Origin of the sequence: Bacillus sp. AFS023182 (assembly GCF_002560575.1) — a bacterium.
GTDB lineage: Bacteria > Bacillota > Bacilli > Bacillales > Bacillaceae_G > Bacillus_A > Bacillus_A arachidis.
Genome location: NZ_NTRO01000024.1, coordinates 1 through 47,582, shown reverse-complemented (window position 1 = coordinate 47,582; position 47,582 = coordinate 1). Strand labels below are relative to the sequence as shown.

Here is a 47,582-nt window from a genome sequence, read left to right as displayed (position 1 = left end):
TTAAAAAAATTGTCTAGTTTCGTGTTGACATACCATGTATTGTGGAGAGATAAAGTGGTAACAGAGGGAAAAGATATAGAAGCGTAAAAGAAAACCTATTATTTCGTATTTTAAAGTCGTTTTCCCTAGGGAAAACAACTTTAAAACGTAAGATAATGGGAGGTATGTGAAATAATAGATAAAGCCGACTTCATGTAGAAGTCAGCCACTTAAATTATTACAATTCTTTATTTTTCCCTTTTTTATATTCTTTTTGTTTATCTAGCCAAATATGAATTAAGTCTACTAATTCAATCGTTTCTATCTCACAAAACTCTCCCTTACCATCTTCAGCCAAATTGTCTAGGACAGTAGTTGTATCTTTTCGAATTTCTATACCGCAAATGTTGCCATTTACTACTATGCAATCTTTTTCTCCGTTTAAAACACTATGTATTTCCTCTAAAATCCAATCTCCAAACGCAGAAACTTCAACGCCTAAAAAAGTTTCAACAAGTTTAATTTCTTGAGGAAGTCTCATAACTAATTTTCTATTTTTAAGTACTTCAAAACTATATGGATATTTCATTACTATTGTACTCCTTTATACTAAAAATAAAATTTTCTCCAGATATCTCTAGTAGTAGGATTTATGTATCTGATGACAAAAAGAAGGAGCTTTCTACAAGTATAGATTACAGTAATGATTATACAGTTGATCATATAAGTTATTAATATTGCAAATTGACTTTTTTCTCTAATAACATTTTCACCCTCTATAATATCAAATACATAGACAAAACCCAGATAAAGAATATAGATAAACTTCGTCTGGGCCTTACATTCTATAATCTCCTGTTCTTTCAATTGCTTTACAATCAAAATAAACAATTATACCCTCTATCCCATATCAATTCACATGAACCTTTTCACCAGTTTTATCATTTTCAAATTCCTCATTTAATATAGTTATTACATTTTCATTACTCATTCTCTCACTATCCTTATCTCTTTTAAATCATAGTAACAATAGATTATTATTAAACTCATCTATCCAGTATTTCTCTAATTTAGGTATTAACTCAGTAAAATCTTCATATTTACCATTCCAATCTTTTGGTACATATTCTTCATATGATGCTGGCTCTGGAAACATTGAATATAGTTTTTTATCATCAAAGTTAATTAATAATACCGGACTAAAATCTAATAAATCTTCTCCTTCAATTTTATTTTTAATATTTTCAAGTAATAAATAATTTAATTCCTCTGGATTTGAGTCAATATTTTGGACACAAAAAAGTTAAATCTAAGCTACTTTTTTAGCTAGATCTTCTATTGCTTGAGGAGTTTTATAACCAATGCTACTATGAATCCTCTTGCGGTTATACCATCCCTCGATGTATTGAAATAATGCTAAGCTTGCTTGTTTAAATGTGACATATTTTGTACGATATACTTCTTCTTTCTTTAAAGTGGCATGAAACGATTCTATGCAAGCATTATCATATGGACACCCTTTTTTGCTAAAAGAGGGGGTGATTTTATAGTTCGCGAGTATCGTTTGGAATTCTTGACTTGTATATTGTGTTCCTAAGTCAGTATGTAGAATGAGACCTTCTGGTGGTTTCTGTGCATAGTAAGCGTTTTCTAACGCTTTTACCACAAGATTCGTTGTCATATTTCGTGAAAATGAATATCCAACAATTTTTTTAGAATACAAATCCATGACAGATGCAAGGTAACACCAACCATCTTTTTGCGTGTGAATATAGGTAATATCCGTTACCCATTTTTCATTGATTGTCGTTGTAGAGAAGTCTTGTTCTAATAGATTTATCCGTTCCTCTACGATTGAGTTTGATGAATGTGGTTTATATTTCTTTAAGATAACGGAACGAATATTTTCTTTTTTCATGAGCCGTTGTACACGCTTTATGCTTACTTGTAATCCTTGTTCCAATAGTATTTGATGAATCTTGGGCGCACCGTAACGCTCTCCACTGTCTTGATGAATTTGTATAATTTTTTGGGTTAATTCTTCATTTTCACGACGACGCTTTGACTCTGTTTTGTGCTGAGATTGGTAGTAAGAACTTCTCGCTATCCCAAGAGTTTGGCACATCATATGAACAGGGTGTGTTTCTTTTTGACAATCGATAAATTGGTGTAATTCTGCATCTTTTATTTTCTCGCGAATATGGCCATAGCCTTTTTTAAAATTTCATTCTCTTCTTTTAGACGAACCATTTCTTTTTTCATTCGTTTTAGATCTTCGAGCGTCATTTCATCCTCATCAACTGATGTGATAGGAGAATATATTTTAATCCATTTATAAACGGTTACTTCTGATACGCCATACTCGCTACTTAACTGTTTGACAGGTTGTCCCGAATGATATAATTCAACAACCATTTTTTTAAACTCTTCATTAAATTTCTTGTTTGTCATACGGACACTTCCTCCTTGAAATCCATTGTAAGGACTTAACTAAGTTGTGTCCATATGACTATACTAACTCCACTCTTTAGTTGTTATATATTTATTAATCCTTGGTAAAAACACTTCTACATTTTCATTATCTAATACTTTCATTCCATTTCTTTCTTCAGCTTCGTCATTATCTTCAATGCTTACGCCTAAATTTTTATATGCATTGTTTAGCTTATTATAATCTAAAAACCATAATTCTTTATCTGTTACATACCATTTAAATTCATTATTATAGATGACTGCCACTACAATATTTTCTGCATAAAGTGGTTCTAATATCATAATATCCTCCTTTTATTATTACTTTGTAATCCTACCATTTTGGGCGTATTATTCTATTCATTCAATCCGAGGTACTGGCAATTCATAAGAATTTTCTGGCATTGTTGCGTCAACTATTTTCGGTGCAGTACCTCCTTGATCTAGTGAATTTGATTTATATCCTTTTTGAGGTATTGCATATTCATTTATAAAATCATCTAACCATTTAGGTATATCAAACTCAACTATCTCTGCATTACTTCCTCTGTTATTTAAGAAATATTTTGCCTGCTCATCATTACCTCTTTAGCCCCCTTTTTTGCTAAATCATTATCTCTATAAAACGTAACTAGTAGTTCCATTTGTATATTTTTGTATTTTCATATTTACTACCCCTTCCCTTTCCTACATAATTTTAGAACAGGAATATTTTGAATCTCGATTTGAAGGGATTTTTAAAACAGATTATAAAACAGCACACGATGCAACTTTAAGATCAGATCACCCTTGGAAAGTACTCAATATAGATGAGGAATTGAAATGGAGGAGATAAACTATGGCAATCCATATAACAATGAATAAAGAATTTGAAGATGAAGAAATAGTTGGGAAAATGTATTTTCATAAAAAAGAGGAAATGTTTTATGATTTAGAACCTGTTCCAGAAGAATCCATCGGAACAAGAAAGCATTATTTTAATTGTGCAATTTCTAGGATAGTAATATGTCTTAGAAATGGTGGGGAATTTTTGGATGAAATGACATACGGAGTATAGCAAAACCAACAAGTATATAAACAAAGCCGACTCAAATAACGAGCTGGTTTCTTTTTCATTATGCTATTGAGTTAACATCACTTACCATACATATTTCCTTTCGAAATTACAGTAACAGATTTTCAATTTGCTCCTTCAGACTTTGGAGTAGTTTTTGTATATGGGTATGTTACTCATAATACAACACGTAGAGTATCTGCAGATATAAACTATAGAGATACTTATAAAGTAGAAAGTATAGGTTACGATACGGATTAAGAAAAAAATAAATAAGTATGAAGGACTTTACTTGAATAGAAAATCGATAGTAATTATCCTTATTATTTCAGTCATACTATTAGGATGCTATAAATATATGGATTACAAAGATAATCAAGAAAAAGAACAAATAGCGTCTAAAGCTAAAAAAATAGCTATCCAATATTTTAAAGAACAAGAAAATATCGATATCACAGTAACAGATTTCGCGATACGGGAAAGCCCATACAGAACTTTAGTCCGCCTTTAAATATGGGATAAAAATATCCTAAAACAATTAAAATACTTATCTCGATCCTTTTTAAATTTATGAGTTATAGATTCCAATAAGTTTGTTGTACGAAAAGATAAAACAGTCAGTATAAGTACAAAAGCAATAAGTGCCAATTTTTTTCCCCATCCATAAGGAGCAAACAAACTAAATATAAGTAAGGCTGAAAAACCCAAAAATTTTATAACTCCCACTTGTTTAAACACAACTATTCTTCTCCTTGCTTAACAAATTTAGCAAAAAACCTCTTCCATGAGTATCACCAAAATACCACTCATCTCTTATTCTCGCTCCGCCTGTACCAAGTCCATACTCTAGGTAAACGGTTAAGTCATGATCTTCAAAAAGTCGGATACTATTTGGAACATCAATTTTTTTAAGCAAAACTTCATATAATCATAATAATTTGTTCTACCTCTGCTAGTTTAACTACTGTTCCAATTAGTAAAATCTCCATGATCATTCTCGTTTCTTATGTTTAGATCTTATTTGTTTTTAAGTTTGCTAAACTTCCATTCATAAAATTTATTAGTACCAAGTGCACATGCTCCTAAAATAAGAACACCTATAATAAAGCCAATCTTTTTAGGTAATTCATAAGGAGATATAAAAGCAACTACAAGTAATATAGCTATTGCAATATATGTAATAATCTTTCCTGCTTTAAATGGTTGCATATTATTATTCCCTCTTTTAATCCTCTAATTTAATGGGGCCACTTTTACAACTGTTCCAATTAGGAAAAGTTTCATTATTATTTACTCTTATTTATTTTTAACTTTTTCCCGATAAAGTCCATTAAATATGTAAATCCAATTGCTAATCCACCAAAGACAAGTATATATAAGAAAGTAAGAATACAATCTCCTAATGACTGTGGAAAAAGCAATGAAAGTAACGCAATAATAGGTAATGTTATTAAATATATAGTTCTCATATGTTTGAAAGGACGCGTTTATTTATTCCTTCTTTCATTGAATTTTTCCATAAGGTTTATAACAAACGAGTTCCATAATAAAGAAAGTGCGAGTACACACCCCAAAGAGGAAATTATAGGTATCTCTTTATTTACATTTCTACTAACTTCTCATGTAGAACTAATTCACTCTTAGCCATATACCCTCTATGCATTCCTTCTACAATCTTATCATGATTAAAATTTTCATCACCTAGATAGCCCACTTGTAAGGAACTACTACATAATCAAAATCACGTTTACCAGCTGACACAACCACTCTTCCAATAATCATAGCAAATTGTTCTATATCTTCTAGTTTAGCTACTGTTCCAATCGGTAAAAGCTTCATTTATTCTCCTTTATTTGTGATTTTTTTAGATAAACGGTCAAATAATACTGAACTTCCATATGCCAAAATTCCAATGCTAATCATAGCAATACTGAAGAATAACTTCTGCCATAAATTAAAAGGGAAAAACCACCCTGCAATAACAAGTACCATGGTTCCAATAATAATCATAAATCTACCTTGTTTGAACATATATTTACTCCTTTTTCCTTATCAAGTTAAAAAAAGAAGCCTCCCCCATGACCATTAGGTGCTGTCACATATGCCCCCATCTCTTGCCCGAAATGGAATTTATAACCGTACTCAAACCCATATTCACCTTTTAGTGTAATATCATAGCCACCTAAAAAAGGAATAAAATCCGGAATCTCAATTTTAGTAAGAGCTACTTCATACTTATGGGCTGTTAAGTATGTATAAAAAACTCCCAGCTATACACTAGGAGTTTCCCTCTCAAAGGAACTATTATAAACATAGCTTTATTTATATTTCCGATAGCTTCTCATACAAGCTTCATGTGCAGAAGATCCATATTTATTTTGCCCTCTTCTTTTTACGGTTTCTAAATATAATCTCTAACGCCACTACTGAGATGAATCCTACAGATAGCTGTAAACCTGTAAAAATAAGTTTATCATTTAGAGGAATATCAGGTACACTCCACAGTAGTACAGGAGGAACAAGTATGCCGATGATTACAAGGATTCTCATTATCTTTCCCATTTAGTTCCCCCTATCACATTTTTCAAATCTACATTTCATTTTCAGCTGATTTACAATTCTACTAACTTCTCACGTAGAACTAATTCACTCTCAGTCATATATCCTCTATGCATTTCCTCGACAATCTTATCGTGATTAAAGCATAATACTTTTTCATCACCTAAATAACCTACTGGATAAGGAACACCTACATAATCAAAATCTCGTTTATCTGCTGATACAACCATTCTTCCAATAATCATAATGATCGGCTCTACCTCTTCTAGTTTAACTACTGTTCCAATTGGTACAAGTTTCATTTATTTATTCCCCTTTTTATGTATTTTTTTGTAAGCACGTTCAAAAAACAATGAAGATCCCATAGCTATTACGCCAAAGAAAAGTACTACAAGTACATTTATAATTTTTGTTTTAATGTCTGCAGGTACCATAAAACTGGCAATGATTGTTACTATTGTACCAATAATAATAATTCTTCCTTGCTTAAACAAACTACTTATCCCTATTCTTTTTGAATTTATTAGTTATGTATTCTAATAAGTTTGTTGTACCAAAAGATAAAAAGGCTAGTATAAGTACAAAAGCAATAAGTGCCAATTTTTTTCCCCACCCATAAGGAGCAAACAAACTAAATATAAGTAAGGCTGAAAAACCAAAAATTTTTATAATTCTTGCTTGTTTAAACACAACTATTCTTCTCCTTGCTTAACAAATTTAGCAAATAAACCACCACCGACTTTTCCACCACCAACATATCCACCAGTTTCTTGACCTACATGAAACCTATAACCAAATGTTCCTAATCCTAATTCGCCACGCACTTCAAGATCATATTCCCCTATTATAGGAATAAAATCGGGGATATCAATTTTTGTTGATAGTTCATATTTTTGGACTGTTAACTCCGCATCATCTTTAAATGTGTAATCCTCAATTCCATAGGCTAGAGAACCATCTAAGAATTTTTGTGTTACCTTCATCTCGCGATCAAATATAGCGCTAGTTGTGATGGTATTTTCTAGACCTGTAACTCCTACTTTACCTCCGATAATGTTGCCTGTAAACAAGTCTTCTTTTATAGCATCAAAGGTATAAGGGGCATTTATATCAATCTCTCCATGTCCTGCCTTAAATGAAAAATTAGTATTTTCTGAAATAGCGAACTTCCCTGTTACTAAATCCCCCTCTCCTTTACCACCAAGGCGGCCATCTTCTTTCCATTCAGCTGAACCTGTAAGAATCTCAGTTTGACCATTTACAGGTTCTTGTAGATACACTGAACCTACAAAACTAGCAATCTCCATATTATCAGTTTCTTCGAATTTTTGTGCAGTTGCAAGAAGAAACTTCTCAAGCGGTTCTAATATGATTGTAAATCGAGCCATTCTTAAAGAGTAATCTCGAAAATCTGTATTAAATTTCATATAGGTTGCACCCATCCAAGCATTACAAAGCATATCAATATCTTTCTTTAGCTGCTCTTGTGTTGTCTTTGCATTGGTGATTGTTGATCGAATAGACCATGCAACCTTGCGCAACTCTTCAGGAGTAACTTTAATATTCCCCATAACCATTCCCCTTTTTAATATTCATATAGAATATTTTACCACAAGGAAGTAATTACACAGAAGAATTTTTCCATACTTATAAAAATTTTACAAAAAAAGAGTTCGCAGTTAGCAGACTGCTTCGCTACAGGCGTTTTTTGTTTGTCTTCAAATCGTTTAAAAGGAACAAGTCTGAAACAAACGCGTATTACTCACTGTACTTTGAATGATTTATACGTCTATTTATAATGCTCACTCATAGATAGGGGATACATAATTCATTTTTACTAGACTAACATTCAATCATTTTTAACTTGATCGCATACAATGATAAGAATAATAAATAAGGAGATGCATAATAATGTCGAAACCAGCTTATGGTTACGTTACACTTGTAGGTAACAATCCTATAGAAATTAAACCAGGTGCAAACATAGAATTTAATAGAAATGGTCCATTAAATCGTATAGAGTTTACCCCACCTAGTGACACCCTAATAATACCTAAATCAGGCGACTATAAAGTCGAATATCTATTATTAATTGATGGTCCTGCTTCTACTTCAATATATGGTTTAATTTTAAATGATTCTTTAGTAAGTGGGCGACTTACTAATTATGGTATACAAAGACAAGTGACTGGAGCGAGTCTGATGCTTTCTGGACAGGCTATTATCCATATTCCCAAATGCTCAACACTACAACTTCGAAATATAGGATCAACTACAGATGTGTTACTCCCCATTCTAAACGGGCACAAAATTAATGCTGCATCATTAACTATCGAGAAGCTTAACTTGTAAAAATGCATTTGTGCAGCAGAACAAACTGGTTCAAATAATAATCAGTGGGGGGATAAAACCCTCCACTGATTAAAGTTTCACTTTATCTAATCCATTTCACATAAGATTCATCAAAATACATCCATCCTTCAATGCCATCTTTGTATACATAAATCCAATCTTCGTATCTAAAATGAACGTCCCATGCTCCACTATGCGCTTTTCCTACAACTTGGTCATTTTTGGACGCTCCTTTACGAAGATTGATGTTCGTTCCTGAAATCCAAACGACACCTTTTGTTTTGCCATCTTTATTGATTTTACATACGTCATCGCGCATCCAGTTTTTTTCAGCTACTTTATACCAAAAATGAGAACCATCATAAAACCAATCTAGGTATACATGTCCAGAATCTTTTGTCGCTTGACGTACAACTTTTGCTTGTAAGGATGGCGCCTCACGAATGTTTGCTATAGCTACTGTTACAGTGATAGAACCTAAATTATTCGTTTTCCAATCAGGGGGAAGAAACCCTGGTGCAGGCTCATTATCTCCGAAAAACCATGATAAAGGCTTATCTCCAATTAAACGATTTAAATCACATTTGCCAATACCAGATATATTCCCTGCGTCAGTATATTGCCACATATCACATGGATACGCTGGTTTGATATCCCCATAACGCGGGATCCATACGAAATCAACATTTACTTTTTCCATACCAAATGGGCTGTACACATGATGTCCCGCATATAACCCTACTTTTTGAGCACCGAGTATGCGTAACTCATCAATGAAAGCTTGTGTTCCTGCACTCATATCTTCCATTGTTTTCACTTCAACATCAGCTACCCAAAACAATGCATTTTTGTCACCACGATTCCAAAAATCTCTTGCTTCTACTCTTGCATCATTTTCGGAAACAAATCTACAAAAAGCGTAGTTTCCGAACGGAACATTGTAAGCTTTCATTGAAGACACATATGATTGATACATTGGGTCTATATAGTTTGATCCATCTTGTACTCTAGCAATCACTAAGTCAAGCTGCGGGGCTGCTACTCCCCAATTAATATCACCATTCCATTTCGAAATATCGACGATATACCCCATTATTCAACATCTCCTTTATTATTATCATATTCAGAGCTTGTCTCATGGTCAGACCAAATGCCTATTGCAGTACCAACAAATAATATATAAAGTGCAAATTGATCTAATGGGCTTTCCTTTTCTATTAATCTACTTTTCCAACTAAAAATCATAGTAATAAAAAAACGCAACCTATATTTTTCGGTTGCGAACTCATACAAACTTTATCAAATCAAACTCCTTTTTCTCTTTGTCCAAGCATACTTTTATCTATCGCATAGACTAATAAGGAAGAAAAGAGTTTAGTACCACCTTCAAACATCTTCATTTATTAATATTCTACTTAATAATTCTGTCCATAAAAATAAAACAAGGATTCTTCCTTGTTCCCATTTGTTTTTCCATTCAAGAGATCAACCACCAGTATCTCCGTCTGCCATCTCGTTCACTATGGTAGTAGTTTGTTTCTTATCTACCAAAGTATGTACTCCCCATGTTAAAGAAAAATAAAAACCCTACTTTTGACACTTAAACAAAAACAGGGCTTTATTCTATACTTTTTTATAATTGTTTACTCACCAAGACAATCATTACGACAATTGCTATAAGCATGACTACTAAACACCCCATCAACTTATAGAAACCTCTCTTGGTCAATGTATTCCCTTGTATATCCTTACGAATAAATAAGTACACTGCTAAAAATAAAAGCAGCCCGATCCCAAAAGCAAATATACTTTGCATCTATCTCATTCACCTTTCTCATTTCAGCTTTAATATTTTTTAGACAAAATAACGAATGAAATAAAGACCGTACAAATTGTTAATGCTGCTAAAATGTTAAGCAGTTCTGCAGCAGACAATGTAATGATCTTTAAATTTAATCCGATTGAAAATAGAATATAATACGCTAACAACGCAAAATAAGAATAGAACATTCCTTTTTGCCGAATTAACTTCATCCTTTCATCTTTCTCCTTAAATTGTGGATGGAGATAACTTAAGCAAAAGCACATGACTGTCATCGCTAGTAATGTGTACGTTTGTGACGGTGGTGAAGAATGCGCCATTATACCTATAAATAGCATAAATCCACTCATAACAGAAAAGATAATCCCCATAATCAAAAAATATTTTTGTGAGTAGTTCATCTTTCTTTCCCCCCTATGTAGATTTAGTTCTCTTTCCCTTCATAAATAAATACATTTTCTATCGTTGTCTGAAATGTGTTCGCAATTTCAAATGCTAAAGGAAGTGATGGATCATATTTTCCTTTTTCAATTGAAATAATAGTTTGTCTAGAAACGCCAAGTTTTTCAGCTAACTTCTCTTGTGACAGGCCAAACTTTTTTCTGTATTCTACCATTTTGTTTTCCAAGGAAATATTCCCCTCCTCCTTACACAGAGTATAAATGTAAAGCAACCTTTACGTCAAGTTTACTTTACATAAACTCCTCAAAGCTCCCTACTCCCATCTTTTATTTCTAATCAAGATGATTTTTATAACGAATGCATAGAACTAAACCAACTATCGATAGAACCATTGAAAATACTATCAGCCGAATGACATGAACACCAAAATTCCCATTATCTGTTTCCCTTTTCATTTCACAGCTCCTATGTATCTCTACGCAAAAGGAACACAGCATTCATACTTTCGTAAATCCCCTTCATCTAGTTCTCATATTGATCCCTTATTTCTTTCCTGCCCATTTTTATCCACTTTTCATTTTAAACAATTGTTGAATAGTATAAAAATGGAGAGTCATAACAAATAAGAACACTCTAAACGATTCTGTTATAATATCTCACTTCCTCATTACCTAATCTACATAAAGAAATTTGCTATATCAATCGGCTATCATTAGGAAAAATTAATATCGTTATAAGCACTTTATCTTTTTAAAATATTACACTTCTTCTCCTATAGAAATGAAGCCTGCTATCATTTTCGAGCAATTTTCAGTTATATTTGCAAAAACTAACGATTTATGAACCATTTTCAAATGACAATCACCAATTATAAGCAAATACTTCTTTTTTCCTTTCAATATTTAACACTATCGAAACAAAGTTTACGATAAATTCATAATTTTTTATTTTTTATACTATATTCCATTATATTGTTGTATAATATTCTTGAAAGCGCTTATTATTTTAATATACATAAATCAAATCATCTTTGTCGAAACATTCTTTCAATTTATCCTATACTTTCATCTGGAAGATTTTGTTTTAAATACTGATGTACCAGATGAAATCACCTATTTTTTCCTTAAAATTAATTTATAACATGAAAGATTAACTTGGGTGATAAGTAATTGTGAATGTTTTTTTACAAAACGGATAAGTAATAATGTTTGGTATTATGTAAATTATTGTAATAACATAAGAGTAAAGATAACATTTACATTCATTACTGGTTCATCAATTATGAAAAGAGCAAAATGCATTCTTTCACATTATGAAAAAAGGATTACATGCATTGGGAGGTTTAAACAAATGACGAGGAAGAATACATTGACAAACCCTTGGGCCAAATTCCATGGTCCGAACCTTGGCTATGTTATTGAACAGTATGATCGTTACGTGACTAATGAAGGTTCAGTTGATCCGGAATTACAAGAGCTTTTTGAAACTTTTGGGGCTCCTACATTCCAAGCAGATGTCGTAACAGGGGACAACACAGAAATAAATTTTTCTCCTCAAAACACAGGAAACATTGAAAAGATTCTTAAAGTCGTTCAACTTGTTGAGAATATCCGTTCATTCGGTCATACATTGGCTCATATTAATCCAATGGAAGAGCTAACAAATGGACAATGTCTCATCGAGAAAGTAATGAGCGAATTAAGCGATGCAGATTTGAAAGCGATTCCAGCAAAAACAGTATGGCCAGATGCACCAATTGGTATTCACACAGCTCTTGATGTAATTAATAGATTAAAAGATGTTTATACAAAATCTTTAGCCTATGAATTTTCTCATATACAAGATAGTGAAGAACGTGCGTGGTTGCATCAAATGGTGGAATCAAATTCCTTGCGTCAACCACTACCAAATAAAAAACGAACTGCTCTTTTAAAACGTTTAACAGCTGTTGAAGGTTTTGAGCAATTCTTGCATAAAACATTTGTAGGTCAAAAACGCTTCTCTATTGAAGGCGTTGATATGCTTGTACCTGTACTAGATGAAATTATTTCTGAAGGTGCTAAGGGCGGCGTAAGTGACGTTATGATTGGTATGGCTCACCGCGGGCGCCTTAGCGTACTCGCTCACGTACTAGAAAAACCATATAGTCACATGTTTGCAGAATTCAAACATGCAACTATAGAAGGTGTAAATAGTAATGCTGGCTGGACTGGCGACGTGAAATACCATTTAGGTAGAGAGCAAGTTGTTGGGGCTGAAGATGCTCAAACACGTGTAACGTTAGCGAACAACCCAAGCCATCTTGAATTTGTTAACCCTGTTGTGGAAGGTTATGCACGTGCAGCTCAAGAAAATCGTAAAAAAGCTGGTCATCCTGAACAAGATACTTCGAAATCATTCGTAATTTTAGTTCATGGTGACGCTGCATTCCCTGGTCAAGGTATCGTGTCTGAAACATTAAACTTAAGCAGACTAAACGCATACCAAACTGGTGGAACAATTCATATTATTGCAAATAACTCAGTTGGCTTTACAACAGATAGCTATGATTCTCGTTCTACAAAATATTCAAGCGACCTTGCAAAAGGTTTCGATATTCCAATCGTCCATGTAAATGCTGACGATCCAGAAGCTTGTCTTGCAGCTGCTGACCTTGCAATCCAATATCGTATGCTGTTCAAAAAAGACTTCTTAATCGATTTAATCGGTTACCGTCGTTACGGTCATAACGAAATGGATGACCCAGCAGTTACACAACCACAAGTTTATAAAAAAATTAAAAACCATCCGACAGTTAGAGCAATCTATGCAGAGCAACTGCAAACTGATGGTGTTTTAAATGCTGATGAAGTTGAAACAATTACACAGTTTGTGCAAGAACAATTGAAAGCTGAGTATGCGGAAGTACCACCTGCTGATACTAGTGATGCAGCAATACACGTTAAAGTTCCAGACGTAGTTGCAAGAGGTATTCAACCAATTGATACAGGTCTTCCAATTGAAACTTTACGTGCATTAAACGAAGGACTATTACAATGGCCAGAAGGCTTTAATGTATATCCTAAAGTAAAGAAAATTCTTGAACGTCGTAAAGATGCTCTTGAAGATGGCGGTAAAGTGGAATGGGCTCTTGCTGAATCGTTAGCATTCGCTACCATTTTACAAGAAGGTACGCCAATTCGTTTAACTGGTCAAGATTCACAACGTGGTACGTTCGCACACCGTCATATCGTATTACATGATACAGAAACAAACGAAACATATTCACCACTTCATCGTTTACCGAATATTAATGCATCATTCTCTGTTCATAACAGTCCGTTATCTGAGGCTGCTGTTGTCGGTTATGAATACGGTTATAATGTGTTCGCTCCAGAAACTTTAGTTATGTGGGAAGCACAATATGGTGATTTCTCAAATACTGCGCAAGCATTATTTGATCAATATGTTTCAGCAGGAAGAGCGAAATGGGGACAAAAATCGGGTCTAATTCTTCTTCTGCCTCATGGTTATGAAGGTCAAGGACCAGAGCACTCTAGTGCACGTCCAGAACGTTTCTTGCAACTAGCTGCTGAAAACAACTGGACTGTTGCAAACTTAACAAGTGCGGCACAATACTTCCATATTTTACGCCGTCAAGCATCAATCCTTGGTACAGAAGCTGTTCGACCATTAGTCATTATGACGCCAAAGAGCTTATTACGTCATCCGCTTACTACTTCATCTGGAAAAGAATTAAGCGAAGGTCGTTTCCAAATGGCTCTAGAGCAAGAAAACCTTGGTACAAAACCAAATAAAGTAAAGCGTCTTGTTTTAACAACTGGTAAGATGGCAATTGATATAGCAGCAGAGGTTGAATCAGGTAAACATGAGTACAATTTAGATGAAGTTCATATTGTTCGCATTGAGCAATTGTACCCATTCCCTGCTGAAAAAGTTCAATCTATCATGAAACGCTTTAAAAACTTAGAAGAAATTATTTGGGTACAAGAAGAACCACGAAACATGGGTGCATGGCATTACATGGCTCCAATTCTGTTTGAACTTGCTGGCGATAAAGTAAAAACAGGCTACATTGGACGTCCAGATCGCTCAAGTCCATCAGGCGGCGATCCACATGCACACAAAGCGGAACAAGAACTTATCGTTGCACATGCATTAGACACAAAGTACAACTTCCGTCAAGACAAACAAGAAATAGAAGTTTATAGCAACTAAAAACGAAAGTGATTTACTCAAGCTCATTTGGGCAGAGTTCCTTACCTACTAAGTTGTAAAGAATTTCTGCCCAATCAGGCTTGAAGCATTGAGATTACCGAAGAGAAAAGAAGACAAAACACACCGTTAGGCAAATAAGGGGAGGACATTTAAAATGATCGAAATTAAAGTACCTGAGCTTGCAGAATCTATTTCAGAAGGAACTATCTCACAATGGCTTATCAATGTAGGCGACAAAGTTGAGAAAGGTGGCAGCGTTGTTGAGCTTGAGACAGATAAAGTCAATGTAGAAATCATTGCAGAAGATTCAGGTATTGTATCACAACTACTAGGAGAGCCTGGAGATACAGTTGAAGTTGGTGACGTAATTGCAATTTTAGATGCAAACGGCGTTGCAGTAAGTACATCAGCACCTGCTCCAGCAGCAGAACAACCAAAACAAGAAGTTACTGAAGCACCTAAAGCTGAGGCTCCAAGTGCTGCACCAACTAAAACAGCTTTACAAGGTCTTCCAAATACAGATCGTCCTATCGCATCACCTGCTGCTAGAAAAATGGCGCGTGAATTAGGAATCGACTTAAATGAAGTACGCAGCACTGATCCACTTGGCCGCGTGAGACCACATGATGTACAAGCACATGCTGCTGCACCAAAAGCAGAGCCAAAACAAGAAAAAACAAGTCCAAAACCAGCAGTAACTACTGAATTTGAAAAGCCAGTTGAGCGCGTAAAAATGTCCCGCCGCCGTCAAACAATTGCAAAACGTCTTGTAGAAGTTCAACAAACATCTGCAATGTTAACAACATTTAACGAAGTTGATATGACTGCAGTTATGGAATTACGTAAAGAACGTAAAGACGCGTTCGAGAAAAAACATGATGTTCGTCTTGGCTTTATGTCATTCTTCACAAAAGCTGTTGTGGCAGCATTAAAACAATTCCCATTGTTAAATGCTGAAATTCAAGGTGACGAGCTTATCATTAAAAAATTCTATGACATCGGAATCGCTGTAGCAGCTCCAGATGGATTAGTTGTTCCAGTTGTACGTGATGCAAACCAATTAAACTTCGCTGAAATTGAAAGCGAAATTCGTGAACTAGGTAAAAAAGCACGCGACAACAAACTTACATTAAAAGAACTACAAGGTGGTACATTTACAATTACAAACGGTGGTGTGTTCGGCTCCCTTATGTCAACACCAATCCTAAACAGCCCACAAGTAGGTATTCTTGGAATGCATAAAATTCAAGTAAGACCAGTTGCAATCGATGCAGAACGCATGGAAAACCGTCCGATGATGTACATTGCACTATCTTACGACCACCGTATCGTCGATGGTAAAGAAGCAGTTAGCTTCCTAGTTGCTGTTAAAGAAATGCTTGAAGATCCAAAATCATTATTATTAGAAGGTTGATAGACTTTCTAAATCATATTGGCTACACGAAAGAATCAATGTATTCTTTCGTGTAGCCTTTTTTATTAATCAAAATAACTCATAAGGGACAAATCACGGTACATACACTGATAATGTGTGTTTAGAATTTACTGATAAGGAGGAATAGAATGAGTACGCTGCAAGCTTCCACAAAGCTAAAAATGAACAAGGATACCTTTTTTCTCCCCGATTCCAACGGGGGTGTTTATTTTCGAAATAACTCCAGTTCGTTCCGGATACAAGGTAATGGAATCTATGAATGGATTGAAAAATTAATGCCTATGTTTAATGGAGAACACACTTTAGAAGAGCTAACAAATGGGCTTCCCCTCCCTTATCAAAATAGAGTGTTTGAAATTGGAGAACTTTTGCACAAAAATGGTTTTGTTCGAGATCTGAATCAAGACGCCCCTCACCAATTAGAAGATGCATTACTTGAGAGATACGAACCGCAAATTGAATTTTTAGAGGCTTACTCTCACTCAGGTCCTCTAAAGTTTCAAATGTATCGCCAATCTAAAGTGTTAGCGATTGGCTCTGGACCTATTTTCACTTCATTAATTTCTTCTTTACTTGAATCTGGTCTACCTGAATTTCATTACCTAATTACCGATCCTGATGCAACAAATCTCTCGCGGCTAAATGAACTTGTACAACAAGCACATGCTACTGATGCAGATGTACTTGTTCAAGAAATAGATACAACGAGAAATTGTTCTTTACAGGAAGTTTTTCATCCATTTGATTGGATTCTATATGTATCTCAAAATGGCAATATCGAAAAACTTAGGGCCATACATGCAATTTGTAGAGAAGAGAAGAAAAACTTTCTTCCTGCTTTATGTTTACAGCATGTAGGCTTAGCTGGTCCTGTCATTACTTCTGACTCTGAAGAATGCTGGGAATCCGCATGGCACCGTATACATGAAACTGCTATTCAAAAAGATCAAACACCAGATCCCGTCTCTCCAATTGCTTGTGCTATGTTAGCCAATACAATTGTTTTTGAGTTATTCAAACATGTTACAGATTCCTCAAATAGGAAGACAAAGAAGCACTTCTTTCTATTAGATTTTGAAACGCTCGAAGGAAATTGGCATCCATTTATGAAGCACCCGCTTATAGCCCCTGAAAATTTTACGATAGAATTAATACAAGACCTTGATGACACTTTAAAACGACATGCAGATCAAAAACATTCAAATGAGCTTTTTCGTTTTTTTGACCAGTTAACCTCAAATAAAGCTGGAATTTTTCACATATGGGATGAACAAGATCTCAAGCAATTACCGTTGTCCCAGTGCTATGTTCAAGTTGCCAATCCCTTATCAGAAGGACCTACTTCCCTCCTCCCTACTATTATTTGTGGCGGATTAACTCATGATGAAGCACGCCGCGTGGCAGGTCTAACTGGAATTGAAACATATGTAACTCAAATGGTTAATTTCCTTATTCCTGATCAAGATGAATTCATTGGAATCGGAGCTGGGGAAACGATGTTAGAAGGTGTGTATCGTGCGCTACAAAACCATTTAACCCACACATTACAAGCGAGGAAGTTAAGTCAAACAGAAGAAATTGTGCCACTACAAGTAACAGAAATTCATGACAACCACTGCCAATTTTATTTACGTGCACTCTCCGTGATACACGGGGAACCAAAGATAGGGATTGGTGAAAATGTACTAGGTTTTCCGGTTGTTTGGGCCCGTATACACAATCAGTGGTATGGTAGCGCAAACCTAAATATAACACTAGCTCTAAGAGACGCATTACAACAAGCACTTCTTCATACACAAAACTACGAAATCCCCTATAACTCTAATATATTATCGGAATCATCTATTCTTTTACACGATGCTGAGTCGTTTAGAATTGAAGTACAAAAAGAAGAACAAATTCCACCATTAGAATCCTTACAACTCGCTTTACAGAATTTAAAGGAACATAATCTTTATCCCTACGTCCTCGACCTAGCAATTGAACCATTTTTAAAAGAAGGATTAGGTGGTGTAGTTGGTGTGGTAATAAAAGAGGAGGTGGACTGATGGAGCGTCAAATACTAATTGTAGGAGATGGCCTACTTGCAAGCTATGTAAATCAGCAATTATCTGGTCACTACTCTATCATTCATCAAAACACACTTGAAGAACCCCTCCCTGAAAACATTAAACTTGCTCTCGTACTACATGATGGTTCTCCTTCCTCTATCCATCATAAAGCTGAAGAAATGTTTCGATCCGCTAACATTCCTTGGCTAAGAGGTTTTACTTCATTTGGCGAAGGGATCATTGGCCCTTATGTTCAGCCACATGCAGCAGGATGTTCTCATTGTGCTGATGCAAGACGGTTTATAGCTGGTTTTGATCAAAAAGAAATGTGGGAGTTACAGCGGCAATACTCCTTAAAAAAGGATGCTGCCGTGCAACGAGATATATGCGCAACGCAAAGTGCATTACTACAAATGTGTCACCTTATTCATGCTGAAACAGAAAAGATAGTAACAAAAGGGGGTACTTCTTTAGCTGAAGAAGTGATTTTACTTAACATGCAAACTCTTCAATGTTCACGTCATTCGTTTCTTCCTGATCCTGTATGTCCGGTGTGTAGCACAATACCTGATGACACTGAAGCTTCTGCTTATCTATCTCTGCAACCGAGCTTTAAAACGAGTACTGAAAGCTACCGATGTCGTTCTATTGAAGATTTAAATACGTTTTTAACGAAAGATTATTTAGATTATCGAACAGGACTTTTGAATGGAAAGATGCAGCATTCCTTATTACCATTCGCTGATGTTATTGTAAATATGCCATTACTTTTTGGTAACGAAGGAGTTGCAGGTCGAACACATTCATTCAGGATAAGCGAGGCAACTGCGATTTTAGAAGGACTAGAGAGATACTGCGGAATGGCCCCTCGCGGGAAGCGGACAAATGTTCATGGCAGCTATCGAGAATTAGAAGATAAAGCCATCAATCCTCTTACAATTGGTGTACATACAGATGAACACTATGAAAAAGAGAATTTTCCATTCAGACCATTTGATCCCGATTATTCTCAAGATTGGGTATGGGGTTATTCTTTATCACAAAACCGACCCATCTTAGTTCCGGAATCAATTGCATATTATAGCCTAGGGCACAGGGACGCTTTTGTTTATGAAACTTCAAACGGCTGTGCAATTGGAGGTAGTTTAGAAGAAGCGATTTTCCATGGCATTTTAGAAATAGTCGAACGCGACGCTTTCTTGCTAACGTGGTATGCACAATTGCCACTCCCCCGCCTTGATCTAGCTTCCGCAGGCGATGTGGAATTACAATTGATGATTGAACGAATGCGGACCATTACAGGTTATGATTTACATGTTTTTGATGCAACGATGGAGCATGGTATTCCAAGTATATGGGCAATTGCAAAAAATACAAAAAAGGGTGGAATGAACCTCGTCTGTGCAGGTGGTGCTCATATAGAACCGCTGCGAGCTGTTAAAAGTGCTATTCATGAATTAGCAGGTATGTTGCTTATACTGGATGAGAAACTTGAAGCAAACAAACAAAAATATGAACAATGTTTACGCGATCCCTATCTCGTTACCCAAATGGAAGATCATAGTATGGTATATGGCTTACCAGAAGCTGAAGAACGCCTTCAATTTTTACTAAATGACAATCGAGCTGTGCGAACATTTAAAGAAATGGATCAGCTAAAAGCGATTGATCGGGATATAACTTCAGACCTTCGCCATCTTCTAGATCTACTACATCACTCAGGGCTTGAGGTAATTGTCATTGACCAAACTGTTCCTCTCATACAGAAAAACGGATTATCTTGTGTGAAAGTATTAATTCCTGGTATGTTGCCAATGACATTTGGTCATCAACTTACTCGTACAACAGGACTCCAAAGAGCACTTACCGTACCAATGCAACTTGGATATACAAGTGAACCACTTACATTAGAACAACTAAATCCACATCCGCATCCATTTCCATAAAGAAACAGTAAAGTAGCGCTTGAATCAGTAGTTTTTCTTCCTCCCCCACCTCTCTTCTTTGCTTTTGCTGATTTTTAATGTGGGGGATTATTGCTTGATAAGGAGGCTTGTTGATGCAACTAGAAACATTTCTACACCATTTACATTTTTCAATTGATGAAGTCATGCCCGAGGACAAGGACATCAACTGGGCTGATGCCCCCCTTCCCTATAAGCTATACCGTAATCTACCTGTCATTCCTCTTTCTCTAGAGGTACCTCTAACATTACGAGATCAAAAGCTATCTAATGAACCTACCATAGAACAAATTGGGCATTGCCTTTGGTATACATTTGGCCTAACTCAATTTTGCCAGCCTTCCCTCGGCTTAGAAGAACAATCAACAACAAATATATACCGAAGATTTATTCCTTCTGGAGGAGCTTTATATCCAAATGAATTATATTTGTATTTAAAAACAATTCATTATCCGCATGGAATTTACCATTATGACGTAGCGCATCATCGTCTCGTATTACTACGTGAAGGGAATTTTGACTCTTATCTCACAGAAGCACTTGGAAATCGCTGCAACCTCTCTTCTTGTTTCGGCACCGCTTTCGTATCAACAATGTTTTGGAAAAACTTCTTTAAATATAATAATTTTTCGTATCGCCTCCAAGGTCTCGATACTGGTGTCCTCGTCGGTCAATTACTAGAAGTCTCTAAGCAATTTGGCTATACATCGGGTGTATATTTTCAATTTCTAGATCGGGCTATCAATCATTTACTTGGACTATGTGAACAAGAAGAAAGTGTGTATGCAGTTATTCCGTTATCTACCCAGCCTACAGAAGAATGGTTTTATCAAAGTAATACAAGTACAAATTTCACTTCTGATGAACTCTTACAACAGCTTCCCGTTTTAGAGCATGAACACTTTGTTCGATCAAAGAACTTTACTGATTACTCTCTCATAACAAGAATGAATGCAGCATCTATGTTAGATTCAACAGACCTATTTCGAACTATAACTGAAGAGACAATCGTTCCACATTACACACAAACTTTGAAACTCCCCATGGTAGAGCCATTATCATATGATTTCGCAACTGTTTGTCAAAAACGTTATTCACCTGATATCGATTTTGTCTTAAGGAAAATAAGCGCTACACAACTAGCTACTTTGCTTCATGAAGCAACCCTTTCCTTTCCTTATCAAAATGATTTAGATGGAGAACATATAAAAACAAAATCGCGATTATCACTGTACGGATGCTTTTATAACGTAGAAGGTGTGCCAAATGGTGCCTATTCCTATGACAGTAATGCTCATGCATTAGAACAAATTCAAGCTGGAGATCTACGTCACCCTTTACAATCCGGTATGACAATGGACAATGTAAATCTCTTTCAAGTACCACTCTGTTTACATGTAATAGGAACTAAAGATTATTTAAAAAACGATTTAGGTTACAGAGGATATCGAATTCAACAAATGGAAGCTGGAATGCTCGTTCAAAAGCTCGTCTTAGCAGCCTCAGCTATGGATATGGGAGGACATCCGCTCTTAGGATTTGATGCAAACTTATGTGACAAACTGTATGAATTTGATACAAAAAGAGAAACGACCCTTATTCAAATTCCAGTTGGTCCTTATCGCCATCGCACTTGGTTAAAAGGATATTTGCATAGCTAAAAACACGCCCTTCGCTCAGTACAATGTGCTAGCAAAGGGCGTGTTTTTTAAAGGGATTAGAATTGCTCAAAGCGAATATACAAATTTAGGTAATTTATATAAAAGGAGAGGTCAGGTTGAGTGTATTACAAAAGTTAATTGAACAAGCTAAAAACCCTAGAGGTTCTATCGGTTCTTCCATGCTTTGTATTATGAATACAGCGCACGTTAGATTAACAAATTGGGCATTACAGAAAATAAATATCCCCAAAGATTCAATCATACTCGATATTGGTTGCGGAGGCGGCCGAACCATACATACACTGTCTAAAATAAATACCTCAGGAAAAATATACGGCATTGATTATTCAGAAAAAGCAGTAGAAAATTCAATAAAATCCAATATAAAAGATGTGAAAAATGAAAAGGTCATTATTCGTAAAGCAAGCGTATCTTCTATTCCTTATCATAATGAGTTTTTCAATCTCATCACGGCCTTTCAAACACATTATTTTTGGCCTGATTTAGAGAATGATATAAAAGAAGTATTTCGAGTTTTAAAACCGAATGGTTCCTTTATGATTGTCGCTGAAACCTTCAAAATCAATTATCATATGCAAAAATTTAAGACAACAGAAGAATTAGTAGACCTTTTCAGTAAAACTGGTTTTCAACATGTGAAATGTTACGAAGAAAAAGGATGCCTTTGTATAGTGGGGAGCAAATCATAGAAAAAGCAGACCTTCTAAGGTCTGATTTTTCTATTAAATTACTTTAAAAATACTTTTAATCTGTCTTGCAAACAACCAATTTTTCGCTCCACAGTTATCATTTAAACTATCCAGCATGATAGAATTCCCATTTGAGAATCTCAACTGTAACGTTGTATTTTTATCATTTGTTTTTAGACTTATATCTGTAATGTCTTCATATTTTAATTTTTCAACTTCAATGTACTCTTCTTTCGTTTGACCAACGACAACATGATCTTGGAAAAAGAAGAAGACTTCCGCTTTTTTCCCAAAACAAAATACATGTTTCGGGTAAATTAATGTAGCGTTATCAACCGCAACACATAATTCCTTTATTTCTTGGACAATTTCTCCAAAGTCCTCCTCATGTCTTGCATTTGATTCCGCAATCCACTCTTCTACTGTTCTCATATTGATCGACATTTCTTATCCTCCTGCATCATTCAGTGCTAACTTGTTTCTATCATATTTTTATGTATGTAAAAAATAAATACTATATGAAAATATAATAGATAAGTACTACATTTTTCAAGGAAAAATATGCTTTCGTGTCTCTTTTGTATAATTGGCTGTTTTCAAAAAAAAATAGCACTTCTATAAGAAGTACTATTCCGCTCGCCGTGCTGCTTGTTGAATCGGATCCCAAACACTGTTATATGGCGGTGCATAACTTAAATCAACATCTTCTAAATCATGAATGCTCATTTTATGAAAGAGTGCCATCGCAATGACATCAATTCGTTTATCGACACCCTCTTCTCCAATTACTTGTCCACCTAATAGTTGCTTTGTATCAGAGCGATATACTAATTTCACATAAAGCGGCGTTGCATTTGGATAATAGCCAGCCATACTTGTTGCCTCTATCTTCACCGTGTTATATGGTATTTTCAACCCACTTGCTTCTTTTTCATTTAAACCTGTTCTTGCTAATGTGAGTCCCATAAATTTAATAATGCCCGTACCAAGCGTTCCTTTAAACGCTCTTCGTGTATCAATCATATTTAGTCCAGCAAGGCGCCCTTGTTTATTCGCAGTAGTACCGAGTGGAATATGATCATGCGTTTCTTTTATGATGTGATAATGCGTTGCACAATCTCCTGCTGCATAGATGTCTTCCACATTCGTTTGCATATATGCATTTACTTCTATCGCCCCTTTTTTGTTCTTGCGAATTTCTGTTCCTGTAAGAAACTCCGTGTTTGGCTGCACACCAACTGATACTAGAACGAGATCCGTCTTATACATTCCTTTATCTGTTTCGACAAATTCAACTTTCTCATTTCCCTTAAATACCTTTACATTTTCATTTGTTACAATTTCAATATTATGCTTTGCTGCTTCTTCATGTATATACGTTGCCATGTCAGCATCATAAATCGTACCGATATGATCATTTCTTTCAATCATTCGCACATTCTTTCCAAGTTCCACAAATGTTTCAGCCATTTCAAGACCAATTGCCCCGCCCCCGATAATTGTTACGTCCTCAACATTCTGTTCCTGTAACGTCTCCAATATTTTATGGGCATCCGGAATTGTTTTTAAAAGATGAATACCTTGCAGATTTTTTCCTTCCCAATCTGGCATAACAGGTCTAACTCCTGTTGCAATCAATAATCGATCATATTTATATTGAAATTTCACTTTTTCCTTTGTATGTATACCATGTACAATTTTGTTTTCAGTATCAATTTTCGTTACTTCATGATGTGTTTTAGCATCAATTCCATACTTATCACGAAATGTCTTAATATCCCGTGCAATTAATTTTTCAGTGGAAGCAATTGCACCACTAATCACGTATGGAAGTCCACACTGCGCATAGGAGTATATTTCACCTTTTTCTAACGTTACGACTTTTGCATCTTTATCATTTCTAACAATTTGCATGGCCGCACTCATGCCAGCAGCGTCTCCACCAATGATTACATAATTCACCAAATCACTCCTTCTTACAGTCTCTATTATTTACATTTTCCAAATTGATCATAAATAAATCCTTTTTCTCTATACGTATCTTATACAAAGTATAATACTTTCTTCCTTTTGTTTACAAATAAACCCCTTTCCTCCAAACATAACAACGTACATCTTTGTATATAGATCCATTTGACTTATACTTTGAAAACAATAGGGCTCTTACCACGTCTACACACAGGTGGACGCTGCTCTCCCCAAAAAAGAGTGGTTTTTTATTATTTTTCCTCTCCTTTGAACGGCTATAGGTAAAATGTCGTGTCTCACAAACTCGATTATTAATATGCTATAACAATCGTAATGGAAAGTAGGTGAAAAAAACGGTGTGTAGTAATTTTCTTATCTCTACTCCTGTTGAACCAAAAGTTGCTCAATCACTTGAACAGGAATTCAGCATTAGCGCAACACTCTACGGTGCACAAGCTTGGTCAGCTGATAGCAGTACCTTTTTTCAAGAAATTTGGAAATCTACCCTATTTGCATCCACATCACAGCCTGACGAGGCTGTCTATCCACTTGGTATCCTTAAAATTATCAACCTCTCTTACGACACAATAACAGTTGTCACATCAGAAGGATTAAGCAGTAAACTCGAGATTACTGTTCCACCGAACTCTGAAGCCATGCTTTCTTCCAGTTCTTTAGCCAATGTCCAAGCTAGCACAACTGGCAGAGCAAGTAGAATCAATTTTCTCTTTCATATCTTTTTTTCTCGCGAACCAGCTAGAGCTCCCCTCATACCATTACAGAAATCATAAAAAGAGAATTTCACCTTTAAATTCTTCTATATTTTTCAACCGGAATCATGTCATCGTTACCATGAAACATAAAAGGATTTGTTACATGAAATGCAACCATATAAATAATAAAGGTACATCACCATGATCCTTGATGTACCTTTCATTTCTATAACAAGGAAATGAATTTCATTTGTCTACTCCTTTGACTTTATAAGTTCAACATTATACGTCTCGATATCATTCAGCCCTCCTGAATAATATGGATTTTCTCGATACCATGACTGTTTTAAAAAGTAGTCCTGCATATCTTTCGTTTGAAAAATATGGCCATGCCGAGCGTATATTTCATTTCTCGCAATCCGCAATTGATCTTTTGTTAAAGCGTTTAGCTCTGCACTTGTTAACTTACGAATATGACTATCAGGAAAGAAAAATCCGTTATATACATACTTTGTTGTTGCTGGTGGCGAAGAGGAAGGTGACTGTTGTTCTTCAGATTTTTTTTGAAACGATAATGTATAGTATTGGTTTGTTGATATATGTTCCACCTTTGTTCGTTCTTTTCCGCTTGCGCCCTCTTTTTCTAAATAAATAGAAACGCTCCCATCAGTAGCTACCGGTCCCCATTTAAATTCTTCCCCTGTGAGAGTCGTAATCGGTTTCTGGTTTACATATAATGTTGCTCCTGTTACATTTGTTTGAATGGTAATGTAGTGCCCTTGTAACGATAGATCAACCGTTACATTATTTTGATTTTGTTTCATAAGCAAAACTTTTTCTTCACGCGCTAGCTTCACATAATCATTTTTAAACTCTGATTGGAACGTTTGAATCCCAGGAAAAAATGGTCCATATTGCTTTTCAAACATTTTATCAGTTGTCTTATCTAACTCTTTCCCATTTACCTTTAACAATGCATCCTTTTCATTCGTAAGGAGCGTTGCATAATACGTTTTTGCTTTCAATTTATATCGATCAAATAGAAAGAGGTATTTTCCATCCTTCGTTAATACAAAATCTACTTTTTCTACATTATTTTCCTTCTTCTTTTGCTGTTGTATAGAAGCTTTTAAATCATGAACATAGGAAGGATATTCTTTTATATACGAAAACAACGGAGCTACACTCTCTTTATCTACTACAAATTGCGGGTCATCTGTTGTAACCATATCAATTAGTTTTTCCGCATCCCTTTCTTGTAACATCGTAATCATTCTATCGATTTGTGCTTCTGCAGAATAATACTTTGCTCCATACATATATGCTCCGCCAAAACTAACAACAAAAAGAATCATAATCCCAATCCATATTATCTTTCCTCGGCTCATTTTCTTTCGTATCTGTGGTTCCTTCTCACTTCCTCTCCGCTCGTGCTCAACTATTCTCGTTCCACAACTTTGACAAAATTGCACGCCATCCATTAATTGTGAACCACATTTTGCACAAACCTTCATCCATTCAGCCACCTTTTCGTTAGAAGTTCGTTATCCCTCTATTTAAGGTATCGACTATTGTTTTGATATAAGACCAATCAATATATATGCGATGATCCATGTACACACAGGATCCATTCCGCTACGATCTAACTTTAATATATGTACGAGGAGACAAAACATGACTACAAGAACCCCATGCTTCTGTCTAGCAACATTTTGACAAAACCCTTTCTATCTATATACAATATGTAAAAGTTTATACACCATAAAAAAATAATAGATTGGACAAAAACTATGGAACTCGCACACACACTTTTTCAAATATTCATTACTAGTTTGGTACAACTATTTTCTTTAATCGGTATCATCATTTTGGTTGGTTTTTTATTAGGATATTTAGAATCTCTTACACGAACATATTGGACGAAAGCTTTTGGTAGAAAAGGATTCCTTTTATCAGCTTGGATTGGCGTTCCTATTCATGAATTAGGACATGCTGTTATGTGTATCTTATTCCGGCATCAAATTGTAGCCATTCAGTTGTTCCCTACGAATACAAATAACGGTTTTCTGGGGTATGTGAAGCATCAATATAATCAAAGAAGCATATATCAAAGAATAGGGAACTTTTTCATCGGAATTGCTCCTATTTTTTCAGGGATGGTCGCCTTGATACTTTTGATGTATTATTTCGTACCACAATCTTATTCAGTATTTATGCATGCTCTTGAAACAAATACTCAAACCGCTTCTATCAATATCGATATACTGCAAAATATTTTATTATCATCCATTCTCTTATTAAAAAGTCTCTTTACAGTTAGCAACTTATTTAATCCTTTGTTTTGGCTTTTTCTTTTTATCGCGATTTGTATCTCTGCACACATCGCCTTAAGCAAACCGGATATAGAAGGTTCGTTAGATGGTGTAATTACTATATTTATCGTTCTTTTCCTCTTCAATACAATAGCAGGGCTGTTTCATTATGATAGTAATCAACTAATAGGGAATGTAGTGAAATACAATATGTATGTACTTGCTTTCTCTAGTATTGCCATACTATTTTCATGTATCGCTGTATGCATCAGCTTTATGTTCTACAAAATGAAAACAGCTAGTTCAAAATGAACTAGCTGTTTTCATTAAGTTTTAGTTATATAATTACACTGCTCCACTGGAACCCGAGCATGTCCCTCTTCGTCTGTACACCAAGACTGCGACTGAAACGCAAGGAAAATCCCAATCCATTGCTGCTTTTTCTCAAAATGGATGAATAGGCCGCCATCTTGCCATGTGCCATCATCTCCCTGCCACTTCTCTACATTCCCTTGATTCATATGAATATCATGTATCCCATTACCAGGTTTAAAATGAAAATATCGATCAGGCACATTATTTTCCGGACCCCATCGTTCTCCAAATGCATAAATAATTGCCTTTTCTTCTATTGCTCGTTTTATATAATATTCTATTTTTTCATTTAAATCATTGTCAGTTCCCGATTTTTCTGGCGGCAAAGGAATCATCTGTTTTGAATCAAATAAATTTCCCCGCACATAATCTAAAGCTACCTTTGGTTCATTATTTTTAATTTCTGTAAATCCAAATGGTAATGTCGGTAAAATCTTAATAGCTTTCGATTTTATATTTTCACTTGCATAATATAGTACTTCTGATGGATAACTCTGCGATTTCACATTCATTGCAACGCGGTAGTCTACTCCTAATTCATCTTGCAAATGAACTTGATAATGAGGTGTTTTCCCTTTTCCAATCATGGATTGTCGTGCTATACCTTTTAGAACGCCGTAGTTTTTTAGTGGCATGGGATCATCTCCTCTTCACAAAATAGAAACACTTGTTCTTTTATAAATTATCCACCAACAAGCAAAAATCCTCCTAAAGCAGAGGATTTCATCAAATATTTTATTGCAATGCATACCACCCGGCAACCTCTACCACCACAATCAACACCGCTCCAAAAATCATAAGCGTCGTCTTCTTTAATAATTCATTCTCACAGTGCGGGATATTACATAAATAGGCCCCAAGTGTAATCCGTGATGGACAAGCAATCGTCGCTACAGATGATGCTGTATTTTGCAGCGTCGTAACATATTGCCACGGAAGCCCTACGTTTTGCGCTGTTTGCATTTGTAGTTTTATAAACATCGCATTCGATCCTGCGTTACTTCCTGTTAAAAAACCACCAATCGCACCAATGAACGGGGCAACAAAAACAAATATCGTTCCAAATGTTTGCCCTGCTGCTTCTGCTAACAATGTGTGCATCCCCGCCGCACCCATTAATTCTGAAATGGCAATGAACATTGTCGTTGTAATCGCAAACGGTATCCACTGCTTTAGTGTTTGCAATAAAGATTGTTTTAGAATAGTAGAAGGAATACGGAAGAACACAATGGTAAATAAGCATGTAACCCCAAGCCAAAATCCAGGTGAATATAATAATGCTAGTTTATAAGAGTACGTTGGTAAATCAAGAATAGCATAAGATTGCAATATATTATGTAATGACGGAATGAGACGAGAAAGCAAAATACAAACTGTTAAAAATAAATAAGGACTTATAATTTTTAAAATAGAAACTTCTCGCTGCGTCGTTGCAGCATGCTCCGATAACAATTCCTTTTCCTGCCTTGCTGATATTTTAATGATAAGGAAGCCAAATGTAATTGTTACAATTGAACTTAAGATCCCAGCTAGTTCAACGCTAACATATGCATTAGAAAGATAGATAGCTACAGAAAATAAGAGAAAAAACCCTACTGCTTCCTTCCATTTCTGTCTTACCGCAGACCACCCACCTACTACATACAAAGAAAATATAATAAAGTACGCGAATATCGGAATGCTAAGTAGTGCTGTACTAGATCCTAAGTTTACTAATGGCATATTGATAAGCTGCGATCCGATAATTGTTCCCGTTGCCATCGCTCCCCATGAACTTGCTAGTAAACCGATAAAGGATAACAAAACTGCTTGAAACGGTTTATAGCCAAGTGAAAGAAAAATAGGAGCTGACACCATAAAACCAATCCCAAATCCACTTACTGATTCAATAAGTGGACAAATCCCAAAACACATTAAGAGCATTTGTAATAATCGATCCCGTGTAACATGCTCTATAAAGCGTGCAACTTGGTCAATGTAACCCATTTTGTTCATGAGGTGAAATAAAAGAATACCAAAAAACAAAACATATCCGACGATAAAACAAATTAAACTGCCTTTAACCGTTGCATGTACAATTTCTCCCATTTGCAGTCGAAACATTGGCGTTAGTAAAACGATTCCACCGCATACAGCATAGGAAATTAATGAAGCTTTAAGCGATGTTTGCTTAAATACAAATAAACAAATAAAGATCATCATAATTGGAATAAGAGCCAACAAAACAGCCATACCATCATCTCATTTCTTATAAAGTACAATTGTAACTATTATATAACAGTTGGCAGAATATTCAATTCATTCGTAACAGTTCTTCAAATTCCTTTATGTGATGCAGTAGTAGACACATAATACTCCTATGTTACCTTGGCGTATATACAATCTAAGTCAAGAAATACCCCTCGTTGTTATTATCTAAATGGTATAATTTAGATAACGGTGTTCCATTTCACAAAAATGAGGAGGGGGCATATGGGAAGAGAAATACAGTTTGATAACGATAGTATGACGCTAAAATTAAATGGAGTAACAGGGTTCTTTGCCCTAAAATTGAAATTGAAAATCCCTTATAATACGATTCAAAATGTATATGTTGACTATTTTGATGCTCCACAATGGATGCTCCGAATGCCTGGAACTTCCATTTCAGCACTTAACATTTTTGAAGGTAGTTTTAAATATGCTGATGAATGGTATTTTCTCTCTTATGAAAACAGAGTACCTCTTGTAATGATCGAACTAGATGGTCATGAAAAATACAAATATGTCTTTTTTGAAATTGATAATCCTACTAACCTAGCTGCTGAGATTAGAAAACGGATAAGAGATTGATTAGAATTGTAATTATGTAAGGGAATGTAGATTTGAACTAAAGTCGCGATGTTTAAAAAAGTGAAGAAGCTTTCCACCTTTAGAAAGGCTGAGCATAAATCAAATTTTCGACTTATCTCTCAGCCTTATCATATCTTTATGCTCATTGAGCCACGGCTTGTTTGTTTCTTTCCATAGCTCTCATGGATTCGTCTACTTTAACCATCATGGAACATTCTACTCTCTTACGGAAGATGTCACAGCTGAAATCGTAGATTCCATTGATGGAGCCGGTTGCGTGCAGTGCGTTGGCAGGGCAACCGCCACTGCAGTAAAGTTTTGCCCAGCAGTCCTGACATTCTGGCTTCGAGTAGCAATTGCTTTCTTTAAATTGACATTGCATCTCTTGTTTTGTAATCCCATCCCAGATGTTTCCCATGCTGTATTCGTTATCCCCGATGAACTGGTGGCAAGGGAAAAGCTCACCCCATGGCGTAACAGCGAGATATTCAGTTCCTGAGCCGCAGCCCGAAATTCTCTTTTGGATGCAAGGGCCTTCTGAAAGGTCAAGCATGTAATGATAGAAAGTGAATCCATTACCTTCTTCCTCACGCTTTATCATTTCCTTAGCAAGAATTTCGTACTGGTTATAAATATCTGGAAGGTCCTCTTCGGTGAGTGCATATGGTTCCCCAGGATTACAGATAACTGGTTCCATCGAGAGCTTGTCGAAACCAAGATCTGCGATATGAAAAATGTCATTGGTGAAGTCAACGTTGTTGTGAGTATAGGTTCCACGCACATAGTATTCTTTATCTCCACGTTTTTTAACGAATTCCAGGAATTTCGGAACGATATAATCGTAACTTCCCTTTCCAGTTACTGTTTTACGAAGGTGATCATGGACTTCTTTTCTTCCATCAAGACTCAATACGACGTTGTACATTTCTTTATTCAAAAAATCAGTGACTTCATCGTTTAGCAACATACCATTTGTAGTAAAGGTGAAGCGTATCGTTTTTTTGTACTCTTTTTCTTTACTTCTTGCGTAAGCAACAATCTGTTTTACAACTTTCCAGGCCATAAGCGGCTCTCCGCCAAAGAAGTCGATGTCGAGGTTTCTGTGGTGACCGGAGTTTTCCAATAGGTAATCAATTGCTCTTTTACCAACCTCATAACTCATAATCGCTCTACTTCCATTGTATTTCCCTTGGCTGGCGAAGCAATATTCGCATGATAAGTTACATGTATGTGCAACATTGAGACAAAGAGCCTTTACATAAGTTTGGCGATTTGTTAAATCAATTGAGAGGCTCTTATATTCATCCTCAGTAAAGAGTTGCCCATCATTTTTTAGCTCTTCGATATCTGCAATGGTTTCCCGAATGTCCTTCTCAGAGATATCGGAATCATGTACGTATTTTTCTAACATCATTGTTATGATTTCTTCTGCAGCAGTAGTCTCATACAGCGCGATGATTTCATAAGCGAGGTCGTCAACAACATGTACTGATCCACTGTAAGTATCGAGTACAATGTTGTACCCGTTTAGTTTATATTGATGAATCATGATTAATAATCAAACTCCTTTTATCTATAAAGTAACACTTCCGTTAATGGAGCCTTTACTTCTTGTTCATATGGGATAAAAATGACCGCCCATCCGGAAAGCAGTTGGGCGGTATCTTTCTTCTTTTCTATCTGTTCATTGTGTTCTCACATTTTTGATTTGCAACTCCGCAAGACGTCTTGCAAGCTGATTGGCAAGATGTTTGGCATGCACCACATCCGCCATGTTTTACTGTATCTGTCAGTTTACGAGTACTTAGTGTTACGATTCTTTTCATAACGTATCACTCCTTTTAAAGAATATTTTTAAGAAACACTTTCAACTTTTGTGAATGTTTTCACATTCAAAACTACAATTTGTGAATAATTTCACATTAATCCCAGAAATAATTTTAACAACACCTATGGTTTACGTCAATCATTCGTGTTACGGAAATTCCACTCGATTGTGCGTATATTTTGATAAAGATTGTCTGCTTCTAATGAAAGTCCCTCATTGTTCAGCTGTTTGATTCATGTGTTTTCATACATAACAAACACCTTTATTTCCTAATAAAATAGAGGCCCCTTAACAGGTAGCCTCTTCTTATTATTTCACTGTAGCGATTAACTCACAAATTTCATTCTGCTTTCCTGTTTCTAATAACTCAATTACCTTACTCCCAACAACAACTCCATCACATACAGTAATCATTTCCTCTATGTGCTCAGCCTTCGATATGCCAAATCCAGCAACTACTGGAATATTTACATGCGCTTTTACTTTTTCTAGGTAACTATGAATTTCTTGCTTAAAGTCACGTCTAACCCCAGTGACCCCCGCTACCGTTACCGCATAAACAAACCCTTGCGATTCCCTCGTAATCTTTTCAATCCGTTCAACTGGACTCGTTACTGTAATAAGTGGAATTAAAGCAATATTCGCATCACGAAGAAGTGGTGCAATGATATCTTGTTCTTCATATGGCAGGTCTGGAACGATAATTCCATCTACTCCAGCTTCAAGACAGCTTCTGATAAACCGTTCTTTTCCAAATGCTAAAATCGGGTTTAGATAGGTCATAAGTACAAATGGAATATTTACTTCCTGCCTTACTTCCGCTAATGCCTGAAAGATTCCACCGAGCGTTGTGCCATTATCTAATGCTCGTTTTCCTGCTCTTTGGATTGTTGGTCCATCTGCAACTGGATCAGAAAAAGGGATACCAATTTCAACAATGCTCGCTCCTGCTTCATCTAAGAAGCGAATTTGTTCCTTTAATGTTTCTAAGCCACCATCTCCCCCCATTACATATGGGATAAATGCTTTTTTTCCATTTTGAAACGCTGCCGTAATTCTTTCTACTCCCATCATTTACACCTCTTCCATATAACGTTTTATACTTTCAACATCTTTATCACCGCGGCCCGATAAACAAATGACAAGTCCTTCACCTTGCTTCATCGTAGGCGCCAGTTTAAGTGCGTACGCTACAGCATGTGAGCTTTCTAACGCAGGAATAATTCCTTCTTTTTTCGTTAGTAACTGGAATGCAGCCAGCGCTTCTTCATCTGTAATTGAGTTGTAAGAGACACGGCCAATATCTTTTAGCAGACTATGTTCTGGCCCAACTCCTGGATAATCTAGCCCTGCTGAAATAGAATGTGCTTCCTGAATTTGTCCTTCTTCATTTTGTAGGAGATACATCATCGAACCATGAAGGACGCCAACGCTTCCTTTCGTTAGTGTTGCTGCATGCTTTTCTGTATGAACGCCTTTCCCTGCTGCTTCTACGCCGTAAAGAGCAACTTCTTCATCGTGTACAAATGGATAGAACATCCCCATCGCATTACTTCCCCCGCCAATGCAAGCCACAACTGCTTCTGGTAATTTCCCTTCAAGCGCTGCATATTGCTTCTTCGTTTCTTTCCCAATTACACTTTGAAAATCACGTACAATTTGCGGGAACGGATGCGGTCCAAGAACAGATCCCATTACGTAGTGCGTATCGTGCACGTGTGCAACCCAGTAGCGAAGCGCTTCGTTTACTGCATCTTTTAGCGTTCCACTACCCGCTGCAACACTTTCAACTTTTGCTCCTAATAGTTCCATTCTGAAGACGTTTAACTTTTGGCGTTTTACATCTTCTTCTCCCATGAAAATGACGCACTCTAAACCGAGTAATGCGCATACCGTCGCCGTTGCAACTCCGTGTTGTCCAGCTCCTGTCTCAGCTACAACCTTTTTCTTACCCATTCGTACTGCAAGAAGCGCTTGCCCAATTGTATTGTTAATTTTGTGAGCTCCTGTATGATTTAAATCTTCACGCTTTAAATAAATTTTCGCCCCGCCGCAATACTTTGTCAGGTTCTCTGCAAAATAAAGCGGTGTTTCCCTTCCAACGTACGTTTGTAAATAATGCTCCAATTCTTGCTGAAAGGTTTCATCTTGCATCGCTTCTTTATACGCTTCTTCTAATTCTAAAACGGACTGCATGAGCGTTTCTGGAACGTAACGTCCTCCATATATACCGTAATGACCTTTTTCATCTGGATATGCATACTTCATACCTAACACTCCTTCGCTTTTCTAATAAATTGTTTTATTTTCTCAAGATCTTTCCTGCCATCTGTTTCTACTCCGCTGCTGACATCTACCATATACGGCTTAACAATTTCAATCGCTTCTTTAATGTTTTCAATGTGTAATCCACCAGCTAGAATGCACTTTTTGCGAATTTCATCTGGCATATCATCTAGTAACTGCCAAGAAAATGTTTTGCCATTTCCGCCATGAAACTTTTCTTTCGGACTATCAAATAAGAGAAAATCAGCTTCATAGTCTGGTGAGTGCTCTATATCTTCACTCGAACGTACACCAATCGCTTTTATAGACGGAATATTCAATCTTTTAACATGATGATTCCCTTCATCCCCATGTAGTTGTACATGCGTTAAGCCACAATCATTTGCGATTTCCCGGATGACTTCTACCGATTCATTTACAAACACACCCACTTTCATTACATCAACTGGAAGCTCATCAATAATCTGTTTTGCTCTTTCAGGTGTAATTTCCCTTTTGCTTTTCGCAAATACAAATCCAATAGCATCTGCGCCGTATTCACAAGCTACTTTTGCTGTTTCTACATCGGTAATGCCGCAAATCTTCACTTTCATGTTGTCACCTTCAGCGATTGGAAAAAGTCTCCGACGGAAGGTACAGTCATCAGCGCTTCCCCAACAAGAATACCCTTTGCCCCGGCCTTCTTCACACGCATGATATCTTCTTCCGTATGAATTCCACTCTCACTAATCCAAAGTATATTTTCCTCATTTAGTCGTTTTCCTAGATTTTCAGTTGTGCTGAGATCTACTTCAAATGTTTTCAAATTACGATTGTTTATTCCAATCACATGAGGGTTTAGTTCTAGTTCTAGCGCTATCTCTAACTCTGCCTCATTGTGTACTTCTACAATTACTTCTAATCCGAGCTCTTGTACATATGCATATAATTCTTGTAACTTTTGCTTCGGCAAGGCAGCAACGATAAGTAAAATGAGATCCGCTCCAGCATCATACGCCCGATCAATTTGAATCGTATCGATGATAAAGTCTTTACATAGAAGCGGAATATTACTATTTGATCGTGCCGTTTCTAAATCGTGAAAAGATCCTTTAAAAAACTGACCATCCGTTAAAACAGAGACAGCTCCGGCACCACACTCTTCATACGTTTTTACTTGTTTCGTTACGTCTACATGTAAATTAATATCCCCTTTAGATGGTGAAGCTCGCTTCACTTCAGCAATGACTGTGAATTTCTGCAACGCTTCTACAAGGGAGTGTGACTTCCGTTTTTTCTTCACCGGTGTATATGTTTCGCGCAGCACTCCTACTTCTTTTTTCTTCTGCTCAACAATCTTATCTAAAATTGTTTCCATTTAGTTCACCTTCTCTAATCTTTTATTACTAGCTGCAATTAATTCATTTAATTTCGCTAGTGCTTTTCCCGAATCTATACTTTGAGCCGCAATATGAATCCCTTCTTCAATTGTCTCTGCTTTTCCATTTGCAAAAAGGGCTAGACCTGCATTTAATAACACCGTATCACGATATACACTCTTTTTTCCTTGTAGTACCCCGAATGTAATATTGGCATTTTCTTTTGCATCTCCGCCTCTAATCTCTTCATTTTTCACACGAGAAAACCCATATTCTTCTGGCGTAATACTTGCTTCTATAATCTTATTATCTTTTAAAATCACCACATGATTTTCTCCTTGCAGAGATGCTTCATCTAAAAATCCGTTCCCATTTACAACAAGCGCTTGTTTTCTACCGAGCTTTTGCAATACCTCTGCTACAGGCATGAGCATATCTCGTTTGTATATGCCAACAAACTGTGTTTCTAAATCAATCGGATTTGTAAGCGGACCGATTAAATTAAAAACGGTCGGTACATTTAGCTCTTTTCTTATTTTCATAATGCGCTTAAGTGCTGGATGCATCGCTGGTGCAAATAGAAAAGCTATGCCTACTTTTTCTAATAAATAGTCAATTTCTCTTGGCGTACATGCAATATTGACACCGAGTTCTTCTAATAGATCCGCACTCCCTGTTTTACTAGAAACAGCGCGATTCCCATGCTTTGCCACCTTTACACCAGCACCGGCAAGTACGAAAGCAGATGTTGTACTAATGTTGAATGTTTGTGCACCGTCTCCGCCTGTTCCGCAATTATCCATTGCTCCTTTTATATGACTTGCAAATGGTAATGCCTTTTCCCGAAGAGCACGAACGAGACCATATATTTCATCCGCTGTTTCACCCTTTGCCTTTAACAATGCTAAAAAAGCAGCAATTTCACTTTCTAATATATCTTCACTTAAGAGTGCAAGGCCTGCTTCATACATTTCCTGTTCCGTTAAGTTCTGTCTTTCTACTAATTTTCGCAGATAACTGTTCATACTCGCTCCTCCTCTTTCACATTAGATAAAAATGCACGCATTAATTTCCCGCCCTCTTCCGTCGCAATTGATTCCGGGTGAAACTGTAATCCAAAGAGTGGATAATAGTTATGGCAAACTGCCATGACTTCCCCATCATCCATCGCTGTTGCTAGTACATCGAAACACTTTGGAATCGTATGCTTCGCTGCCACGAGTGAATGATAGCGCATCGCAGTTAACGGCTGCGCGACATATGAAAATATCGATGTGCCATTATGTTTTACCCGTGATGTTTTCCCATGTTTTATATGTTCTGCCCTTACAATTTCCCCACCAAATGCCGAAATAATTGCTTGGTGTCCAAGACAAATGCCAAGAATCGGAATTTGTTTATAAAAATGCCTGATTACTTCGATGCAAATCCCTGCATCTTCTGGTTTTCCAGGTCCTGGCGACAGAATAATTGCTTTTGGTTTCATTTCTTCAAGTTCTTGAACCGTCACTTTATCATTTCGCAGTACCACTATCTCTTTGTAATACGCCCCCAACAATTGATACAAGTTATAAGTGAACGAATCATAATTATCGATGAGTACAATCATTTCATTACCTCCAAAAGTGCTTTCGCTTTATTCAATGTCTCCTCATATTCAGCAATTGGATCTGAATCATAGACAATACCAGCTCCCGCCTGCACATATGCTTTCTTATCTTTTACAACCATTGTGCGAATCGCAAGCGCCATATCAAGGTTTCCAGAAAAAGCTATATATCCTACTGCTCCGGCATATACATTTCTTTTTTCCTTTTCTAATCTATTTATAATTTCCATCGCTCTAATTTTCGGGGCACCGGATACAGTGCCAGCTGGCAAACAATAAGCTAATGCGTCAAAACAACCCATTTGTTTTTTTAATATTCCGGAAACTTCCGATACAATATGCATAACGTGCGAGTACTTCTCTACTTCCATATACTTATCTAATCTAACAGAACCGACTTCACTCACTCGCCCGATATCATTTCTCCCTAAATCTACAAGCATCATATGTTCAGCACGCTCTTTCTCATTTGCTAACAACTCTTTCGCTATCTCTTCATCCTCACCTTTTGTTTTTCCACGTGGTCTTGTTCCTGCAATCGGATTTGTCATCACCTTATCATTTCGTACAGACAGTAAGCTTTCTGGTGAAGAACCAAGCACAACATAATCTTTGAAATCAATATAAAACATATATGGTGATGGATTTGCAATACGAAGTTTGCGATATAATGCAAATGAATTGCCTATAAATTCACTTTGCAGACGCTGAGACAATACAACTTGAAAAATATCACCAGCTCGAATGTATTCTTTTGCCTTTTCTACCATTTCGCAAAACTTTTCTTCCGTTATAGAAGAAGTAAAGGATAAAGAAGACTGCATTTCTGTTACTTGTTCTTCTTCTCCATGTAACACATTTTGTTTATATACCTGCAATCTCTCATACACTTCTTCAAAAGAGTCTGTATCGTCTTCTCTGTATACATATACAAACGATAATTTCTGACGTAAATGATCGTATACAACAAACTCGCGGTATAGCAATACATGAACCTCTGGAATATTTATCGGATCAAACAGTTCTTCTCCAATATCTTCATATTGCCGAATCACATCATAACCAATATATCCAACTGCTCCTCCGCAAAATGGAAATGGACTTTCCACCTCCGATGGCGCAAGTATCTTTTTCAATGCTTGCAATACGTTTTCTTCTATCTGTTCACTCCTACCATTTATCGTAATCTCTACCGCTGTGCCACTACTTTTGATTTCTCCGTATGGATTACATCCTAAATAGGAATAACGTCCCTTATCTTGATGAAGCTGTGAGCTCTCGAGTAAAAATTTTTTCTCACCTTTCATCCGGCGATATAAAGCAATCGGTGTCACACTATCTCCTTCTTCTTCATCAATGACCAAAAATGTCTTTCCTTGCTTCTGTTGAAATTGTTCTTTCGTTATCATGGCTGCCACCTCACTATTTAAAATAAAAAAGTCCCCTGCATATCGGAATATGCAGAGGACGATAAATTTACCGCGGTACCACCTCGTTTGGATGCAAAAGCATCCCTCTTTATTCAGGTACAAATATATACCTTATCCTTGTAACGGCGGAACCCGGGTTGCCTACTTCTTTCGGTTCAGCATACCTCTCGTAAGCCCATTCTGTATATGGTACCGCACCGGGCTCCCACCTATCCCCGGCTCTCTGGAACGTCTCCAATATACGTACTCTTCTTACTTAAACGATTTAGTTTATTTAGTTCATTTATTTTTATACAGGATATTCAAAAAGTCCGTTAAAGATAGCTTTCGCATTTCTTCGCCTGCGTCGCCAGTCTGGTACTCATGTAGTTCTATCTACACTCCGTATCCTCCTTTTTGAACAAATATTTATACACAAAAAGGGAGTACTCATCCTATAAAAAGGACGGGTACTCCCGTGGTGCCACCTTAATTCGTTACACATGTAACGCACTTTGCCGTATCAAAAGTTAATACGTGTCTCTTGTATCGATGAGATCATGTCGCCAAAGCCTACTTCTTTCGGTTCGGTTTGGAAGCTCCGAAGGCCATTCCATATTAATTCCATACTGATTCGCACCAACCATCAGCTCTCTGACATGTTCATAATACGTACTCTTCTTCATCAACGCTTGCATTTTTTTAAGTTGCATTCATTATATTCTCTACTTTTCCGAAAAGTCAACGCTTTTCAAAAAAAAAATATTTTTTCTTCATTCAATATTATATTGACAAAACAACCCGTTTTTATGTAAATATAATAAATACTCTATTAAAATCAAAGTTTTTTGTCAGAAAATTATATATTCGAAAAATAAACCAATGTCAAAAAACGCTTACATTTCAGAAAATTCGTATTTGTATATGGATTTTCTGAAATAATCATGATAGATTATAAATATGCAAAATTCATCAAAAGATATTACAAAAGGAAGGGGAACTACATGAGTACGCAGATGTTAATTTTAACTTCTATCTCTATCTACATGCTCGGGATGCTAGTCATTGGCTATTTTGCCTATAAACAGACATCCAACTTAACAGATTATATGCTTGGCGGGCGTACACTAGGCCCCGCAGTAACAGCATTAAGTGCTGGAGCAGCCGATATGAGCGGCTGGCTGTTAATGGGATTACCCGGTGCTATGTTTAGCGTTGGATTAAGTAGTAGCTGGATTGCGATTGGCCTTACACTTGGCGCATACGCAAACTGGATCTATGTCGCTCCTCGCTTACGTACCTACTCAGAAATTGCTAACAACTCTATTACTATTCCAGAATTTTTAGAGCATCGTTTCCATGATGCATCTCATATGCTACGCCTTGTTTCTGGACTTGTTATTATGATCTTTTTCACATTTTATGTAGCTTCAGGATTCGTCTCAGGTGCGGTATTATTCGAAAATTCATTTGGACTAAATTATCATGTTGGATTACTTATTGTTGGAAGCGTTGTTGTAGCTTACACATTATTCGGCGGTTTCTTAGCTGTAAGTTGGACAGACTTCGTTCAAGGAATCATCATGGTGGTTGCTCTTATCCTTGTTCCGCTCGTAACAATTATGAATGTAAATGGCCTTGGACCAGCATTTGATACAATTAAATCTATTGACCCAGCACTATTAGATATTTTTAAAGGAACATCCGTATTAGGTATTATTTCATTATTCGCCTGGGGTCTTGGTTATGCTGGACAACCTCATATTATCGTACGCTTTATGGCTATTTCATCTGTAAAAGAAATTAAAAGCGCACGCCGAATTGGTATGAGCTGGATGATTTTCTCTGTAGTGGGAGCTATGTTTACTGGTCTTATCGGTATCGCTTACTATTCAAAAGCAGGATTAAAGCTCTCTGACCCAGAAACAATTTTCGTTGAACTAGGTAATATTTTATTCCATCCATTAATTACTGGATTTTTATTAGCAGCTATTTTAGCAGCTATTATGAGTACAATCTCTTCTCAGCTTCTTGTTACATCAAGTGCGGTAACGGAAGACATATATAGAACATTCTTTAAACGTTCTGCATCTGATCGTGAGCTTGTATTTGTTGGTCGTATGGCCGTTCTTGTTATTGCACTTATTGGTTGTGGATTAGCATTTAAACAAAACGACACAATCTTAGCGCTTGTTGGCTATGCTTGGGCTGGCTTCGGTTCTTCATTTGGTCCTGTCGTTTTACTAAGCTTATACTGGAAACGTATGACAAAATGGGGCGCGTTAGCTGGAATGATCGCTGGTGCTGCAACTGTTATCACGTGGACACAATTTAAGTTTTTAAAAGATTTCCTATATGAAATGATTCCAGGTTTCACAGCAAGCTTACTAGCAATTGTTATTGTTAGTTTACTAACAAAACCTTCAAAAGAAGTTGAAAAGCAGTTTGAGGAATTTGAAAAAACTGCATAATATTTTTTAGAATAGAGAACCTCCACTTTCATCATAAAAGTGGAGGTTCTTTTTTTTATGTACCTTTCGACAATTTTTTCTTTGAAATTAACAATTTCTTTATGTTTCGTTAAATTAACTATAACACTACTTCGTTATAGTATTAGTATCAGCACTTATACAGAGAGGAGACTTCGAAATGATGGCATCAATAAGAAACCAAAATCAAAAAAATTTTTCACCTATCACAAATACTTCTTGCCCAAACATACAATCAAAACCTCGAATTTCACTTGCTCCTTCTGTTGTATCTGTAATTGGTGTGCATATACAAAAAAACAAACTAAAAATAAAAGTAGGACAAAGCGCTGAATTATCTGCCTCTGTTCTCCCAATTCAAGCAACAAATCAAGAACTTATTTGGACAAATATGAATCATGACGTTATAACAATTCATACAGATGACGACAATGCCATCATAACGGGAAAGAACCCTGGGCGAGCTATCGTGATCGTAACAACTGCCGAAGGGAAATTTCGAGATTTATGCGTCGTTTATGTTCATCCTTTTATAACAAATCCAAAATAAAATCCCTTGCTTTGTTAAGCAAGGGATTTTATTTATCCTTGTGACTTAAAATGATCATGGGCCTTTTCTGCTAACATTTTACGTTCCTCTGGCTTTTGGAGATACTCTATAACTGTCTCCGCAATCTTTTCATGAGGGACAAAAACAATTCCTGGCCACTCTGCTTCATCATCAGGATTACTAGTTTCAGAGATAATGAATTTATGATTCGTGACAGCGTAAGAAATCCTCGGCGTTTCAAGAATACCCGTTAAATAGTAGTGTAGATTTAAAACAATTTTGGATCTCGCGATAAGTTCATTTCTGAGAATTCCCCATACATTGCTATTAAAAATAATATTTAAATCTGGTGCAAGCTTTTTTAACTGATCAAAAATTGCATTACGGCGCTTATTCATAGCACCGATAAATAATACATCAATGTCCTCAGAGATAGGCTTTATAAAAGTATCTGTTTTAATCTTTAAAGTAGGAGCATAATTCATTTTGACATGTTTCACTTCTTTTCCTAATTCTTTCTTTTTCAACCAAGCAATATTTTGAGAACTGTAATCCCAAATTATCCTATTCCTCAATATATTGCGATAAATAATATTATCATAAGGGCATCCATCAGATAGCTGTTCTAAATTATAAATAATCGCATCTTCTGGAATCTCAACAGGAGTATGGGCATATGAATGTGCACCAAAAACTATTGTATTATTCGCGTTTGTTAATAGTGTTTCTGATATAATCACCGTTTTCCCCTGCTGTTCTAATTTCCATTTTAAAGCCCTGGCAACATCAATAAAACTTATATATGTATATGGCCATATGTAAAGACAATAGTCATAAGATTCGTTGAAATACGCTTCAAATGCTTTTACATTATTTTGATAAAGAACTACTTCAGGATGCTCAGCTAGAAGTTTATCAGCATATTTTTTCCCAATCTTATGCAATCCCGCATAGTACGCTGATATACATTTTTTCAGCTCAACAGCCTCTCTTTGACTCGGTGAGAGATCCATTTCAAGAAGGAGACCTGCAATCAAAAAGGCTTTTAGATGATCTCGATCATAGTAATATTCCAATGCAGGTAACAGCTCATTGGGTGTACCACCATGTACTGAAGCTCCTAGTTCAACGGCCCATCTAATTAATTCCATTTTCTTTCCGCTCTCCCCTCTGAGAACAAATTATATAATTTTCCATTTTCCACATAAAAACTAATTTCATTCCTTTTACTATTTATGAAAATTCCGTTTTAGTTATTCTGCTTTTCATATAATTCATATACATATCCACTTCACATCCTATATAGCCAGCAAATCTTAAATTTCAGCATCAAAATATAAAGTGAACCTTTAATCAGTGGGAAGTCTTCATCCTTGCCTCTCTTCCTCGTTTTCCGCTGTATCTTGAGGGAATAAAAATAAGAGTGGCTCTTGAGACCACTCTTATCACTTGTTCATTATATGATATTCCACTTCAATTTGCGGATGAATGCTTTTTAACAAAGAAACAAATTGTTGCTTATCTTTCGGTGAGACAAGCCCTCCTTGAAACTGAGAACCATAAAGTATTTCCAGTCTATCAAAGGACAATGCCGGAGCTGCTAGTGGATTTTTTGTTCTTGAAATTTTCCTTATATCCTTAATTGAAATTCTTTTTTTCATCGGCCCATATCGAATAATAATTTGTTCATCTTCTACCTTATTCCCTGTTGTAAACCAGCTCCAAATGAGAAGAATTGCAAGAGGAATGGTGAAAAATAGAAGAAAATAATCCCTGCCTGCAAGAAATGGAGCAAAACAGGCAGCGACCCCCGCCAAATAAATTGAATATATCCATGCATCTTTTTTGTAAATGTAACGATTTTATTTGTAAGTAAACAATTTTATTATTACTCAACAAAAGGGATACCCTCACTCGTTTTCTCTCTTTGACTCCACTGGGCATGCGGCTAAAAAAGGAACGGATCCTCTCTCCCACCCAAAAAGAAAGGTTTTTTATCAGTTTTTCAATTTATATAGAAAAAGCTGTTAGGATCGCCCCTAACAGCCTACTAATTATCTATACATACACTACAGCTCTTGCGTAAATGCTACACTTTGCACCGGCTCTTTTTGCGTACGTTTTTGCTGCTGCAGCAAGAAAATAGACACACCGCATAATACGAGAACACTACCAATCACTTGCATCACATTTAACTTCTCACCAAGCAAGAAAAAGGCAAGTATAGACGCACCAACAGGCTCGCCTAAAATACTCATTGAAATCGTTGTGGCATTCACATAATTTAATAACCAGTTATTAATCATATGTGAAGCAGTTGGTACAATCGCAAGCAAAATGAAAATCCACCAATCCCATGTGGAATATCCTGTAAATGGCACACTCATGATTACATTATAAATAGCTATAAATAGCCCCGCAAATGCAAACACGGCAAAGCTATAAATCCAGTGTGAAACTTTTTTTACAGTTGTTTGCCCAATAAATAAATAACCAACAACTGCAATTACGCTTAAAAAGGATAAAATGTCTCCTATCACCGCTTGCTCACTTAATCCTAAATCTCCCCATCCAATACACATTACACCTAAGATAGCAATCCCCATTGTGGCAATCGCTGAAGAAGTCGTTCTTTCTTTAAACAGAAAAAAACCTCCAACTAGCGATACGATGGGCTGGAGCGCTAAAATAATCGTTGAACTTGCTACAGTTGTAAACTTTAAAGATGCGAACCATAAAAGGAAATGCAGTGCTAAAAAGAATCCAGATCCTATTAAAAAACACCAATCTCGCGCTTGAATTCTGCGAAACTCTTTACGCTTTTTCCAAACGATTGGAAGCATAAGGATTACAATAATCCATAATCGATACATACTTAAAATTGAAGATGGCGCCGAGGACATCTTTACGAAAACTGCTGCAAATGAAATGGCTATAATAGAAACTGCTAACGGTAGTGCGATTGATTTTTCTTGTTTCAAAGTTGTTTTGCCCCTCTCCTGTAAAAATCCCCACCTCATTATATATAAATCCAATTTAATCTTTCAACATATAAACCTTTGTTATGAAAAACAAAAAAGAACCTGCACTTACTGTCTCGCCTTGTTTTCACTTAGGATGTGGGCTGAATCACTTCTATCCATCGCCGCCCCCTCTCTCCCATCTAAAAAAGAAAGCTTTTACCTCAACCTTTCTTCCATCATATGAATACTATTTTTTTAGATTCTTCATACTACTATGGTAAAATATAAAATGAGAAGCACAGGTAGTAAATATATCCTTTCATTTTGACTATCTGCGCTACCCTCACAAAGCAACTACAGCATATTTTTTATTTAGGGGGATCACACATGAGTCAAGCAATCGGGAGAATAGAAGAACTTTCATTTTACAGTACATCACTTCAAGAAGAGATTACACTTCTCGTCTATTTACCAGCTAATTATACACCGCTGCACAAACACACCGTTGTAATTGCACAGGACGGAAGAGATTATTTCCAGCTTGGTAAAGCGCACCGCGTAATTGAGCATCTTCGTGAAAATGAAGAAATTGACCGAACAATTATTGTCGGTATTCCATATAAAAATGTGCACGATCGTAAAGAAAAATACTTTCCAAACGATGTGAAAAATAGCGCATACATTCGTTTCCTAGCTCACGAACTCGTTCCATATATTGATGAAAACTATCCAACTTATCAAATGGGAAAAGGTCGCGTATTAATTGGCGATTCCCTTGGCGGTACAGTGTCCTTTATGACATCACTTATGTATCCGCATACATTTGGTAAAGTTGTTATGCAGTCCCCATTTGTTGATGAAACCGTACTGAGCCTTGCAAAAGATTTTACAGAGCCACAAGCATTAGAAATTTATCATGTAATTGGGACAGAAGAAACTGCTGTGAAAAGAACGGATGGGCAAATTTCTGATTTTGTAGAGCCAAATCGCGAATTACATGCCTTGCTTACAGAGAAAAATTTCACAACGCATTACGAAGAATTTGAGGGAAATCATACATGGAAATATTGGCAAAATGATTTACCAAAAGCATTTTCTTACATTCTATCAATGAAATAATAGGGAGCAGTGTTCAGAATTATTTGATATAATAGAAAAAGAGATTTATTTTTCTCAAAATCTAACTAGACTTACAAAGGGAGGAATTGAAAGATGAAACTAGGCATTGTAATTTTCCCATCAAAAATGATTCAAGATAAAGCGAACGGATTGCGTAAGCGTTATGATCCGCATTATGCATTAGTTCCACCACATATCACATTAAAAGCACCCTTTGAGGCACCAGATGAGCAATTAGAAGCAATTGTACAAGAACTGCATACAATCGCAAACAAAACAAATCCGTTTACCCTTCATGTTGGAAAGGTAAGCTCATTCGCACCCGTTAATAATGTTCTTTATTTCAAAGTAGAAAAAACACCTGAACTTACATTGTTAAATGAAGAAATGCATAAAGGATTCTTCACACAAGAGCGTGAATATGCATTCGTACCACATTTAACAATTGGACAAAATTTATCAGATGCAGAGCATGCTGATGTATTAGGTCGCTTACGTATGAAAGACTTTTATTACGAGCAACCAATCGACCGTTTCCACCTTCTATATCAATTAGAAAATGAAACATGGACAGTATATGAAACATTCCATATTGGAAAGGGGAACAACTAATTTGCAAGCACAAATCGTACAAACAGATCAGCAGCTAAGAGACGCATTCTCTGTACGCAAACAAGTCTTTGTTGAAGAACAACATGTGTCTGCTGAAGAAGAATACGATGAATTTGAAGAAACTTCTAAACACATCGTTATATATGATGAGGATATTCCAGTTGGGGCAGGTCGCTTTCGCATCGTTGATGACATCGGGAAAATGGAACGGATATGCGTTCTCGCTTCCCATCGCAAAAAGGGTGTCGGAAAAATCATTATGGACTCGCTCGAAGCATATGCGAAAGAAGAATCGCTACCAAAATTGAAACTTCATGCGCAAACACAAGCGGAACCTTTTTATAAGAAGCTCGGATATGAAACTGTTTCTGATGTATTTATAGAAGCAGATATACCACATGTTGTTATGATAAAAGAAATTTAATCTAATGAAAAAAGCCTTAGCCTATATGAAGTGACTCCTAAAAGTTAGACACGGTT

50 protein-coding genes, 4 pseudogenes and 2 other annotated features are annotated in these 47,582 nt (G+C 36.2%); of the genes and pseudogenes, 17 read left to right on the top strand and 37 right to left on the bottom strand.

The annotated features are described in order from the left end of the window. Positions 1–217: 217 nt before the first annotated feature. The 4 genes and pseudogenes from CN288_RS13405 to CN288_RS13390 form a co-directional block, all read right to left on the bottom strand. Positions 218–568: a hypothetical protein gene (locus tag CN288_RS13405; protein WP_098302428.1), complete on the bottom strand. Its 351-nt coding sequence runs from the start codon at positions 566–568 to the stop codon at positions 218–220. 429 nt (positions 569–997) lie between these two features. Beyond that, positions 998–1,252, bottom strand: a pseudogene (locus tag CN288_RS13400) (hypothetical protein); the annotation flags it as partial. A gap of 36 nt (positions 1,253–1,288) precedes the next feature. After that, positions 1,289–2,430, bottom strand: a protein-coding gene (locus CN288_RS13395; RefSeq protein WP_098302427.1) for an IS3 family transposase whose coding sequence is annotated in 2 segments (ribosomal slippage) — positions 1,289–2,199 and positions 2,199–2,430 — 1,143 coding nt in all. Because the reading frame shifts where the segments join, the coding sequence is not laid out codon by codon here. Positions 2,431–2,502: 72 nt separating this feature from the next. Next, positions 2,503–2,754: pseudogene (locus CN288_RS13390) on the bottom strand (hypothetical protein); the annotation flags it as partial. 535 nt (positions 2,755–3,289) lie between these two features. On the opposite strand from CN288_RS13390, the gene CN288_RS13380 reads away from it, so the two are divergent. Beyond that, a complete protein-coding gene (locus tag CN288_RS13380) occupies positions 3,290–3,508 on the top strand; it encodes a hypothetical protein (protein ID WP_098302426.1) in 219 nt (72 codons plus the stop codon). A gap of 355 nt (positions 3,509–3,863) precedes the next feature. Beyond that, complete coding sequence (locus CN288_RS28770; RefSeq protein ID WP_170833679.1) at positions 3,864–4,016, top strand: hypothetical protein; 153 nt, start codon at positions 3,864–3,866, stop codon at positions 4,014–4,016. On the opposite strand, the gene CN288_RS13375 is transcribed toward CN288_RS28770, so the two are convergent. The 10 genes and pseudogenes from CN288_RS13375 to CN288_RS13320 all read right to left on the bottom strand — a co-directional run bounded on the left by CN288_RS13375 (position 4,013) and on the right by CN288_RS13320 (position 7,635). Next, positions 4,013–4,243: a hypothetical protein gene (locus CN288_RS13375; protein ID WP_098302425.1), complete on the bottom strand. Its 231-nt coding sequence runs from the start codon at positions 4,241–4,243 to the stop codon at positions 4,013–4,015. The two genes, CN288_RS28770 and CN288_RS13375, sit on opposite strands and share 4 nt — an antisense overlap. 279 nt (positions 4,244–4,522) lie before the next feature. After that, the gene (locus CN288_RS13365; protein WP_098302424.1) at positions 4,523–4,714 is read right to left on the bottom strand and encodes a hypothetical protein; all 192 of its coding nucleotides are present in this window, start codon (positions 4,712–4,714) and stop codon (positions 4,523–4,525) included. Between the two features lie 77 nt (positions 4,715–4,791). Further along, positions 4,792–4,974 carry a hypothetical protein gene (locus tag CN288_RS13360; protein ID WP_098302423.1) on the bottom strand — a complete coding sequence of 61 codons (183 nt, stop codon included), beginning with the start codon at positions 4,972–4,974 and terminating at the stop codon, positions 4,792–4,794. A gap of 131 nt (positions 4,975–5,105) precedes the next feature. Then, a pseudogene (locus CN288_RS13355) lies at positions 5,106–5,344 on the bottom strand (DUF4176 domain-containing protein). After that, a complete protein-coding gene (locus CN288_RS13350; RefSeq protein ID WP_098302422.1) occupies positions 5,345–5,536 on the bottom strand; it encodes a hypothetical protein in 192 nt (63 codons plus the stop codon). It abuts the pseudogene before it with no gap. A 342-nt stretch (positions 5,537–5,878) separates the two neighbouring features. After that, positions 5,879–6,067 (bottom strand): hypothetical protein, encoded by a 189-nt coding sequence (locus CN288_RS13340; protein ID WP_098302421.1) that lies wholly within the window; start codon positions 6,065–6,067, stop codon positions 5,879–5,881. Positions 6,068–6,117: 50 nt separating this feature from the next. Next, positions 6,118–6,366 carry a DUF4176 domain-containing protein gene (locus tag CN288_RS13335; RefSeq protein ID WP_098302420.1) on the bottom strand — a complete coding sequence of 83 codons (249 nt, stop codon included), beginning with the start codon at positions 6,364–6,366 and terminating at the stop codon, positions 6,118–6,120. Next, positions 6,367–6,558 carry a hypothetical protein gene (locus CN288_RS13330; RefSeq protein WP_098302419.1) on the bottom strand — a complete coding sequence of 64 codons (192 nt, stop codon included), beginning with the start codon at positions 6,556–6,558 and terminating at the stop codon, positions 6,367–6,369. Between the two features lies 1 nt (position 6,559). Next, the gene (locus CN288_RS13325) at positions 6,560–6,754 is read right to left on the bottom strand and encodes a hypothetical protein (RefSeq protein WP_098302418.1); all 195 of its coding nucleotides are present in this window, start codon (positions 6,752–6,754) and stop codon (positions 6,560–6,562) included. Positions 6,755–6,756: 2 nt separating this feature from the next. Then, positions 6,757–7,635, bottom strand: coding sequence for a WXG100 family type VII secretion target (locus CN288_RS13320; protein WP_098302417.1), 879 nt, complete (start codon positions 7,633–7,635; stop codon positions 6,757–6,759). Between the two features lie 340 nt (positions 7,636–7,975). On the opposite strand from CN288_RS13320, the gene CN288_RS13315 reads away from it, so the two are divergent. Then, positions 7,976–8,416, top strand: coding sequence for a hypothetical protein (locus tag CN288_RS13315; RefSeq protein ID WP_098302416.1), 441 nt, complete (start codon positions 7,976–7,978; stop codon positions 8,414–8,416). A 538-nt stretch (positions 8,417–8,954) separates the two neighbouring features. Here CN288_RS13315 and CN288_RS29575 read toward each other — a convergent pair. From CN288_RS29575 to CN288_RS29570, 6 genes and pseudogenes are all read right to left on the bottom strand, one after another. After that, a pseudogene (locus CN288_RS29575) lies at positions 8,955–9,509 on the bottom strand (glycoside hydrolase family 25 protein); the annotation flags it as partial. Beyond that, positions 9,509–9,661 (bottom strand): pseudouridine synthase, encoded by a 153-nt coding sequence (locus CN288_RS13305; RefSeq protein WP_141527968.1) that lies wholly within the window; start codon positions 9,659–9,661, stop codon positions 9,509–9,511. The gene CN288_RS13305 and the pseudogene CN288_RS29575, both read right to left, overlap by 1 nt. 388 nt (positions 9,662–10,049) lie before the next feature. Then, the gene (locus tag CN288_RS13300; protein ID WP_026591445.1) at positions 10,050–10,232 is read right to left on the bottom strand and encodes a DUF3976 domain-containing protein; all 183 of its coding nucleotides are present in this window, start codon (positions 10,230–10,232) and stop codon (positions 10,050–10,052) included. Between the two features lie 29 nt (positions 10,233–10,261). After that, complete coding sequence (locus CN288_RS13295) at positions 10,262–10,639, bottom strand: hypothetical protein (RefSeq protein WP_026591446.1); 378 nt, start codon at positions 10,637–10,639, stop codon at positions 10,262–10,264. Between the two features lie 23 nt (positions 10,640–10,662). Beyond that, entirely contained in the window at positions 10,663–10,866 is a 204-nt protein-coding gene (locus CN288_RS13290) for a helix-turn-helix transcriptional regulator (RefSeq protein WP_026591447.1), read from the bottom strand. A 106-nt stretch (positions 10,867–10,972) separates the two neighbouring features. Then, entirely contained in the window at positions 10,973–11,095 is a 123-nt protein-coding gene (locus CN288_RS29570; RefSeq protein WP_255259971.1) for a hypothetical protein, read from the bottom strand. An 895-nt stretch (positions 11,096–11,990) separates the two neighbouring features. Between CN288_RS29570 and CN288_RS13285 the strand changes: the two genes are divergently transcribed. The 6 genes from CN288_RS13285 to CN288_RS13260 all read left to right on the top strand — a co-directional run bounded on the left by CN288_RS13285 (position 11,991) and on the right by CN288_RS13260 (position 22,679). Beyond that, positions 11,991–14,858 (top strand): 2-oxoglutarate dehydrogenase E1 component, encoded by a 2,868-nt coding sequence (locus CN288_RS13285; protein WP_098302413.1) that lies wholly within the window; start codon positions 11,991–11,993, stop codon positions 14,856–14,858. A gap of 154 nt (positions 14,859–15,012) precedes the next feature. Beyond that, on the top strand, positions 15,013–16,272 hold the full coding sequence (odhB, locus tag CN288_RS13280; protein WP_026591449.1) for a 2-oxoglutarate dehydrogenase complex dihydrolipoyllysine-residue succinyltransferase: 1,260 nt from the start codon (positions 15,013–15,015) through the stop codon (positions 16,270–16,272). A gap of 149 nt (positions 16,273–16,421) precedes the next feature. Next, the gene (locus CN288_RS13275) at positions 16,422–18,341 is read left to right on the top strand and encodes a putative thiazole-containing bacteriocin maturation protein (protein ID WP_098302412.1); all 1,920 of its coding nucleotides are present in this window, start codon (positions 16,422–16,424) and stop codon (positions 18,339–18,341) included. After that, positions 18,341–20,290 carry a TOMM precursor leader peptide-binding protein gene (locus tag CN288_RS13270; RefSeq protein WP_026591451.1) on the top strand — a complete coding sequence of 650 codons (1,950 nt, stop codon included), beginning with the start codon at positions 18,341–18,343 and terminating at the stop codon, positions 20,288–20,290. The genes CN288_RS13275 and CN288_RS13270 overlap by 1 nt, the downstream gene beginning before the upstream one ends. A 113-nt stretch (positions 20,291–20,403) precedes the next feature. Further along, entirely contained in the window at positions 20,404–21,969 is a 1,566-nt protein-coding gene (locus tag CN288_RS13265) for a SagB family peptide dehydrogenase (protein WP_098302411.1), read from the top strand. A gap of 116 nt (positions 21,970–22,085) precedes the next feature. Further along, positions 22,086–22,679, top strand: coding sequence for a class I SAM-dependent methyltransferase (locus CN288_RS13260; protein ID WP_026591453.1), 594 nt, complete (start codon positions 22,086–22,088; stop codon positions 22,677–22,679). A gap of 33 nt (positions 22,680–22,712) precedes the next feature. Here the strand turns inward: CN288_RS13260 and CN288_RS13255 are convergent, their stop codons facing one another. Next, entirely contained in the window at positions 22,713–23,123 is a 411-nt protein-coding gene (locus CN288_RS13255) for a DUF3908 family protein (RefSeq protein ID WP_026591454.1), read from the bottom strand. A 183-nt stretch (positions 23,124–23,306) separates the two neighbouring features. Next, on the bottom strand, positions 23,307–24,641 hold the full coding sequence (locus CN288_RS13250; RefSeq protein WP_098302410.1) for an FAD-dependent oxidoreductase: 1,335 nt from the start codon (positions 24,639–24,641) through the stop codon (positions 23,307–23,309). A gap of 362 nt (positions 24,642–25,003) precedes the next feature. Between CN288_RS13250 and CN288_RS29565 the strand changes: the two genes are divergently transcribed. Beyond that, positions 25,004–25,438 carry a hypothetical protein gene (locus tag CN288_RS29565; RefSeq protein WP_098302409.1) on the top strand — a complete coding sequence of 145 codons (435 nt, stop codon included), beginning with the start codon at positions 25,004–25,006 and terminating at the stop codon, positions 25,436–25,438. Positions 25,439–25,614: 176 nt separating this feature from the next. On the opposite strand, the gene CN288_RS13240 is transcribed toward CN288_RS29565, so the two are convergent. Beyond that, a complete protein-coding gene (locus CN288_RS13240; RefSeq protein ID WP_098302408.1) occupies positions 25,615–26,874 on the bottom strand; it encodes a TcaA 3rd/4th domain-containing protein in 1,260 nt (419 codons plus the stop codon). A gap of 276 nt (positions 26,875–27,150) precedes the next feature. On the opposite strand from CN288_RS13240, the gene CN288_RS13230 reads away from it, so the two are divergent. Then, the gene (locus tag CN288_RS13230) at positions 27,151–27,984 is read left to right on the top strand and encodes a hypothetical protein (RefSeq protein ID WP_090693138.1); all 834 of its coding nucleotides are present in this window, start codon (positions 27,151–27,153) and stop codon (positions 27,982–27,984) included. A 14-nt stretch (positions 27,985–27,998) separates the two neighbouring features. On the opposite strand, the gene CN288_RS13225 is transcribed toward CN288_RS13230, so the two are convergent. Together CN288_RS13225 and CN288_RS13220 are read right to left on the bottom strand one after the other, a co-directional pair. After that, positions 27,999–28,682: a DUF2278 family protein gene (locus CN288_RS13225; RefSeq protein WP_098302407.1), complete on the bottom strand. Its 684-nt coding sequence runs from the start codon at positions 28,680–28,682 to the stop codon at positions 27,999–28,001. A gap of 100 nt (positions 28,683–28,782) precedes the next feature. Next, the gene (locus tag CN288_RS13220; protein WP_098302406.1) at positions 28,783–30,279 is read right to left on the bottom strand and encodes an L-lactate permease; all 1,497 of its coding nucleotides are present in this window, start codon (positions 30,277–30,279) and stop codon (positions 28,783–28,785) included. 240 nt (positions 30,280–30,519) lie between these two features. Here CN288_RS13220 and CN288_RS13215 point away from each other — a divergent pair, with 240 nt between their 5' ends. Beyond that, a complete protein-coding gene (locus CN288_RS13215; RefSeq protein ID WP_090693150.1) occupies positions 30,520–30,879 on the top strand; it encodes a hypothetical protein in 360 nt (119 codons plus the stop codon). A 142-nt stretch (positions 30,880–31,021) separates the two neighbouring features. Here the strand turns inward: CN288_RS13215 and scfB are convergent, their stop codons facing one another. The 9 genes from scfB to trpE form a co-directional block, all read right to left on the bottom strand. Beyond that, positions 31,022–32,428, bottom strand: coding sequence for a thioether cross-link-forming SCIFF peptide maturase (gene scfB, locus CN288_RS13210; protein WP_098302405.1), 1,407 nt, complete (start codon positions 32,426–32,428; stop codon positions 31,022–31,024). Between the two features lie 127 nt (positions 32,429–32,555). Beyond that, complete coding sequence (gene scfA / locus CN288_RS13205; protein ID WP_079999468.1) at positions 32,556–32,705, bottom strand: six-cysteine ranthipeptide SCIFF; 150 nt, start codon at positions 32,703–32,705, stop codon at positions 32,556–32,558. A gap of 311 nt (positions 32,706–33,016) precedes the next feature. Beyond that, positions 33,017–33,778 carry a tryptophan synthase subunit alpha gene (gene trpA, locus CN288_RS13200; RefSeq protein ID WP_098302404.1) on the bottom strand — a complete coding sequence of 254 codons (762 nt, stop codon included), beginning with the start codon at positions 33,776–33,778 and terminating at the stop codon, positions 33,017–33,019. 3 nt (positions 33,779–33,781) lie between these two features. Then, positions 33,782–34,975 carry a tryptophan synthase subunit beta gene (gene trpB / locus CN288_RS13195; protein ID WP_098302403.1) on the bottom strand — a complete coding sequence of 398 codons (1,194 nt, stop codon included), beginning with the start codon at positions 34,973–34,975 and terminating at the stop codon, positions 33,782–33,784. Between the two features lie 2 nt (positions 34,976–34,977). Then, positions 34,978–35,586 (bottom strand): phosphoribosylanthranilate isomerase, encoded by a 609-nt coding sequence (locus tag CN288_RS13190; protein ID WP_141527967.1) that lies wholly within the window; start codon positions 35,584–35,586, stop codon positions 34,978–34,980. Continuing rightward, positions 35,583–36,350 (bottom strand): indole-3-glycerol phosphate synthase TrpC, encoded by a 768-nt coding sequence (gene trpC / locus CN288_RS13185; protein ID WP_098302402.1) that lies wholly within the window; start codon positions 36,348–36,350, stop codon positions 35,583–35,585. Before trpC ends, CN288_RS13190 begins: the two co-directional genes overlap by 4 nt. After that, complete coding sequence (trpD, locus tag CN288_RS13180) at positions 36,351–37,376, bottom strand: anthranilate phosphoribosyltransferase (RefSeq protein ID WP_098302401.1); 1,026 nt, start codon at positions 37,374–37,376, stop codon at positions 36,351–36,353. Further along, positions 37,373–37,960 carry an anthranilate synthase component II gene (locus tag CN288_RS13175; RefSeq protein ID WP_026591469.1) on the bottom strand — a complete coding sequence of 196 codons (588 nt, stop codon included), beginning with the start codon at positions 37,958–37,960 and terminating at the stop codon, positions 37,373–37,375. Before CN288_RS13175 ends, trpD begins: the two co-directional genes overlap by 4 nt. Then, on the bottom strand, positions 37,957–39,369 hold the full coding sequence (gene trpE, locus CN288_RS13170) for an anthranilate synthase component I (RefSeq protein ID WP_141527966.1): 1,413 nt from the start codon (positions 39,367–39,369) through the stop codon (positions 37,957–37,959). The genes CN288_RS13175 and trpE overlap by 4 nt, the downstream gene beginning before the upstream one ends. A gap of 51 nt (positions 39,370–39,420) precedes the next feature. Beyond that, positions 39,421–39,660: a binding site (T-box leader), on the bottom strand. Between the two features lie 168 nt (positions 39,661–39,828). Further along, positions 39,829–40,067 (bottom strand) — a binding site (T-box leader). 306 nt (positions 40,068–40,373) lie between these two features. On the opposite strand from trpE, the gene putP reads away from it, so the two are divergent. Continuing rightward, a complete protein-coding gene (gene putP / locus CN288_RS13160) occupies positions 40,374–41,840 on the top strand; it encodes a sodium/proline symporter PutP (RefSeq protein ID WP_026591471.1) in 1,467 nt (488 codons plus the stop codon). Between the two features lie 181 nt (positions 41,841–42,021). Beyond that, positions 42,022–42,408, top strand: a complete 387-nt coding sequence (locus CN288_RS13155) for an Ig-like domain-containing protein (protein ID WP_098302429.1) — start codon at positions 42,022–42,024, stop codon at positions 42,406–42,408. A 32-nt stretch (positions 42,409–42,440) separates the two neighbouring features. On the opposite strand, the gene CN288_RS13150 is transcribed toward CN288_RS13155, so the two are convergent. The 3 genes from CN288_RS13150 to CN288_RS13140 all read right to left on the bottom strand — a co-directional run bounded on the left by CN288_RS13150 (position 42,441) and on the right by CN288_RS13140 (position 45,389). Then, positions 42,441–43,559 carry a DNA-binding protein gene (locus tag CN288_RS13150; RefSeq protein WP_098302399.1) on the bottom strand — a complete coding sequence of 373 codons (1,119 nt, stop codon included), beginning with the start codon at positions 43,557–43,559 and terminating at the stop codon, positions 42,441–42,443. 294 nt (positions 43,560–43,853) lie between these two features. Further along, positions 43,854–44,261, bottom strand: coding sequence for a PH domain-containing protein (locus tag CN288_RS13145; protein WP_098302398.1), 408 nt, complete (start codon positions 44,259–44,261; stop codon positions 43,854–43,856). A gap of 216 nt (positions 44,262–44,477) precedes the next feature. Next, a complete protein-coding gene (locus CN288_RS13140; RefSeq protein ID WP_098302397.1) occupies positions 44,478–45,389 on the bottom strand; it encodes a DMT family transporter in 912 nt (303 codons plus the stop codon). A gap of 369 nt (positions 45,390–45,758) precedes the next feature. Here CN288_RS13140 and CN288_RS13135 point away from each other — a divergent pair, with 369 nt between their 5' ends. The 3 genes from CN288_RS13135 (at position 45,759) to CN288_RS13125 (ending at position 47,526) form a co-directional block, all read left to right on the top strand. Then, a complete protein-coding gene (locus tag CN288_RS13135; RefSeq protein WP_098302396.1) occupies positions 45,759–46,490 on the top strand; it encodes an alpha/beta hydrolase in 732 nt (243 codons plus the stop codon). A gap of 93 nt (positions 46,491–46,583) precedes the next feature. Then, the gene (locus tag CN288_RS13130) at positions 46,584–47,102 is read left to right on the top strand and encodes a YjcG family protein (protein ID WP_090693181.1); all 519 of its coding nucleotides are present in this window, start codon (positions 46,584–46,586) and stop codon (positions 47,100–47,102) included. Position 47,103: 1 nt separating this feature from the next. After that, a complete protein-coding gene (locus tag CN288_RS13125) occupies positions 47,104–47,526 on the top strand; it encodes a GNAT family N-acetyltransferase (protein ID WP_026591477.1) in 423 nt (140 codons plus the stop codon). Positions 47,527–47,582 lie beyond the last annotated feature (56 nt).

Excerpts from the sequence above, each read along its gene's own strand:
- CN288_RS13405 (WP_098302428.1), bottom strand. The coding sequence starts at position 568 with ATGAAATATCCATATAGTTTTGAAGTACTTAAAAATAGAAAATTAGTT.
- CN288_RS13380 (WP_098302426.1), top strand. The coding sequence starts at position 3,290 with ATGGCAATCCATATAACAATGAATAAAGAATTTGAAGATGAAGAAATA.
- CN288_RS28770 (WP_170833679.1), top strand. The coding sequence starts at position 3,864 with ATGGATTACAAAGATAATCAAGAAAAAGAACAAATAGCGTCTAAAGCT.
- CN288_RS13365 (WP_098302424.1), bottom strand. The coding sequence starts at position 4,714 with ATGCAACCATTTAAAGCAGGAAAGATTATTACATATATTGCAATAGCT.
- CN288_RS13360 (WP_098302423.1), bottom strand. The coding sequence starts at position 4,974 with ATGAGAACTATATATTTAATAACATTACCTATTATTGCGTTACTTTCA.
- CN288_RS13350 (WP_098302422.1), bottom strand. The coding sequence starts at position 5,536 with ATGTTCAAACAAGGTAGATTTATGATTATTATTGGAACCATGGTACTT.
- CN288_RS13340 (WP_098302421.1), bottom strand. The coding sequence starts at position 6,067 with ATGGGAAAGATAATGAGAATCCTTGTAATCATCGGCATACTTGTTCCT.
- CN288_RS13335 (WP_098302420.1), bottom strand. The coding sequence starts at position 6,366 with ATGAAACTTGTACCAATTGGAACAGTAGTTAAACTAGAAGAGGTAGAG.
- CN288_RS13320 (WP_098302417.1), bottom strand. The coding sequence starts at position 7,635 with ATGGGGAATATTAAAGTTACTCCTGAAGAGTTGCGCAAGGTTGCATGG.
- CN288_RS13315 (WP_098302416.1), top strand. The coding sequence starts at position 7,976 with ATGTCGAAACCAGCTTATGGTTACGTTACACTTGTAGGTAACAATCCT.
- CN288_RS13305 (WP_141527968.1), bottom strand. The coding sequence starts at position 9,661 with ATGATTTTTAGTTGGAAAAGTAGATTAATAGAAAAGGAAAGCCCATTA.
- CN288_RS13300 (WP_026591445.1), bottom strand. The coding sequence starts at position 10,232 with ATGCAAAGTATATTTGCTTTTGGGATCGGGCTGCTTTTATTTTTAGCA.
- CN288_RS13295 (WP_026591446.1), bottom strand. The coding sequence starts at position 10,639 with ATGAACTACTCACAAAAATATTTTTTGATTATGGGGATTATCTTTTCT.
- CN288_RS29570 (WP_255259971.1), bottom strand. The coding sequence starts at position 11,095 with ATGAAAAGGGAAACAGATAATGGGAATTTTGGTGTTCATGTCATTCGG.
- CN288_RS13285 (WP_098302413.1), top strand. The coding sequence starts at position 11,991 with ATGACGAGGAAGAATACATTGACAAACCCTTGGGCCAAATTCCATGGT.
- odhB (WP_026591449.1), top strand. The coding sequence starts at position 15,013 with ATGATCGAAATTAAAGTACCTGAGCTTGCAGAATCTATTTCAGAAGGA.
- CN288_RS13275 (WP_098302412.1), top strand. The coding sequence starts at position 16,422 with ATGAGTACGCTGCAAGCTTCCACAAAGCTAAAAATGAACAAGGATACC.
- CN288_RS13270 (WP_026591451.1), top strand. The coding sequence starts at position 18,341 with ATGGAGCGTCAAATACTAATTGTAGGAGATGGCCTACTTGCAAGCTAT.
- CN288_RS13265 (WP_098302411.1), top strand. The coding sequence starts at position 20,404 with ATGCAACTAGAAACATTTCTACACCATTTACATTTTTCAATTGATGAA.
- CN288_RS13255 (WP_026591454.1), bottom strand. The coding sequence starts at position 23,123 with ATGTCGATCAATATGAGAACAGTAGAAGAGTGGATTGCGGAATCAAAT.
- CN288_RS13240 (WP_098302408.1), bottom strand. The coding sequence starts at position 26,874 with ATGAAGGTTTGTGCAAAATGTGGTTCACAATTAATGGATGGCGTGCAA.
- CN288_RS13230 (WP_090693138.1), top strand. The coding sequence starts at position 27,151 with ATGGAACTCGCACACACACTTTTTCAAATATTCATTACTAGTTTGGTA.
- CN288_RS13225 (WP_098302407.1), bottom strand. The coding sequence starts at position 28,682 with ATGCCACTAAAAAACTACGGCGTTCTAAAAGGTATAGCACGACAATCC.
- CN288_RS13220 (WP_098302406.1), bottom strand. The coding sequence starts at position 30,279 with ATGGCTGTTTTGTTGGCTCTTATTCCAATTATGATGATCTTTATTTGT.
- CN288_RS13215 (WP_090693150.1), top strand. The coding sequence starts at position 30,520 with ATGGGAAGAGAAATACAGTTTGATAACGATAGTATGACGCTAAAATTA.
- scfB (WP_098302405.1), bottom strand. The coding sequence starts at position 32,428 with ATGATTCATCAATATAAACTAAACGGGTACAACATTGTACTCGATACT.
- scfA (WP_079999468.1), bottom strand. The coding sequence starts at position 32,705 with ATGAAAAGAATCGTAACACTAAGTACTCGTAAACTGACAGATACAGTA.
- trpA (WP_098302404.1), bottom strand. The coding sequence starts at position 33,778 with ATGGGAGTAGAAAGAATTACGGCAGCGTTTCAAAATGGAAAAAAAGCA.
- trpB (WP_098302403.1), bottom strand. The coding sequence starts at position 34,975 with ATGAAGTATGCATATCCAGATGAAAAAGGTCATTACGGTATATATGGA.
- CN288_RS13190 (WP_141527967.1), bottom strand. The coding sequence starts at position 35,586 with ATGAAAGTGAAGATTTGCGGCATTACCGATGTAGAAACAGCAAAAGTA.
- trpC (WP_098302402.1), bottom strand. The coding sequence starts at position 36,350 with ATGGAAACAATTTTAGATAAGATTGTTGAGCAGAAGAAAAAAGAAGTA.
- trpD (WP_098302401.1), bottom strand. The coding sequence starts at position 37,376 with ATGAACAGTTATCTGCGAAAATTAGTAGAAAGACAGAACTTAACGGAA.
- CN288_RS13175 (WP_026591469.1), bottom strand. The coding sequence starts at position 37,960 with ATGATTGTACTCATCGATAATTATGATTCGTTCACTTATAACTTGTAT.
- trpE (WP_141527966.1), bottom strand. The coding sequence starts at position 39,369 with ATGATAACGAAAGAACAATTTCAACAGAAGCAAGGAAAGACATTTTTG.
- putP (WP_026591471.1), top strand. The coding sequence starts at position 40,374 with ATGAGTACGCAGATGTTAATTTTAACTTCTATCTCTATCTACATGCTC.
- CN288_RS13155 (WP_098302429.1), top strand. The coding sequence starts at position 42,022 with ATGGCATCAATAAGAAACCAAAATCAAAAAAATTTTTCACCTATCACA.
- CN288_RS13150 (WP_098302399.1), bottom strand. The coding sequence starts at position 43,559 with ATGGAATTAATTAGATGGGCCGTTGAACTAGGAGCTTCAGTACATGGT.
- CN288_RS13135 (WP_098302396.1), top strand. The coding sequence starts at position 45,759 with ATGAGTCAAGCAATCGGGAGAATAGAAGAACTTTCATTTTACAGTACA.
- CN288_RS13130 (WP_090693181.1), top strand. The coding sequence starts at position 46,584 with ATGAAACTAGGCATTGTAATTTTCCCATCAAAAATGATTCAAGATAAA.